Source organism: Collinsella sp. AM36-4AA (assembly GCF_003467795.1).
GTDB lineage: Bacteria > Actinomycetota > Coriobacteriia > Coriobacteriales > Coriobacteriaceae > Collinsella.
On the sequence record NZ_QSHS01000017.1, the window covers coordinates 1 to 52,880 of the forward strand.

The window sequence follows — 52,880 nt, forward strand, 5'->3', positions numbered from 1 at the left end:
AGCCATGCCGATATCGAGGACAAGTCCCAAACCGTCACCATCACGAAACCCGAAGTCGGTACCACCGCCAAGGATGGTTTCGACGGCAATCAGACCGTCGTTTCCGATACCGAGGTTTCAGTGGTCGATACCGTGAAGTACAAGAACGTGACCCCCGGCAAGACCTACAAGGTTTCCGGCACCCTCTACGAGAAGGTCACCGACAAGGACGGCAAGGTCGCGAAGAAGGAGCTCCTCGATGCCGACGGCAACCCCGTCACCGCTGAGACCGAGTTCGTTCCCGATGACACCTACGGCACCGTCGATGTGACCTTCACCTTCGATGGGTCGCTCCTGAAAGACAACACGCCGGTGGTCGCGTTCGAGTCCCTGTCCTACAAGGGCAAGGAGATTGCTTCCCATAGCGATATCGAGGATGAAGACCAGACAGTCACCATGCACACCTCCAAGATTGGTACCACGGCCATGGACAAGCTCGATGGTGACAAGACCGTCATCGCCGATGCCGAGTCCACCGTCACCGACGAGGTTTCCTACGACCATGTGCTTACCGGCAAGGCTTACACCATGGCCGGTATCCTGATGGATGCAAAGACCGGCCTTCCCGTGCTGACTGGCGAAGGCGCGAAGAAGTACACCGAGGATGACCTCACCAAGTTCACTTCCGGTCTGATGAACCTGCTCGGCTTCCAGTCGAACACCTACTCCATCAAGGTCAAGGGCAAGGACTGGGGCAACGGTGCCGCCACTGTGAAGAACGCAGAAGGTTCCTACACCTATGATGCTTCCGAGCGCACCGAGCAGGAGGACGGCACTTGGACTGTCAAGACCGACACCCAGACTCTCACCGAGCAGGAGGACGGCACTTGGAAGCTCACCGGTCAGGAGGGTAACGGCACAGGCTCCGTCCGTAATATCGAGGAGACCTACAAGGCCGATGAGGTCGAGGTCACCGATAACGGTATCGACTGGTCGAACGCAAAGAAGCTCCCGACCGCTTCCATTGACCTCGCCAAGGTGAAGGCGTATGCCGAGGAAAACAAAGACCTCCTCTCCTGCCTTGTCTACAAGACGGCGGAGTTCACCCCTGAGAAGGAGTCCGGTTCCATCGACATGGACTACACCTTCAACTCCAACGACGTTATCGACCGCCTGTCCGGCGAGACCAAGAACCTCGTGGTCTTCGAGGTCATGTTCAAGGGCAGTATCGAGAACGCTTCCGATGAGACTCCCGTTTCCATCGTCGCGAGCGAATGCAATAAGGACAACGAGGGACAGACGGTGAAGCTCGCCCCGAGCACCATCGGTACCACCGCGACCGACAAGTCCGACGGTGACCATGAGCTGATGGCTGGCAAGGATGCCGTCATCACCGACGAGGTGAAGTATGAGGGTCTTATCCCCGGCAAGGAGTACACGCTCCATGCCACGCTCATGGATAAGAAGACCGGCGAGCCTTTGAAGGTTGCCGACAAGGGAGTGACCGCCGAACTCAAGTTCACGCCGAACAGCGAGAGCGGCACGGTCTCCATCGACCTCGGCGAGTTCGATGCAACTTCCCTCGACGGTCATACACTGGTTGTCTTCGAGGAGCTGACCAAGCAGAGTGATATCGACGGCAAGGCCACGGACGTTACCGTAGCGGAGCACAAGGATATCAACGATGAGGGACAGTCCGTGACCGTCACCTCGACCCCGGCAGGCTCCACCTACGGAAAGACCGGCGTTGACATGACGAACATCGCCATCGCCATCGGCATCCTCCTGATTGCCGCAGGCTGCGCGACCGCTTACGGCATCAAGAGCCGCAAGACCGCCAAGGGCGATGCGGACGAGAGTGCAGAGGACAACACCGAAGCCTAGTGCCCGTAACGCCTGAAACCGGCAGGGTGCCAGCTCTCCGGCACCCTGCCTTCCTTTTAATTTGAAAGGGGGATACACCCATGAAGGACGATAAAGAGAACGATATCGAGATGAACGACGGAGATTCCGCCGAAGTGCCTACGGACGGGAACAACATGCAGGCAAACCCGGAAAGCGAGAAGAAGCCGCATAGCCGAAAAGTCATCGCCGTCATTTGCGGCCTTGCGCTCGTCGCACTCATCGGCGGCGGTGCCTACTACGGCATCAGCCATCAAACCGGTGCAGGCTCCAAGTCCGAATCCGTGCAGGTAGAAGATTCCAAGGAAAGCGGTTCCGATAGCAAGGAACAGTCCCACACCCATGACTGGTCTATCACCTACAAGACCGTCCACCATGACGCTGTGACACACACGGAGCACGTGGCACCCGTCTACCAGAACCTAACTACCTACCATACCGTTTGCAATGAGTGCAAGCAGGTCATCGACGGCAAGGCCGATGAGCACATCAAGCAGACCGGTCACTCCGGCTACTCCACCAACGTCCCCATCACCGATGAGGTCATGGTGAGCGAGGGCTATGACAAACAGGTCACCGACACCCCGGCTTACGATGAGACGGTCATCGACAAGCTGGTCTGCACCACCTGCGGAGCGACGAAGGATGCCCCGCAGGCCACATCGGATGCCGCCAAGTAATTCAGATGGCCAGATTGGGAAATCATAACCGGAAATCCCGTGCGGCCTTTGCGGCAGCGGCGGTCTTCCTGACCGTCGCTGCCATCCTTTTCGGCGTGCTGCTTCATTTCTATCAGGACGCAAGTCCATCACCGTCACCAAACGGCACGCCGCAGGAAACCGCCACGGAAAGCGCAGGGGGTCGGGAATCCGAGTTCCCTACTGTTGATTGGGATTACTGGAAGAGTGTGAACGGGGATGTTATCGGATGGATAACCGTGCCGGGGACGGATATCAACCATCCCATCCTGCAAGCCCACGCATCTGACCCGGATTACTACCTGCATCACGATATCTACCGGAACTACAACCCCTTGGGTGCGCTCTATCTCGACGCAGAATGCGAGAAGGAGGGCTTTCAAAGTCCGAATGCCGTCATCCTCGGACACAGCCTGCGTATCGGTGGTGCCATCACCTGTTTCGGAAACATCCAGAACTACAGCGATAAAACTTTCGCATCAGAGCACGCCAAGGTACTCATCCAGACACCGGAAAAGAAGATGCGCTACACCGTGCGCTTCGCGAACATCGTGAAGGGATGGGAACCGACCAAACGGACGGCGTTTGCCGGTGAATCGGATTTCCGAAGTTGGTATGATTCCTCGCGGGAATCTGCCGCCATGGTACTCGATACCGATTCCGATACCGATACCGATTCCGAACCGAATCAGGTCATCTCCCTCGTCTCCTGCTCCTATAACTTCTGGAAGCAGAACGAGCGGACGGTCGTGACCACCAGTATCGACCAAAAACAAGCGCAAACGGAAACTGTTTCGACCGAATCCCGTCAGACTGGCTCTGATGCCGAATAAGGGCAGGTTTCAATCCGTTCGCACCCACGCTACAAACGCACCGTCAAGACCCCGCAGATGCGATTCTGTGGGGTCGTTTTCTTAGAACATGTCGGAAAAGCGGCAGCTATCGTATAATTTCAATGAGCTTTCCCGGAAAGGAGACCATGATGAAATCTAAGCAGAAGCAGACTCCTACGGAGATTATTGAGAACCAGCGTCAAGCGGTCGTTGAGAAAATCATCGAGGACATGAAGCGCGACGGGCTTCGTTGGGCAGAACCGTACCTGCCCTCCCTAACACCGCACAACCCCGTCTCCGGCACCGTGTATCAGGGCGGAAACCGTGTGCATCTTGGCTTCATCGGATTCATGCGCGGCTACACAGACAACCGGTGGGCTACCTTCAACCAGATAAAGGATGCCGGTTGGCATGTGAAAAAAGGTGCCAAGTCCGCGCTCATCGAGAAATGGAAACAGTTCTCCTTCTACAAGGAAAACGAGGATACCGGTGAGAAGGAGCTTGCGGGACGCTATCCGAAGCTCGTCGGCTATTGGAACGTCTTCAATGCGGAAGATATCGAGGGCATCCCGCCTGAAAACTCCCCCGTCCACCAGAATGACCGGACAGCCATCATCGCCCAGAACCTTGAAGAATCTTCCAGATGCCCAGTCATCGAGAGCAGCAGCTACCTCGGAAGTGCCGCCTACTCTCCGGCCACAGACCGCATCGTCATCGCCCCGCGAGAGACCTTCCGCTCGGACGAAGCGTTCACCCGCGTCCTGCTGCATGAGATGACCCACTCCACTGGACACCCTTCCGCCCTCGCCCGTGAACTCGACACCCGCTTCGGAAGCCCTTCCTATGCTGAGGAAGAGCTGGTCGCGGAGCTTGGAAGCCTTTTCCTTTCCGCAGACCTCGGTATTCAGAGCACCGATTTGGAGGGCGAGTTCTACGAGAACCACGTCTCCTATCTGCAATCTTGGATGAATGCATTGGAAAACGACCCTTCTTATCTCTTCAAAGCCGCATCGAAAGCCGACCATGCGGACACCTTCATCATGGAGCGTTACGAGGAGGAACTGGGAAAGAACATTGAGATTGACGCACCGGAACTGGAAGAGGAGGTGTCGCTCGCCGGAGAGAGTCATGATATGGCAAGCGCATCCGAACACCAGCCGGAAAGCGAGATGCCGGAACCTGCCCTTGCTGCCGTCCTGTAGCCGTGTGCCCGCGCCGAAAGAGGAACATGCGTTCAATTAACGTATTGCCGTAATACTGGCATTATAGTATAATGGTAACATATGATAACAGCCATCTGGCAGAAAGGACGATAGGTATGGCAGAAATGGAAAAGAAACCTTGGCGCTTCACCATCGAGTTCGATGAGGAGAAGGCAAAAAGGAACGGCTACAACGTAGATGACCTCTACGACTGTGTGGGAAAATATGCGGAGCAAATGGGTAACGTCCGCATCGGACTTGGTACTTGGCAGGCAAAGAACCGCAAGGTGCAGTTCGGAGCGCAGTGTCCTGTTTGCGCCGCCCTTTCTAAACAGCCTTGGGTCATGCAGAACATTAAGTCTTGGCGTACCTATGAGGATATGAATGAACCGGAGGGCGAAGACTACCTACAGGTAATCCGGGATATCAGCCCGAAACGCATTTACGACTAGTCGCATTCGTACTTAGGATTCCAGATGGAACTTGATAGGAAAGCATTTCACTTCGACCTAGACAACGAGTCTGTTAAACGCTTCTATACCGGTAAAAGGAATGCATGGTCAGATATTCAGGACTTTCTGGAATCCCATAGCTTTGAGAAGCCGCAATATTCTGGATATGAATCGGCAGAAAATATCGTCATGTCCTATCAGCGTGCTTATGGCACCATAGATGAGATGATGTACAAGTTTCCTTGGTTCCAAAAATGCGTGAAAGCGGCCACCTTCACGGAAATCGGTGAAAGCTACGATGTGAAGGAGTTTCTTGAGAATGGGATGCAACTATCACTTCCCCTCCGCCCCGACACCCGCAAGGAGCTTCACTTCGACTTGGGAATGGCTGCGCTCAGTGAGAATTACGGCTCCATCAGGCCGAATGCTTGGCGCGGCGCTTGGACGCTTATCCGCATTTTCATGGAACGCAACGGATTCGTCCACACCCAGTTTTCCGGGTATGAGTCGAAAACGGTAATGGCGATTGACAGGGCAATGGCCGTCATGGAGGAATTGCAACAGAGATATCCTTGGTTCAAGGACTCCCTTCTCGCCGCATCGCTCACCGAGGTCGGCGAACGCCACGATGCCCTCTCCTATATCAAGGGTTCCAGTGGCATCATCGTTCCGGTTCCCACCCATTCGCTTGGGCTTGAAGAGCCGGATTTCTTCGGTTCCGAAATCGGTGATATGAAGAGTGCGACCGCAGAGCTATCGAAACGGAACGGGTCGGAACCACCGAAAGACCTGAACAAGGCGCATTAGAAAAAGCCCCGGCCATTTGGTCGGGGCTTTCCTTGCCTGAAATAGACGATTGCCTTGCTCTTTCTAGTTACTTCGTGGCACCGCAGGAAGAGCACTTGTACCCGGTGGTCACGGTCTCGTCCCATGCCTTGCTCACCAGCACTTGCTCGTCCCATGCTGCTTTGTCGGTCACAGTTTCATAATACCCTTGCTTTACAGTCACATAGGTAGAGTGATAGCTTCCGCAATTACCACCATTCATAAGAGAGTTGTTAATATGTCCCCATGGGTCTGACGTAATATCCGCACCGCACTGGTTGCAGATATAGTGTTCCTCCGTTACCGGGTCATGCCATACCTGATGCGTCACCGCGTCATGGTGGACGGTCTTGTACTGAGCGTCGTGATGGACGGTCTTTGTCTGGGCTACCCAGTTGTGCTGATGCGCCGGGGTGTCATCCTTTTTCGATGAGCTGCCTGAATTGGTGTTCGAGCCGGAGTTGCTGCTGTTGCCACCATTCGGCTTGCTATCGGATTTTCCCTCGTCTTTCTTGGAGGATGAATTGCTCTTGTTTCCAGAGTTATCGGAGCTGCCTGTGGCCTTCCCATCATCTTTCTTGCTATCGGAGGTCTCCGGTGTCTTCGCATCGGACTTGTCCTCCTTGGCGGTCTCCTCAGCCTTCTCGGTCTCCTTCTCGACGGCATCCGTATCGGCATTCGGGTTCTTCTTGATGTTGTCCTCGAACTTCTTCACGACCTCGGCACCCTTGTCTCCGGTCAGAGTAGAATCGCCCTTCTTCACGGCTGCTGCAACATCCTTGGCGATGGCGGTCAGGTCATCCTTCGTCACCTTATCCGCATCCACCTTGTTGAAAGTCACACCCGTGCTGGCCGTCTTCTTGTCGGCCTTCCCGGCGGTAACCTTCTTCGATGACACCTTATAGATGGAACCGTCGGCGTTCACCGGTGAAATGAATGTGACGGTATAGGTGCCGGACTTGCCAACCTTCACAGTCACCTGTTTATTCGCGTCGATAGCGGTGTAGAAGTCCACCTCGCCGTCCGCTCCCTCGATATGCGCGATGACGGGCGTGGATGTGTCCGCATCCCAGCCGTCAGCCTTTACCTCAAGGGTAAGTACCATGTCCTGCTTCTCATCGTCCTTTGACTGGGACACCGCAGGGGCATTGGAATCTCCCGTCCAACTGGCATGTGAGATGGCGTAAGCCCCGCCGCCGATGAGAAGCGCCGCACAGAGGATTCCCGCACCAGCCACGCAGACCTGCTTACGGGAGAACTCGCGCCCGAAGAGCACGAGCGGCTTCTTAGCATTCTCCTCCTCCGTCGAACCCACGACCTTCGGGATTTCGGCAGTCTTGTCCGCCGGGATACCCTCAGTCTCGATGCTGTTGTCGTTAAACATATTGCTGTCTTTCTTCATTTCTGTCAGTCCTTTCTGTCTCATAAGAAGTTTTCTTGCTCTCTATCTATCCATATTACCGGTAGGTCTCTACACCAACATACCCCATAGGACATGCACGAGGATGATGAGAACAAGGATAACCGCCATCCATTTGCTGTAGTAGAACAGTCTGTCTGGAAGCGTCACCATCGAAAGCCGCTCAATGCGTCTCTTGGATTCCTCTACCATCGAGTCGATGACCTTCCTGCTCCTTGCGGTCACCTCTTCGACGTTCTTTATGGTCATCTCTCCCGCCTTCTGCTGGGCGTTCGCAACTCCCATGAGTGCCATCTGATTCGCCTGATGCTGCGCGTCCGCCGCGCCGTTTCTCAGCTCCTCGACCTTTTCGAGCACATCCTTCATTTCCGAAACCATGCCGCGCATCTCCCTTGCGATGCGTTCGTTGCTCCGGCGCTGCTCGGCGATAAGGTCTTCCAGCTTCTTCACGGTTCCGATGAGGTCGGTCTCGTCGTTCTCATCCTCAAGCCTTCGTCCGGCGTTTCTGGCATCCCTCGCTTCCTCGGAGAGCTTAAGCTGCTGGCCGATACCGGCCATATGCCCGTCCGACTGCTCAAGTTCCCTCTTCACTTCGCTAAAATGCTTTGCCATGTAATCTTCGCTCCTTTCCATCCGTCAGTCCTCCAAACCCTTGCCCCTCTTCTCGCGCACGCGGATAGCGATGGGCGTGTCGAGCAGATAGGAGAGGTTGTGTACCGCATCCGCGACCGGCACGGCATCCGCCATGCTCCCACACATGTGTATCGCCTTCCAATCCTTCTCGCCCTTCACCGTCACCTCGACAAGAAAACGTTCCTTTTCCATCTCTCTCCTCGACCTTGCCGGTCTTTTCTATCGGATAAGGACAGCCTATCGCATCAGGTGTCCCTTTGTCTGGACACCTCTAGGGTTCACGCAGGTTCACCCCGCAGTTCGGGCAGAACTTCGGGACATATTCGGAAAACTCCTCGAACAGCGGCTCCTCGCTCTCCTCAGAATCCGTCATATCCTCCTCGACGCGCCCAGCCCATCCGCAGTCGGAACACCAGATGCCGTCCACGGGGTTTACATTTGCGGCTTTCGAGTGAGCGCTCCCAATGGTGATGAAAATCCTACTCATCGTTCTCAGCCCTCTCTCCATTGCTCTTCTCACGCACTTCGGCTTCCTTCCGCATCGCGGCAATTAGCTCCTCGGGCGTGATTCCGAGACCGTCCGCGATAGCGAAAAAGGACGCAAGACTCGGCAGACGCGTCGGCTTTCCCCCGCTTCCGGCCATTCCGGCAAACCAAGCGGATTTGCTGATTCCGCTTTTCTTGATGGCGTTGTCGAGCGTCATCCCCTTCTCGTACACGATGCGGCGCACCGCAACCGCGAAACACCCGAGTTCCGGGAAACGCTCAACGGCTTTCTCTGCCTGTGGCTTACCCGCCATGGTATCTCCTTTCTTACGGCTAGCTTGATTACTGGTAATATATCATACCACCAAACCAGATAAATCTTCAAGACGATACTCCATATATCCCGCACAAATAGGACAACAAACCAGCTTGAAAGCAACCCAGCAATATAGTAAGATAGACTCGTAAACCTATATCTGTTTACATGGAACGGTCGGTAATTCGTCCGTCATGCAAACTAACAGACTTATTAGAATTGACATTAGAAAGAAGGTCATAACATGCGAACTTACCAACACCCGATATACCAAGACAACACCATGGCAATTCGCGCCGAATATGATGAGGAAAAACGAGTCTTCGATTTGATGAAGAAGTTCCTCTATATCGTCGGGACGATAACGGCGATAGTTGTTTTCCTTTTGCTTCTCGTTAATTCCCCTGCCCTGATAACTCAGACAGGTGCAATTGGAATCATTGCACTCGTTCCCGTCCTGCTGGCTGCAACAGCCTTTACCGGGTTTTACGTCGGCACGGTACCGGCTGGCTACATCGCTGCATGGCGTGCAATCAAGCGCTCAAAGCTGTTCGTGTGGGGTAACGCTCTCGGACTGCTCCTCATAGCGACACTTCTTCTTTCCATCCCGGCTGCATTCGCGCCCATTGCCTTCCTTCTCCAGTGGTTGAAGGTGTCAAATCTCAAGCGTCAGCTTGACGCGAACGCATAGTGAGGTAAACTGAACGCGTTTTCTTCCTTCGTGGAGAAACTTTCTTGCTTTAGCCCGCTGCTCCCTGATGTGCGACATTAAGGGAACGGCGGGCGCTTTTATGCCGATTCTCACACACCCGTATAGCGGCGCAAGCGGAATATCCCGCCCGCGCCGCTTTTTAATTAACGCTCGCCGTTCTCCTTGTTCGGTTCCGGGCGTTCCTGCGTAGGTGCCTGTTGCGCCCGCTGGGAACCGCCGCTCCCGGCGTTTCCGCCGTTCTTCTTCCCTTTCGGCATGACCGTCGAGGATACTTCCGCCCTGAGTTCGTCGGCTCCGCGCCAACAGGCGAGAATCAGGCGCTTGACCTCCGAATCGTCCGCGATATCCGAATCGGGACGCGGGAGTTTCAGCTTGGGGATATCCACGATTTCCATGCCCTCCATGCCACGTATCTCCTTGCGGTACTTCTGGTAGACGCTTCGGATTTGTGCAAGGTACCTCTCCTTCGTTTCCGTTACCATCGCCTTTTGCTGCTCGATATTCCTCTTCTCCGCAACGGCTGCGCTTCCTTCCGCATGGATGGATTTCGCCACATTCGCCTTAAACGCAGCTTCCAACCCCTTCGTTCCGAGGTCTGCATCGAGCTTCGCCACGGAGAAGGCATAGCGGTTGTTGTCCGTGTCGGTAACGTACATGCGCCCCCTCTTGAACTCCGTGTCAACGCCCCATGATTCCAAAAGCTCGCGGTAATCATAGATGTTCTCCGCTTCCCCGGCGGCGATACGGCACAGCTCTCGCAAGTTCGTCTTATAGGAGTCGATGCCGCGTGCCGCAAGTTCCTTCTCGATACGGGACGGCTGCTTTTTGTGGACGGAGGAATTGCGCTCGCCCTCCACGACCTGTTTCAACCCCCACTCGCGGTCGAGGTCGCGGATGCGGCTGGCGCGTTTCACCTTGGCGCTTTTTCCCCGCCCCTCATCGAGCCGCTTGCCCGTAGAGAGGTCGGTACGGTTGATGACGATATGGACGGCATAGCGATGGGTCTTGTCCGCCTTACAGTATTCGTTGTGAAGCGCCAACACTATCTGCTGGTTCGGGTAATGCTTTCCCACGTACTCCTTGGCATACCTCATGCACTCTTCCGGTGAGAGCCGCCCACCGTTTAAATCACACTCGTCGGGATTGAACCCGAGAATCTGGTGAAACAGAATCGTGTTCTTCGCTTCCTTAAGCTCCCCAGTCTTCTTATCCCGGACTCTCCTTGCCGCTTTGTTGTGCCCGTAGGCTTCCCGCGTCATCCACATGTGGTGCGCCCAGCGCTTCGGGTTCGTACAGCCGTCCATGTTCAGACTGTCGCGTAGAATCACCTTTCGGTCATCGTTGATATAACCGCGCAGGTTCTTCATGTGACCGGAACTCTGCACACCGGTCTGCTTGATGATGGTCAATGCAATTCCTCCCCTCATTCCCTTTTGAAATGAAACCCGCGCACCGGATACTCAAGTGCCATACCGTTTCGGATATACCCGGACGTACATCGGTATGCCCGCGCCGCATCTTCGATATCCCAGTAGCACCCCCGGTCTCAACGCAGATAACAGGTCTTGTCATTGCGGTTTTTCCTCCATTGCTTTCACGCTATCCCAAAACGGCGATTCCATCCAGACGGATTTCAAGCGTTGCAGATACGTCTTTGCCCCATCTTGCGTGAACTCGGCATCGGCATCGTCCGAATGAAGATACCACCCGTTCGGAAACTCAACCCAAGATGCAACGGTCTCACCGAGTTCCATGCTCACGTATCTCGTGAGCGTTACGCTCCAACCGTCCTCCTCATAGTGAATCGTCTTCTCGCCTTCACAATCGGCCATTGCCATCGCTCCTCCTGCTTTCATGAATCTATTTTCACGGACACTGCACCCATGCCGGAAAGAATATCGCTTTCCGACAGTTTCCGATTCCCTGTGACCTTCGGCTCCGTCCCATGTTCGCGACGGTAACCGTTCGCGAAAAATCGGAATACCGCTTCCGTCGTTTTCACCGGAGCGTGCATGACAAACGGGTTGTATTCGTCATCGACGAAATAGAAGGTTCCATCCCTCTTCGCGATATGCGCCGGGCGCTTGCAAGCAGGGCACCGTGATTTCAGGTCACGGTAATGTAACCACTCCGAATCAGTCATCGGCATATTCCCAGTGGTAGCCACCGGCCATCCCGGATGCAGCTGAACCGATACCGTTCGGCGATATCTTTGTTCTCTCCGCCGCGTCCTTTATGCTTTCATAAACAACGCCGGTTTCCGTGCAACGAACCTTTCTTCTACGTTTAGGCTCGCTGATTCCGTCGATAGCATTCGCCAATTCTCGTTGCGTCATGTTCCGGCGCATCCGTATCTTTCGGATGCTCTTTCCCAAAAGCCGATTTTTACGATTGCATTCCGTCATTTTCGTACCCTCGCAAATCAGAGAATCAAAACCCGTTATCGCATTTCAAAGAGAATGAAAATGGCGTAACCGGATGTAGCGATTGCGACCAACGCAATGAGAGCTCGATAAAGGTAATCCCAGTTTCTTTCTCCAAACTTCCTTTTCCATTCTTTCGCTTCTGCTACGGATTTGCAGAATAGACTTACGCTAATAACAAGCGCTAATAATCCCGTCATGATGTTAAGCGAAAACATTGCGTGGTAAGTCATTCCCATATCTCCTGTCATTCGTTATCGAGGTTGTTAAAATCCTCGATTTGCAGATGGACATTGTTCCTGTCGGCTTCCCTTCGGAGCGCCGCGAGCGCTTCCATGATTTCAGAAAATGTCGAGACCTCTTTCTCCAAAACACGTTTCGCTTCATCCGGGTCGAACACTTTCACGCCGTAGGTGTTCAGGAACTTCATGAACTGGTTTAGGTTCGTTCCCTGCTTCGCGAGTTCGTGCGCTGCCTTTTTCAAAGGCTCGGTGTCGATGACCTTGATTGAAACATCGTCGGAAATCAAAACCGCTCGGGCATACTCGCCCATTTTCATTCCTGCTCTTTTCGCGTTTCTGCGAATGGACTCTCTCTCTTTCTCGGTTGCGTAAAACTTTATTTGAACCTCACGATTACGCATCTCGCAATTCTCTCCTTTCCATTATTCGTAAAACACTTAAGGCAAATTGCGCCGCCGCCATTTGTAAGTGACACGAAATCGGATAGTCGCTCTGCTGACTACAGAAAACCGGGAATCCTAAATTACCGGTTTTCTCAAGCGAAAGCGCTCTCCCGTCAAGGCTCCGAAAGCCGCTCGGGAGCAAGATGGAAGAGGGTTGAAAAGTCCATGTTAGTGGACTTTGAGTACCCACTTCCCAAATCTTGCAACTCGAAGAGCGGCCTTGGCCGGTGAGCACTGATATTCTATCAGTGCGAGAGCAGAAAAGGCATGGAAAAGGGGGTGCCGCCGCACCCTTTCCCATGCCTTTTCTGCGGGGTTTCCGGCTTGCCCGGAAACCAAGAACCCGAGGTGCCGCCACCTCGGGTTCCCATCGCCTGCGAAGACGAAATCAATTCCATTGAAAACCGATGGACGTAATCTCATTTTCCGAGCTTTACTGCATCCTCCATCAACTTGATTGCTTGCTGCCAACCGGCAAGCTCTAACTCGAACCAATCGGGGTTGTCCGCCCCTATACAAGTGCCCAGTGGCATCCTGCGCATGTTCCGCTTCTCTTTATGGCGGACGAAAGGGATGCTCTGCTTCTTTGAACATCATCGGCTGCGTCTTGGATGCTGCGGTATTCCTTCCCGGTTTCGATGCATCGCACGCGCTTGCTTGCCGCTTCTGCACCCCCAATCGTAGCCACCGGTTCGATTCCATGTTCCCTTGCGCAACGTGTCATCTCCTGAAACACATCGAAACTGATTTCAGCGAGACTGGAATGTTTGCCATGTTCGCGGTAATACTCTCGTATGTCGTAATCGTCATGAAGCCAGTAATATCTACCGGTCCTCATACTCGCACCGACATGCGATGGCTTTCCGCAAACGGGACAGGTTCCCTTTAAGTCGCGCCAGTGCTCCCAATTCGGATGCATCACGAATTGCGCTGTTCAAGTGAGCCGAGTTTCCAGCCGTTCTTTTCCAGAGCAATCAGCGCTTCACGTTGCCGGATGCCGAGTCCGCCGACACGCCTGCCTTTCGGTATCCGGTACAGTCGCATGATGACTACCGCCTTGCTCGCACCGATACCCGGAACACTTTGCAGAAGCGATGTGACCAAAATGCGTTTCGCATCCTCCTCGTCCATCGCATCCGTGAACGTAAGCTCGCCGGACTTCACGCGAGCCTTGAGTGCTGCATAGCGCCTGCGAGCCTGCATGGCAAGCTCTAGCGCATGGGCACGCTCCTCGCTGCTAAGGTTCGGCAGATGGTTCTCTTTCTCGGTCATCGTTACTTCCTACTTCAACTCGTTGTCCCAGATGTTATCGTCAGGCTGCGCCGCATGTTTCCAACGGTTCGCATCCGCCCGACCGTTCCAGTCGGCGATGAACTTCTCGATAGCAATGGCGCATCCGCTGTCAAGAGCTTCCGCCCACCTCTCGTTGTTCTCATCGCACCAATTCTGAAATACCGCAAACTCGGTGACATTGTTCTCGACGATGTGCCTTCGCATCCCCCGCATCTGCGCGATAAACCTCGCGGTGGCGGGAACCATGGTGATTAGGTTCATGTTCCAATCCCTTTTTCCGAAGTGAATCCATCTACCGGCTCCACTTCCTCTCTAATAAAAACGCCCGTCGATGTATTTCTCGATAACCGACGAAAGTCCGCTATCGAGTGCCTGAGACCAGCAGTCGTTGTTCTCATCGCACCAGTCCTGAAAATCGGTGAAGTCTGTGATGCCGTTCTCGCGTATGTGTTTCCGCATCGCACGCAGCATGTCGTGCTTCGATTTTTCCGATTCCGTTACCATCAAGCCCATCCCTTCATCACCATCCCCTTAACCAAGCTCCTCGGCAAGCAGTCGGACGATGAGCTTGGTCATGCTCTCCCCCGTCTCGACGCGGTGGAGTTGCGCTTCTTTGTGGAGCCAAGCCGGGATGAGGAGACTGATTTTCTTGAGTTCCACCTCGTCCGTCTCATGCTTGCCGGAACCTTCCTTCTGGATATCCGCCATCTCGCGCTTGGACTTCTGCGCGCTCGCCATGAACGCGTTCGCTGTGGTCTTGTTAGCCATTGTTCTTCTCCTCTTCGTTCAGAACCGAATCTGCAAGCAGCTCAATCGGGGCGACCACATGGCTCTTCGGGTCGTACTCCGCCACAGACACACCGGCTGCTGCGGCACGTGAGAGGGCAACGGCGCGGGGAATCTTCGCGATGATGGGAACCTCCTCGCCCTCAAGGTACTCCACGAGCTGACGGTCGAGTGTGCCGTAGGCATAGAAGTTGTTGACGATGACATACGCTTTTGCGCCAGTGCCGGACTCACGCACGATATCGAGCGTTCTCAGCGTCGGCTCCATGTCGCGCGTGCTCGGAAGCATGGGTACGAGGATGAGATTCGCCGCGCGGCACCAATCGTTCACACCGCCCACGAGCACGCCCGCCGTATCGACAACCTGAAAATCGCACTCCTCCGCGAAATCAGGGTCATCGCAGACCTCATGGACGGAACCGCCCTGCGGGTCGGTAGTGACGAACGCCACGGTCTTGCCGCGACGCTCAAGCGCAAAGGAAAGCTCGTCCGCGATGGTGGTCTTGCCGACTCCGCCCTTCTGGTTGAGCATCAGAATCGTGTACATGTTAGAAGTCCTTTCTGTCCTGTTTGAAAAACGCTACTCACGGGAATCGGATGCGCGCACAAGCCCGTAACAGACGGTGACGGAAAGTGCCGAGCACACGGCGAATACCGTAGCAGCCACGTTTCCGAAAACGACCGAAACCGTAAGTGTGAGAAACACCCACCATCCGACGGTCACCGCGAATAGCAGGCCGACGAAGAGCATAAAGGGGATTTCCCGCACTGAATCGCCACGAAGGTGCATTCCGTCCACCGAAACCTTCTTCCCCTTGGTGAGATAGGGAGCAAGTGCTTCGGCTCGCGCACCGAACAGGGCGCAATCGACAAACACCGGCGCATCGACATATTCGCCGGTCTCGCTGTCCTTCTTCTTCTCGTTGATGGCGAGTCCGAAGGTGAGGACACTCGTGGCATCCCCCTTTTTGCGAAGCTCCGCATCGCGCGTGAGGTTGCCCATGATGGTCACTCGGTTGATAGCCATTGTCTTTCCAATCTCTCGATGGTGTTTGCGGAGGATTCTGGAATCCTCCTGCCGGGAAAACTTTCGTCCCTTGCTGTCTATAAATATAGCAGACCAGAATACCAGCAACCCAGAGAGCAAGATAACCACATAGATTGCACACACTTGCGCTGCAAAGATAAGGGCGTGTGAAAAGCAATGCTTCACACGCCCTAAGCACGTATCTACTCTGCTACGAGCCATTGTTCGAGCCATCGCTGCACGGCAAGCGTCGCGAGCGCGTCGGCAAGCGAACCGTGTGCCCTGCCCGTCCACTCGTATCCGATGTGGTCGGCGGCATCCACCAACTTGTAACGCCTTCCCATGAACCACGTGAACAGGTTCATGGTGTCCGTGATGCGTGCGTCCTCCCTCGGGCGCACCCCGACGGCGGATAGGAACCCGAGGTCGAATCCGACGTTGTAGCCGATAACCTCGTCTGCCCCTGCAAAGATTTCCCTCAGTCGCGGTATGGCTGTCTCGATAGTCGGCAGGTCTGCCACGTCCTCTGGGTAGATGCCGTTGATGGCGCTCGCGTGCGGCCATTCGGTCTTCACGGTCGCAGGGAAGCCACCCCAACAACCACGTCCTCCACCGCACGCTCAACGACGGCTACCCAATAGGTGACAGAGCCGATGCCGTGCTTTTGGTCGTTGACGGCGTTTTTGTGCTCGCTGATGAAGTCGCGGGCGGCGGCTACTGCTTCCTCCTCGCTCTCGAAATCTTGAAGCTCGAAGTAATCGACCGACTTGCGCTCTTCCCTGTCCCCGCTCAGGTACAGAAGCATCTCGTACCCGTTCACGAAATAGCGGATTTCTTTATCCATGTCTGTAATCCCTTCTTGCCTAGCAGGCAGAAATCTCGACCCACTCGCAACTACCATCTGAAACTGCAAGCCCGTGGAGAGAGCACCAAAGCCCCTGCGCCGCACATTTCCTTGCGAACCTGTCCGCCGCGTACCCGCTTTTGTATTCGCGAGTCGGAACGAGCGTGTCGTAGAAGCAGACCTTGAATGCGAGGAACTTCTCACTTCGTCCGTAGGTCTTCTCGATGTAGCCCATGCCGGTGTCCTTTCCGTCAGCCCTTCTTGCTGCCTATAAATATAGCAGACCGGCATACCAGCAAGCCGGTGAACCGCACACTCCATATATCCTGCATATTCTGTCCAAAAAGAAAGGCACCCTCCCGGATGCCTTCATTCATTCGTCCAAATACTTCCAATGGTATCCAGCGCATGTTCTTCTGTCGCTTATGGCGTGGGATATCGAGGATGGATGTTTCCCAACTTGCATTCCAGCATCTCTGATGGTTTCATATACCGTTCCCGTTTCGACACAAACCACCTTCTTACCGTTTTTTCTTCCTCTGGCCTTGCGCATACAGCCCATGCACAGCGGCTCCTTTGCTCCCGGATAGCTCTTGTAGGACGCTCCGCAACTTCTGCAAAGAAACCAATAGGTTCCATTTGAATTAGCCGTAATATCCGATGGGGTCAGGTTGCCATTTTTCTCGTAGTCCCACGCCGCCGCTAGGTTGGGGTTTGTTTCCGCAAGTGCTCCTAACCTCTCAATTGCCATTTGTCGATAGCGAGGGATACTAGCCCGTCGTTGGCACTTTACGCAACCAGACGGCTTCGGTGCCCGCGTCCTGTTATAAACGTCGTTCTTCCATTCATGCCCGCAGACGTGACACTTCCAGATGACTTTCGTTCCATACTTTATAATCACCTCATCCGCAGGTATGCCGCCATTCAGCTCCGGCAGATAATCGAGTGCCACCTCCGGGTACTGGGATGCAAGGTCGTTTACCCCCTTTTTCAGTTTTCTCCCGGCGCAGTACGGGCAGCTTCCCTTCCCTATCTTTCGCTTGACTGGCGGAGCTTGCCATTCCCCACCGCATTTCTGGCATTTCCACCAGACGCGCTTCGCGCTACCTGACACGATATCCGATGGAGTCAGGTTGCCATTCCTCTCGTAATCCCATTCCTCAGCAATATCGGGATTGCATGTAGCCAAGTCCGTCCAACCGGGGATAACTACCTTTCCAAGACAAGCGGGACACCCCTTGCTGTCCCTTTCCTTGCCGAGCCTTCTAGTCCAGCGATACCCGCATACCGGGCATTTCCATGCGTATTCCTTATTTATTTGTAGCTCTAAGCTGTCAGGAGCGCCGTTTTGTTCCGAATCCCATATTTTTCATTTGCTCCGTCCTTTCTGCCTTGGGATGGTTCCGGTGCCGTCCCCCTTGCTGTTATCTGTAATTATAGCTATGCGGCATACCAGCACACTCCACAACGCGAGACTCCACGCCTTCTCCATGGAACTCGGGTCATTAGGGGCGAGCAGCCCCTAATCTGAGGGAGCGCAAGCGACCGCGACACGGAGAGACCCTGCGAAACCGTGGGGTGTCAAGAAAAGCCAACCTCCCGTCACGGAGCCACCGACCCTCCTTTCCCCGCCCTCTACCGAGCCGCTGCGGCGTGCCCCGCTTTGCCGCGCCTGCGGCCTATGGTTTCCCGAGAAGAAGGGGTTTTCAACATTCCGATGGGCGGAGGGTTCCTAGACTGACCCGGAGCCTGTCGGAATGTTGGAAACCCCGGCAGGTCTGTCCCCCGTTTCCGCCAAGTAGAAGGCTTTTCCGCGCTTTCAATGGCCGGAGGGTTCCTAGCCCGACCCGCAGGCTGTTGGAAGGGTGGGAAAGCCGCCCCCGAGTCCCCGTTCCCGCAACGACCCCGCGCCTTCACGCCGCCCGCAGGGCGGCTCCCAAAAAGCCAAAGAAAAAGGGCACCCTCCCGGATGCCCTAGCTCCTTTACCGACCGAACTCCTCCCGATAGCGGTTATGGTCTGCTAGTGCTTACCTCTTGTTACGGTAGCGGCGCTTTTCCATCTGGTAGTCGTACTCCATACCCGCAAGGTAGACGCACCACACGCCGACCACCATGAAGAGCGTACCCATAACAAACTCGATTGTCGCCCAGACCGGCGCATCCACGCTCGCAAGCATGAGCGTGTACGCCATAATCCCGCAGCCGATAAGGATTGCACCATAGGTCTCAAGCTCCCTGACGTTCTTCATCTTGAAGTCCCTTCTGCCATGGGGCGGCTCGGTTGCCGTCCCCCTTGCTGTCTATAAATATAGCAGACCGGCATACCAGCAAGCAGGTGAACCGTACACTCCATACATCCTGCATATCCTGCACGAAAAAAGGGCACCCTCCCGGATGCCCGTCCTTTCCCTATCCGAGGTCGATATACCTGCCGACCGCATCGGTATACCCTCCATGCGCAATCCTCCGCCCGCTCGGGTTCTTCCTGCCGAATCCCGCTTCCTTGCGGTCGAGATAATAGCGGTGGTTGCACACACGGCACCACCCAGCAAGCTCCCTTCCGCCGCGAACCAAGTTGAACGCTTCCGCTGGCAGCACACGCCCGCACCTAGGACAGCGCTTCTTTGTTGGCAGCATCCTTTTCCTAAACCTCCTTCCCGGCATCCGTCAGCTCATGGACAAGCCATTCCGCTCGAAGCGGTTTCTTCTCTTTTTTCCCGTCGTGCGCGACGTGCAGCCCGTACACGTCATACGACCACTCTCCGGCAATCCCGACAATCAACCAATCGCGTCCGTCCCCTCCGTAAAGGGTCTCACCGAACATGACCGGCTTGCCGTCTGCGCAAAGCATCTGCCCCTTCGCCATTCGCTTCTCTCGCCTGCATTTGCGCTTGTAGGCAGCATGAAGGCGTTTGAATGCCCCTCTCTTCGAGTTCTCCATGCTCCTCTGGTACTCCCCCTTGAGGTTCAGAAGCTCTTCCTCAAGATTTGCCGCTTCCGAAGCCGAATCGACCAAACGGTTCAACAGTGTCAATGCCCCGTCCCTCATCGCCCCGTCAAACGCCTGCTCGACGGCATACCTCAGAAGCCGCACGTCCTTCTCCTCGATTTTCTCCTTGCCCATATTCATCCCTTCTCTAGCGCCGTCCGAACGGCTTCCCCATGTCATACCAGCTTCGTCCCTCGTAGCCGCGTCCGCACCCGTAATGGCCGATGACCCTCCACCCGGAAAGGTCGAGGTCGTAGAGCCTTGTAAGCTCCTCTCCATAGGTTCGCTTTCCCTGCCGCACAAGCTCCTCGTCGCTTGCGTTTATGTACAGTTCCCCGTACCGCTCGAACACGTACTCGACCCGCTTGCCACTACCGATAACATCCCCTGCGCAGACCTGCCACGGGCGCAGGGGCTTACTCCCCGCGCCCATCCTCACGGCTCCAAGTAAATCTCGACCATGATGCAACGCTGCGTCTCGTCCTCGCAGGAAAGCCAAGACGGGTTCAGTGTGAAAGAACTCACGTTATCCTTTCCATGCTGCAAGACCAGCCCACGTTTGCCAAAGAAAGTCGCTCCCGTTATGAGTCCAAACTCCCATTCCTCTGGATAATGGACGCGAAAGCGGTAACAATCCCCTTTCAGGCTATCCATCAACTCCTTGACCTTCATTCCGCTCATCCCTCATCTTTCAGCTCGATACAGATGGTCGGTTCTACCTCCATGAGTGGGAAGATATAGCCGACTTCCCTTTCAAGGATTTGCGTGTGTTCGTCAGGGTAGAACTCCTCCGCATCACCTAGATAGTGCTCAATCGTAGTACCCGTCGAATCATAGCTTCGAATCGCAATTTCGCCCTGAATGTAAGTCTCCTCGAACAGCTCCCCGAGCGTCATACTTCCTCCTCTAGCCGATTCCGTGACCGAACAAGCGGGCATCCGTGCAGGCATCCTCAAAAAGACCGTAATCGCCGTCAAACCCGAACCTTTGACAATAGCGCTCGATGAGCCTTTCGTACCTATCGTAGTCCTCATCGGCATATGCCCGGTTCACTCGGTCGATTGCCCTGCGGCGCTCCTCCGTAACATCCAAAGTAGCCATCTTGAAGTCCCTTCTGCCATGGGTCAGCTCTGCTTACCGCCCCCCTTGCTGTCTACAAATATAGCAGACTGGCATACCAGCAAGCAGGTGAACCGTACACTCCATATATCCTGCATATACAAGCAAAGAAAAAGGGCACCCTCCCGGATGCCCCGTGCTGCCGCCGTCTCAATCCTCCACGTAATCAATCAAGTCTTCCACGCCATCAATAGCAGTGGGGTTTTCCAATGTGCCCATCGAATAATCGTAACCGTAGTAATCGGCAACATCTAGGCACGCCTTGAGGACGTGCTCGGCAAGATACAGCTCGTCGCTTTCAATCTTTTCGATGGCGAAACGCTTCAAGTCATCGTAGGACGTGATATCGGCACCATCATCCATGAGCACAGGAACGATATCCTCCAACGTCTCCCCGTTTGCAATCCGCCTGTCAAGCTCCGCACGCTTCATCCTAAAGTCCTTCCTGCCATGGGGCGGCTCCGCTGCCGTCCCCCTTGCCATCTATAAATATAGCAGACCGGCATACCACAAACACAGCAAGCCATAAAACCATCATAACAATGCAGAGAAAAAAAGGCACCCGCGCAGGATGCCCCTTCTCATCTCACACGAACGGATTGGCGCAGCTGGAAGAATGCCGGACGCTGATTGAGGAAGTCCTTCAATATCTTGCCACCTCTATCTGGCACCAAGGAGCGCGATGGAGCCTACGCAGCCAACAAGTGCGATAAGGGTGCCTAGAACGCAGGCCGTCGCAAATCCGAGTGCCGCCATCTTCGTTCCCTCCGGTCGGTACGGCGCGTTGATGTTCATCAGGGATGCGGCGAGAATCCCGACGATGCCGCCGAGGAAGCCGAGGAAGAAGAAGCCTGCCTTCTGCCCGCTTGTAAGCGCACGTTCCATCGTCATCAGCATCTGGTCTTTCCCTGTATCCTTGGAATACATCTGCCCAATTCCTTCCTTTTTCTTCGCAAAACCGGGGCACGGTGCCTTCGCCCCTGTTCCGGCACCGCGCCCTGCCGGAATCTTACCATCCTCCGCGCGTTATGGCACAATCTGGTCAGGGTTGCCGTCGAGTAGGAAGGAAGAACCATGGCTACCATTCAAGATTTCGAGGAGCGTATCGAGAAACAGAAGGCGGAACTCGCCAAACTCGAAGCGAAGAAAAAGGAACTTGAAAAGAAGATTCGCGAGCGGAACCGGAAGTGGCGCTCTCTGGTCACCCATTCCGCTGGTGAAAGTGTGCTCTCCGCCGTCGGTTGCGCTTGGCAGGAACTCGACCTCGACGCACTCGACCGATTCCTTGCGAGCCATGCAGACGAGGTGAGCGACATGCTCACCGCCCACGGAAGTACCCCGGAGGATGCCAAGGCGCGTCTCGATGCACGCAAAAAGAAAACGGTAAAAACGGAGCCTGTCGCTGATGGTGGGTTACAGGCAGCGGAACCGGATAGCGAAAACTCCGACTGGTAACAGAAAAGGGAGCCGTGTGACCGAAATCACAGGCTCCCTTTTCTCCTGCCCGCACTCCGAGATAAAAGCAACAGGCAGAAAGGACTTTCGCTACTGTAACACAGCGCACCGCCGCACGGGACGCGAATCTGGCAGAACCATCTCAAAACGCGTGTCTAATTGTGAAAGAAGCATGAAATCTGACTGGAAAAGTCCACAAAACAGGACAGATATAGTAAAACATAATCACAGATTGCAAGCAGAAAGGAGCACCATGGATTTCAGCAGCTACTACTACTACATCCCCTTGAACTTCTACGAGACACCTGAGATGACGCTCATCGACCATGAGCCGAATGGGGATTCCGCAACCGTACTCGTCCTCGCCCTGGCTAAAATCCACACGCGCACAGTCACGAAAAACGATGACGGCACGTTCACCATCGTGACCGATGACGGCACGTTCACGGATACCGAAGTCATGGATATGCTCTCCTCCTTCGGCTACCGGGCGAATCACGCCAAGTACACTCATGCCCTCGCGGTTGTCGCGAGGTTCCCGCCCTTCGACCACCTCGCCTACTCCGAAGCCGAACGCGATAAGAAGACCCCGGAGGTGTACCAATGAAGCTCCGAGGAGCGTGGCGCAGGGACTACAGTGAGTTCTTCGACACGCAGGAAGCCCTACTCATCGACGCGATGGACAATGCGGACTCCATCTACACCGTCTTCGCCCGTCTACAATCGCTTGCGGTGAAATGCGGCTGCGCCGGGAAGCTCCTTCTCCACGAAAGCGTTCCCTACACCGACGAGATGCTTGCTGCGGTCACTAAGAAGACCGTTCCCGCCTTTCGGCAATGCGTGCAGCCGCTCGTACAGCTCGGCCTTGTCATCTGCGAGGATGGCATCTACGCCATCGCGGACTGGGAGTTCAACCAGAACGTCCCGGCAATCGACGCAATGCGCGAGGGAAACCGCGTGCGCAAGGCTTCGGAGCGCGCCCGTAAGAACGGAAAGGGAACCCGTCAGGTGAAGAAGGATAAAGTGCTCGCATACCTTACCGAGCATCCGGAAGCCACGAATACAGAGGTTGCCGAGAAGACCGGAGTGAGCCGCCCCTCCGTTATCAAGTACCGCAAGGAATATGCGCCAGCACTTCCAGCCCCAAAAGGCGGAAAAATCGTAAAAGATGACGGCACGAAAGTTGACACTGTAAAAATTGACGGTGTAAAAGTTGACAGCTTTGACAGCAAAGTTGACGTCAATTTTGACGTAAAAGTTGACAGTGATTTTGACACCGGTTTTTACACTGACGCAGACGGTAAAAGCGCAGGTAGACAATCTGCACAGGGTGAAAATGAAGCTGTAAAAATTGCGTCACACCCTAAGAATATAGATGATAGATATAAGAATACATCTACATCTACAGCTGTGGCTGATGGGGAGGGAGCGACAGATTCTGGAATCCCGACAAGGGAGGAAGTCCGCTCTCACTTCGCAGAAATGGGATTCGCGGTTGACCCCGACCGCTTCTTCGACGTGAACGAGGGGCGCGGCTGGCGCACGAACTCCGGCAAGCCCGTCGATGACTGGAAGAAGCTCGCCGCAGTCTGGGACAGGAACGAACACCCGAAGGCCGCAACCCCTCCCGCACGCACGGAACCGAAGGCCAATGCGGTCGGGAAAATCCCCTCCGTCGAGGAGGTCATGGCGAAATGGGGCTGTGACCGGGAGACGGCTCAGGGATATATCGACGAGAACATGTACTAGAAATGCCCCTGAGAATACCTGAGAGCCTGCCTATGACACGTTAAATGTCATGTGGCAGTAACTGCCCGAACAAGACTACAAAGTCCCGTAGACAGGCTCTCAGACAGGGTAACGCAGAAAGGACGAGGTAGATGAACGAAAACGTAACGAAAACCAAGGAGCAGGACGGACAAAAGCCGGGCGAGGACTATCGCGACGCGGACGGCATCCTCGTCTGCGGGAAATGCGGAGAGCCACGCGAGCGGATGTTCCCGGCGGGCGGAATCTTCAAGGAGCCGCACCTTGTTCCGACCATGTGCCGTTGCCAGAGGGAGGAAGCGGATAGGCAGCGCGAAGAAACCGAGCGTGCGGAGAAAAGGCGTAGGACGGAACGGCTAAGGAAACAGTGCTTCCCCTCATCCGGCAGGTACGCCTTCTGCACCTTCGATGCCGATGACGGCAGGAACGCGGCTCAGAGCACCGTATGCAAGGCATTTGCCGCGACCTTCGACCCGAAAGACCCGGAGGGGCTTGTCCTGTACGGGAAGCGCGGCTCGGGCAAGAGCTTCCATGCGTCCTGCATCGCGAACGCCGTCATCGAGCGCGGGTTCTCCTGTCTCGTAACCGATATCAAGCAGGTCGTGAACCTGATGGAATCCTCCTTCGAGAAGCGTTCCGGGAACCTTGAGAGAATCCTCGCCCCAGACCTCCTCATCCTTGAAGACCTCGGTGCCCAGCGCTCCACCGAGTACGTCATGGAGCACGTCTACGACGTTATCGACGGACGCTACAAGGCGGGGAAACCGATGGTGATAACGACGAACTTCGACTTTCGCGAGAGAATCCTGAACGCCACGGCAGATGACCCGTGGGGACGTGTCTTCGACCGCATTGTTGAGGTCGGGTTCCCGGTGAAGTACGACGGCAATTCGCGCCGTCGGGAAATCGGAATGAAGAACCGCAAAGATTTCAAGCGGAAGTTGGGAATCGAGGGGATAGAATCGTAGCGGAGCGGTTTTTAAGCATCAGCCGCTTCTTCCTGATTCTGGTGCCGATTTCCTTCCCGGCACCGTCCCCGCGCCCCGTAGCGTATCGACGCTGCGGGGCTTTCTTTTTCCTCTTGGCAGGAAAGGGCACGGAAATCGTGCCTATACCGAAAGGAGGAAAAAAAGATGACGAAAGAGAAAACGAACCGTAACGAAGTGGTCGGCATGTTCCTGACCTATTGCCGGAAGACCCTCGTGAACGCGCGGACGGATGTTTTAAGGGAGCGCAAAAGGAGACGCAACCGCGAGGTGCTGTTCTGCGACCTCAGAAGGAGCGAACTCGAAAGCCTTGCGGACTGGCAGGACGTGCCGGAGCGGGAAACCGTATTCGATGCCGCCGGAAAACCTATCGGCGTGACGGATAAAGACCTCGCGGATGCGCTGGAAAAACTCTGCCCAGAGGAGCAGGCAATAATCCTGCTCTCCTATTTTGCCGGATGGTCGGATAGGCGTATCGGTGAGGACATGGGGTTCCCGCGCTCCACGGTACAGAACCGTCGCGCCCGTGCGCTCGCCCGTCTTGCGGACATTCTGACGGAAGGGGGTGACCCGCATGGCAAAGGGAAAGATTGACTACGATACCGTCGTTGCCGCAACAGGCGGAGATGCCCTTGCTGCCGGGGCGGTGCTCGATTACTTCAACGACTTCATGGACGGACTCTGCACCGGGTTCTACACCGACGCGGATGGCTTCTGGGATTACGGCATCGACCTCTCGATGAAATCGTTTATGCAGGCGAAGCTCTTGCGTGCGATGTTGAGGTTTCAGCCGTAAAAGACGCTACTTGTAACAAGCAAAACCAGAAATAGGGAAAACCAGCATACCAGAAAACTACTTGACCAGCCATGATATAATAAAAATGTCAAGCGGTTGTCTGGTGCCCTTTTCCCGGAAAGGAAAATTATGGCATCGGAACGCAATCGAACCGAAAAGAAGAAAACCTATACGGTAGGCGAAATCGCCGAAATGCTGGGCATCAGCGACAAGGTGGCCTATACACTCGTGAAGAGCGGGCAGTTCAAGTACGTCCGCGTCGGCAGAGCCATTCGGGTATCCAAAAGCTCCTTCGACAGTTGGTTGGAACCAAATTAACCGACAAGGAGAAGATTCGATATGGCAGCAATCAAGCAGAGAAAAACAAAATATTCCGTTATCTACTGGTATGTAAATGAACAGGGAGAGCGGAAACAAAAATGGGACACTGTGGATACAGTTAGCGAAGCAAAGAGCCGCAAGGTCTTTGTAGAGTTCTATCAGGAGAGATACGGGCAGGTCATCGTTCCTAACGAGGAGACGTATTTCCAAAGAGTAGCTGATGAAAAGGCAAAAACGGGGAAAGAAGACGGAATTGATGAGCACGACAGCGGCTCGGAGCCGATTCGCAGAAGACCACCGACCCCGAAAAGCGCGGTAACGCCGCAAAAGGACGATATCACTTTCAGCGAGTTCCTAAAGCACTATGTGAAAGTGTACGGAACGTCGAAATGGTCTATGAGCACATACAGCGGAAAAACCGGACTGATAAGGAACTACATTGACCCATATATCGGGGATAAGAAGCTGTCTGAAATCACCACGGAGTGCCTTTCAGAGTATTACAACGACCTGCTCTCCGTCGAGCGCGTTCCACCGGCCAATCGAAAGAAGACTGGCGAATGTGTCGCACCTTCCGGCGTGAAGAAGATTCATGACGTTATCCGCTCTGCGCTTAATCAGGCAATGAAGTGGAACTATCTCGACCCGATGATGCAGAATCCGGCAAAACTTGCCACCCTGCCGACGATGAAGAAAACGAAACGAAAGGTATGGAGTGTGAGCACGTTTCGCGAAGCGCTCCCAAGAGTCGAGGACGATATTCTGGCTCTCGCCATGAACCTCGCCTTTTCCTGCTCGCTCAGGGTGGGGGAGATAACCGGTCTCACGTGGGACTGCGTTTTCATAGACGAGGAATCTATTGAAAACGGCAACGCCCGCGTCATCATCAACAAGGAGGTTGCTCGTGTTTCCATCGAAGCCTTGCAGAAACTCAACGAGCGGGACGTGCTCGCCACGTTTCCCGCCCAGAAACCTCACTGCACCACTAGACTCGTACTCAAGACTCCGAAGACCGAAACCAGCACCCGTGTGGTATGGCTTCCGAAAACCGTGGCGCACATGCTCGTGGAGCATAGGAAAAATCAGGAGGAACTAAAGGAGTTCCTTGGAGCGGATTACCATGACTACAACCTTGTGGTTGCCCTTGAAAACGGCAACCCGGTGGAGAGCCGCATCATCCGACAGCGCCTGCAAGTCTTTTGTGACGCGACGGGATACGAACGGGTGGACTTCCATTCGCTCCGCCATCTCTCCACGAAGTACAAGCTCAAACTGACACAGGGCGATATTAAGTCCGTCCAAGGAGATACCGGCCATGCCGAAGCCCAGATGGTGACAGACGTTTACTCGGAAATTGAAGATGAGAACCGACGTGAGAACGCGGCTCGCATGGAAGCAGACTTCTATAGCCCTACCGCTAAAAACGGGAAATCATCAGCAACAGAGGGTGTAGGCGAAGCTCTGGCAGCTATCCTTAAGAACCTGTCACCTGAGCAACTTGCAGCGCTTGTCTCCGCTGCCCGTTAGCAGTGGTTGTTAGCAAGTTGTTAGCAAATCGTCCCAAATGTCGTGCCAGACGTACAGGTAGATATTTTTTGTTAGCAAACAATAGAAACGGAAAAACAGAAAAACGGCTATACCGAAAACTGGAATACCAGTCGAAAACGGTGCAGCCGTCTGAAAAGGAAAAATGCCGGAAACCCTTGAAAAATCAGGCTTCCGGCGATTTTTACCACACGTCCCAGACAGGAATCGAACCTGCGGCGTTTCGCTTAGGAGGCGAACCCTCTATCCTACTGAGGTACTGGGACATATCATATTCAGTTAGCAAAAGGTCTTCGTCCCAACAAGCGCTTAGGAGTTCTCCCTGCAATTCGGTAGCACTTGGTATCCTCTGATACCAGATGACCGCTTGACGCTGTAACTACGGGCATTCTATGAATTAAGCGAATGCTTCTTTCTGCCTTAGCCGGTGCTCCGTATCCACTTGTGGAATGGCATCAGTTAGCAGAATGTTAGCAGCTTAAAGTCAATAGAATTGTCTAACCGCCCCAACCTTCTCGTTGGAGAATTGGATACTCGAATGTGTCGGCATTAGCCAATAAGAAATCCATGTCCCGCAAATCTGTCGGACGTGGATTTCTACTTTTTGCAAATCATCCCTTAAGCAACAGGGCTGCGTTTCATATTTCTTTAGCAAAAGACCCTGCGAGCTAATAACCCGCAGAGCCATAAAACCGTAAAGCCGTCTAAGTGGTTATCTATCTTGCAGTAGAAACACTACCTGCAAGCCATCCCTTGACGGTTTCAATGTTGACCTTGATGATTTCCGCTATCTCCTCGGCACTCATCTTCCTGTCAGCGAGAGAATATGCTACCGCTTTTTTCTCTTCCATTCTTCCTTCCTCTACGCCTTCCAGACGCAGGGCTTCCATTTCCTTGCACATATGTTCCACCCCTTTCTCGGTCTCTTTCAGTTCGTGTACGCGGTCGGCCAAGGCTCCCGCCTGCATCTCCTTCACTTCCTTCACACGGAAGTCGTGCATCAGTCTTCCAAGCTCGCCGCCATCGTTCTTGCTGGAATCCACGTAGATGAAGTGTTCCTCGTCCCCGAACTCCTTGCCGTTCTCGCGGATTATCCGGTCGATATGGGCTATCGGGAGTCCGCATCCAAGCGCGTCCTTCAAGGTGACAAATATCACGTAGGTCTCCGGGAGCTTATCGAAGTTCTTTCCCGTATCCAGCACATTTGAGTCCATCATCCCAAGATGGTATCTGGCACGCTTCGGGTGCGCTCCCTCATCGTCCTGCTGTATCTCGACGTTGAAGACGCGTCCGCTTCCATCCCTTGCCACGCAATCCAACACGACACCCCTGCCGTGCATGTTTCTGAAATCCATCTGCGTCTCATTGTCGATGACGGTCAGCTCTTTGTCTTCCAGAATGATTCTAAGGACATACTCGCAGGCATTCTTATCTTTGAATACGTTCCGCGCGAGAATATCGCTCATCACGGTCAGGTTCTTAATCGTTTCCTTGTATCTTTCCTTATGCAAAAGCATCGTTTCTTCCTGATTCATCGGCATCCGTGCATTTGGCAGTTTCTACCTGCATGTTCGTGTATAGGGCAGAGGGATAGAAAAATAGCCTGCGTTATAATCTGTCCCCAAGGAGACGGCATTCTTGTCGCTTCAAAAGACAGGAAATCTGAAAAAGAAAGGATGATGCCACATGGCTCAGGATTTCGGCGATGACATGGGAAACGCCCTCCTAAACTTCGTAACAAGACAGGTGGAGAACTACCTGCGGTTCGGACGTGGCAGGGAACGTGCTTTCGACTGGTGGCAGCGCCATTATAAGAAAGAAGGGAACACTCCCGAGCAGGCAAAAGCAATGGCTGAAAAACAATCCTCTCGTGAGCAGGTGGTCGTGCCCTTTGGTACTTCCGAGGAAGCCGCCTACTATGCGCAGGTATGCCGCGAGAATGGTACCTATGCCGCCGTCTACACGGATAAACAGGGAAATGGTTTCCTTGCCTTCGCACGCGAAGATGCGGAAACCGTTGCAGGGTATGCCCCGCAATTTAAGGATGTAATGGCGCGTCTCGATGAACAGCGTATCACCGATGCACTGAATCACGCGGAACCCGTGGATAAGAAGACCATGGATTCCCTCACGGAGCTGACAAGCTATCCCGACCTCCCGGCAGAGGACGTAACGGTCATTCCGGTCACCATCCGTTACAAGGATGCGCCAGAAGAGACTTACGATGTGCTCTTTAGCGAGCAGGATACCGAAAACCTTAATATCGACGATTCGATTTTCTTCTCCGGTTACTCCCACAAAGAGCTTACCGAGATGGTTGGTCGTGAGACCCATGAGGATTTCGGTGTAATTTCCGTCGGTGCCCCCTACAAGGTTCATGCAACTCAGGTGAAAACGGATGCACCGGAAAAGACCTATGACGCGCCGGGAAAGGATGCACCTACCCGCAGCGATAAGGTTGCCGCACTTCGTGCCGAGGACACCGCCATCCATACCCTGAACATCCGAAACGCTGCCCAAAAGGCAAGGGAAGACTGCACGGACTTTTCCGACTTCGAGCGCAAGATGAACGCGCAGGGCTTCGGCGTGACCGAAACCAGCAAGGGCGAGGTCATGGCCTACGAGCCTGCAAGTCTGAATAAGGACGGTTCGGTACCGGCGTATGAGCGCGGTCGCGACTGGCCGGTCTCTGCGGAGACGTTAAAGAACCGGTACGACCTCGATGTAACCCACAACTGGTTCGAGCAGAATACCCCGAAGGAAGCTGGCACCCTCCCGGATGGAGACCTTGCCATGCAGAATGCGCGTCTGACGCAGGAGCAGACGCGTGACGAACAACAGATGCTAGAGCCGGTTGCATCCGACGGTTCCATGGATAACGACGGACGCACGCCCGACCCGAACTCCGGCATTGAGAGCCACGATGGTGCAGATACCGATTCCCGCACCGCCGTCATGGATGTAGAGCAGACCGGAAGCGAGATTCGTCCTTCCGACATTCGCGAGGAGCAGCGATATGATTCCGAGTCCTATTCCCTCACGGGGGAAGCACGCGATATGACCGCTGCCAAGAACCAGATGGATACGGAGACAAAGGCGCAGGAAACCACGCGGGAGCATGGTTCGAGCCTGCCCTTTATACCCATTAACGGCGAAGACGCATTGTAAGGAGATAGACCATGACTCTCAAAGACAAATTGCCGGACAGGCTGAAATGCTCCCCGCTTCTTACCATGGAGTCGGACAGCGATATCGAGACCATCGCAGAATCCATCGTGAACCTTTCCGATTCAGATGGGGACTTCTTTAAGAAGACGGAAAAACTTCTTCTGATGGCAGCCCTTGGATATTTAAGGGACTGGTGCGAGCCTTCCCAGCGTACCATCGGGAACCTCATCTCCCTTCTTGATGCCGCCCTGCCAAAGGACAACGAAACCCATACCACCCTCGACAACCTTTTCTATGAAATGAAGTCCGGGTGCAAGCGCGTGAAATCGGAAGATGGCATCACGACCCTCTGGGAGCCTTCCGCCCTTTCCCGGTGCGACGGTCTCACTCCGCGCGATTCCAACGGTATTGATGTGTCCGAGGACTTTTCGCTCACCTGCTATGAAGGATTCCGTCACGCGGCCACGCGGGAGACGCGCACGAGTATTGTGACCACGCTCCTGCTTGTGCTGGAAGAAGTGGAAAAGGAGGATGCATATGGCAAATAGCGCGAACCCGGAAATCAACAAAAAAATCGCCACCTCGGCACTCGGTACCCTCTTCATCGCCACGGTCTTCTTCTATCTCGGTGACCGCTATGCCGAAACCCTCGTCACCTATCCGGGGCAGATTTTCGACCATTTGAGCGATGCATTTCTTTCCATGTGGGAGACCATAGGGGATGCGCCCTTCACCCTCGATATGACCAGTAACTCCCTGCTGTTTGGCGGGGCTTGCTTTCTCATTATCTGGATGATTTGGCTTCGCTACGTGGCGTTCATTGGAAACTACCGTTCCGGTGAGGAGTCAGGAAGCGCAAGGTGGGGCACTTTGAAGGAAGGAAAGAAGTTCAAGGACTTGCAGACCGAAGACAACAATCTTCTCTTCACCAAGAACTTCGGCCTTGCCCTGCACCGTCCCAAGTTCGACCCGGAATATGACCGCAACCTAAACGTCCTCGTGGTCGGCGGCTCCGGTTCCGGTAAGACCTTTAACTACGTGACCCCGAACATCTGCCAGCTCAACACCAGCTACTTTGTCACCGACCCGAAGGGCACCCTTCTTAAGGATGCCGGATACCTGTTCACGGACAACGGCTATAAGCTCAAGAGCTTCAATACCATCAACCTTGATGAGTCCATGCACTACAACCCGTTAAAGTACGTGAAGACGGATACCGATATTCTCTCCTTCGTGAACTGCTTCATTATGAACACGAACCCCGAGGGGAAATCGAGCGGTGACCCGTTCTGGGAGAACGCGGAGAAGATGCTCTACACGGCGCTTATCGCCTTGCTGCGTGACTGGTTCCCGGCGAAGGACTACAACATGTCCTCGCTTCTCACGCTCCTCTCCCTTGCGGAAGCACGAGAGAACGATGAGAACTTCAAGTCCGCTCTTGACCTCATGTTCCTCCAAATCGAGGAGGGCAAGAAGTACAAGCAAAACGACGGCTCTTCTCCTGACGCTGCGGGAAATGCCGGTCTCTCAAGGAGCTTTGGCACCAAGCAGGCAGATAACGGCTGGTCTTGGGTGCCCAGTAAGTTCAAGCGCAACTCCGACGGTGTGAAGCCCGCCGACTGCGGGGGACTTTCCGCCGACGAGGACTTCGCCCTGATGAACTACAAAAACTTCAAGGTGGCCGCAGGAAAGACCTTAAAATCCATCCTCATTTCCTGCAACGTGCGCCTTGCGCCCATCGCGACGGACGGCGTGCGCGAGCTTTTGACCTATGACGAGATGGAGATTGACACCCTTGGTGACCCGGATGCGAAGGTGGCGATTTTCGGCATCCTCTCCGATACCGACAAGACCCTCAGCTTCCTGTTCGCCATCCTCATGTGGCAGACCATCGACCAGCTGTGCCGAAAAGCCCTTTCGGATTATGGCGGGAAACTCCCGACCCCGGTGCATTTCATCTTCGATGAGTTCGCCAACATCGGCACTATCCCGCAGATTGAGGAGACCATCGCGGTCACCCGTTCCCGTAACATCGGCATCACCATCATCCTGCAATCCATGAGCCAGCTGGAAAGCAAATACGATAAGAAGGCGCAGACCATCATCGACTGCTGCGACTCGACGCTCTTCCTCGGTGGCAAGTCCAACTCCACCAACAAGGAGATTGCGGAGATGATTGGCAAGCAGACCATCCATCAGATGACTTACAACGAGTCCACGGGGCAGTCCTCAAGCGCCAGTAAGAACTTGCAGATTCAGGGTCGTGACCTTATCGACGCAGCAGAAATCGGCAAGATGAGCCGCCTAAAGGCAATCCTGCTCATCGCCGGTACCAACCCGCTCATGGATGATAAGTATGACCCCCACGCCCATAAGCGATACCGCTATATCGTGGATAAGCGCAACTGGAAGCGTTTGCATAAGAACTCCTTCGATTTCGAGCGGTATCTGAAAAACGGCTGCGAGCCGTACACCCCCGATGAGGATATGGGTGCGGAGTTCACGGCATGGAAATGGGCGGCATGGAAAAAATCAAGGAAGGGGCTTCTGGGCATATTGCTGAACCGGTAGCCACTTATAATTAAGAGAAATGCCACGCGAAAAAGGCAGAAAGGGGACGAATGGAGGAAGGAACTTGGAAACACTCGTCAAACTCGCCGCCCCGGCGATAGGAACCGCTGCGGGCGCATTCACCGTCGTGGGAATCATCTATCTTGGGATGACCCTCGCGGGACTTCTTCGCGGCGGGGGCGGGGAGATACGGAAAGCCGTTGCAATCATCGTCGCGGGACTTACCTGTATCGCCTTTGCCCATCTGTACGGTTACTAGAAAACAAGTAAACAAGAAAGGAATCAACCATGCTGGAAAACGTGAAAAACCTTCTCTCTGATGGTGTGACCGCCCTCGGCGGCATCCTCATCGTCTTCGGCCTTGTGAACCTTGGTCTTACCATCAAGGACGGTATGCAGGGCGGCGGCGGTCAGCTCTCCGGTGCCCTCGCCATGATTATCGGCGGTGCCATCGTCGTGGGTGCTGCCGTGTACTTCAAGACCGGTATCAACTGGGGTTCCCTCGCGGGTTAGAAAGGAGCGATATCTAACATGCTCTCTGTAGCAGTACACAAGGATATCGCCGAGTATCAGCCCAAAATCGTAGGTAAGATGACCATGCGCACCCTGGTATCCATCACGGGTGCGCTTTCTGTCTCGGTACTTGCCGGGCTTTACATCTACTTCGTTTTGGGGCTGAACGTCAGCGATTGTACCTATTTTATCTATGCCGTCTCGTTGCCGTTTTGGTGCGTGGGCTTCGTGAAGCCCTGCGGGATGCCCTTCGAGCAGTTTGCGCCGCTTTGGCTTAAGGCAAACTTCACGAACGACCGCATCTTCTACAAGCCGTCCATGCGTCTTGCGGGACTTCTCTCTGAGTCGGAAAACAGCAAGCAGAAAGGAACTATCTATGGAAAACACTACCGAAAGCAGGGAAACCTTCGCGGCATCGAATCCTACTCCCCAAGGGCAGGACGGGTCATCTCTTAACGCCGCATTTGACGTGGACGCGTTCGTCCACGCATCCGGTGACGGGTTCGGGAACACCGCGCCCCTGCGCTCCGATACCGGCGCTATCGACATGGATGCCATCTCTCAGGTCACGCACGTCACGCAGGGTGCCGGAAAGCTGACCCGAAAGGAGAAGAAGCATGCCAAGCGCGAGATGAAGCGCAGGAAAAAGGAAGCGAAAAAGGCCGAGAAGGAAGCGAAAAAGACCTACAGCTCCATCAAGTCCCAGTTAAAGGACAGGGACAAGGAGCTGTCCGATAAGATGGCCGATGCCAGAAAGAAGCGCGACTCCGCGAAAGACGTGGTGAACTACATCGGCTACAACAAGATGTATCAGGACGGCATCTGTGAGGTGGAGGAGGGGATGTTTTCCTCTTCCATCGCCTTCGATGACACCAGTTACCACTCGGTGCGCGATGAGCAGCAGAAAGCCATGTTCTCCGCCATCACCCGCCTTTACGACCAGTTCGGTGCGGATACGCTCGTGCAGATGAGCGTCATCAACACGCCGCTCCTCAAGGAAGAGGTCGGCCACCGCAAGTTCTTCGACCCGGAGCGTCAGGCAAACGATGCTGCAAGGAACGACGCGCAGGTGTTCAACAACATCCTGAACGATAAGGTGAAGGAGGGGGTCAGCAACATCCGCAGGAACCGCTACCTCACCTATTCCGTGACGGCAGACACCGCAGAAGATGCAGCGCGTCAGCTCTCCCGTATCGAGGTCGAATCCTCCCGCATCCTAAACTCCATCGGCAGCAAGGCACACCTTATGAACGGCACCCAGCGCCTTTCTGTCATCCATTCACTCTTAAACCCCTATAAGCCGTTCCTGTTCGATTACCAGCGCGATATTTCCGCCAAGCGCTTACAGACTACAAAGGACTGCATCGCACCGACGCAGATTGATTTCCGCCCGGACGGCCACTATAACGACTGCGTAAAACTCGATAACGGGGTCTACGCACAGGTACTCGTGATGAAGAAGTTCGGCTCGGAACTTTCCGACCGCGCACTTGCCGACATGGCAGACCTTCCTATCCCCATGGCTATCACGTGGTACGTGCAGCCCATGGATAAATCCAAGGCTATCAATTACGTGCGCACCCGTTCCGCATGGATTGACAAGGAAATCATCGAGGAACAGCGCTCGGCAGTGAACAAAGGCTATGACTTCTCCATCCTCCCGCAGGAGCTGAAATACTCCAAGGAGGAGACGGAGGACGTGCTCGACCACTTGCAGAACAAGAACCAGCGTCTCTATGTCTTCACGGGGCTTGTCTACACTTACGCGGAGAGCAAGGAAGCGCTGGATACGCAGGTACTTCGCATCATCTCCACGGCACGTCAGAACTCCATCGAGCTTGACACCTATGACTATCGCCAGCGTCAGGGACTTAATTCCATCCTCCCGCTCGGCCATAACCACGTGGAAATCTCCCGCATGTTCACCACGGCGCAGATTTCCATCCTCGTTCCGTTTGCCACGCAGGAGCTTGACGATGCGGGCGGCAACTTCTACGGCCAGAACAAGCACAGCCGCAACCTCGTGGTCTGCAACCGCAAGAAGCTCACCTCGCCGATGGGCTTCGTCTGCGGCAAGACCGGCTCCGGTAAGGGTATGTTTACCAAGACCGAGATGACGGGCACCATCTTCTCCAATCCGACGGACGAGATTTACGTCATCGACCGTGCAGGCGAGTACACCGCTATCGCCGAACGCTACGGCGGTAGCACCTACCACTTCGGCGTGGGTACCGGAACCCATCTGAACCCCTTCGATACGGTATCCGTGGAACACATGACGAGAAACGAGCAGATTGCGTTCAAGGTGGACGCGATGTTAGCTCAGGCGGGCGCTTCCGCTGCCGAAGCCGGGTCGAACTTCTCTGAGGTTGACCAGTCGCTCGTTCAGCGCTGCACCGAGCTTGCCTTCCAGAAGGCCGCAGAGCGCGGAGACAATCTTCCGCCGACCTTACAGGACTTCTACGATGCCGCGAACGAGCAGCCGGAGGAGCAGGCACAGGTCATCGCACTCCGTTACGAGCGATTCGTGAAGGGTTCCATGAACTTCTTCAACCATCAGAGCAACGTCGATTTCAACACCCGCATCGTGGACTTCAACCTGAAAGACCTGCCGGATTCCATGCTGGTCTTCGCCCTCATCAATGTCTGCGAAGCCGTCCGCAACCGCATGTACTTCAATGCAAAGCGAAACGTCCGCACATGGCTCTACGTCGAGGAGATGCAGAGTATGTTCGCGTACCCGACGGTACTTAACTACTTCTCCCGCTTCTCGAATGAGGGTCGAAAATTCGGACTTTTGCTGACGGGTATCAGTCAGAACGCCACGGCGATGCTCGCCAACGAAGCGGCGCGAAATATCGTCCTCAACGCGGACTTCCTCATGCTTCTCAAGCAGTCCCCGCTTGACCGTATGAAGTGGGCGGAACTTCTGAACCTGTCCGAGCAGGAGGAGGAATGCATCGACGAGTCCGCAGAGCCGGGTGACGGCCTGCTCATCGCAGGTAACGCCCGCGTGCCGATTCGCGGCAAGTTCCCGTCCGGCAACGTTCTCTATGACCTGTTCTCCACGAACCCCAATGAGACGAAGAAGACGGGGCTTGGGGACAAGAAAGATGCAAAACCCGTTATCTAGCAACCCAGTAAGAAGACCCCGGAAAGGACGGTGAACGTCAGATGAAGGCTTCGGATTTCACGACCGGCGGAAACGACCGTGAGAAAGCCATGAGTAATCTCCTCAAGACCGAAAAGACGGATGCCGTCAATACCGGTCTGGTGGAAAAGGCAGATAAGAGCGCCAAAGCCTTAAAGGGTGACCTCTATTCCGTCGGCAAGAAGGGCACGCACGGCGCGGGAAGTACCGCCCTCGATGCCATCGCAAGGAAACGTAAGAAGACTTCCGCCGCCGATGCCCTTGACGGAAAATCCCGTAGCCAGCTAACCGGAAAAAATGCCCTCACGAAAAAGGTGCAGTCTCGCCACAATCTGAATAAGAGCCTGAAACGTGGTGCAAAGGGTGTAGCCGCAAAAGCTGCCCACAACGCTCTCAAAGACTCCGAGCTGGAAGGCACGGACGATTTGGTCGCAACCACGCACACCGGCGCGAAACTTGCCGGAAAGGCGAGAAAGCACCTTCGTTCCGGTAAGGATGCACTTGAAAAGAAAGACTCTCTCGGTGCCCTCTCGGAAAAGAAATACCGCACCGAGAAACTGGATAAAAAAGCTGCCCAGAAGCGAATGCAGTTCTCCAAATACTTCCATAGGAACGTCTACGAGAATGCTGCGGCGCAAGCGGGAAAGAAAAAGGCGCTCACGGTTCTTTCCGGTGGCATCAAGGGAATGCTTTCATCACTTGCCGGTGCCATCCCCCAATTCTTTCCACTCATCATTGCCTTCATCTTGGCCTTCGGCCTGATTTCCGTTGTCGGTGGAGGTGCCGCCGATGAGGAGCAAAAGAGCGCATCCCTTGACGGGATGCCTGCATGGGTCACCTACGACCTCGTGCTCGCGTGCCTGAACGCCCACGAGCAGTACGGATATCCCGCTTCGGCACTCCTCGGCCAGATGATGATTGAGAACGGCACCTCGGACTCCGGTTCCGACCTCGGGCGGCTGTACCACAACTACGGCGGCGTGAAATATGCCGGTTATGACTACGGCGGACTCATCACGGGTTCCGTTAAAATGCTCACCACCGAACACAGTGCTTCCGGCTCTGCCTACAAGACCTACGCGGATTTCGCCGTCTTCAAAGACGATGATTCGTACATGAAATACCGGTGCGAGCATCTGTATAAACAATCCAACTACACCCGTGTCCCTAACTACCAGAAGGCCATCGACACCAACAACTCCGAACTCTTTTTGCGTGCCCTCGGCGAGGGTGGGTACTACACCGCGTCGCAGGACAGCTATATCGCCCAGTACCGTTCCATCTGCCAAGCCTATCCGCTCGTTGCGCAGCTCGACTCCATGACCGCAGAGGAGTTCAAGAACCAATACTCCGGCACCACCCTCATTCCCGGTGGCGGGCAGGACTACCAGAGCGCCGACCAGTGGCAGAAGGATATCGTGAACGCCTGCTCGCAGACTCCGTGGCCGGGAGCCGACCTTTGCGCCACATGGACAACAAGGGTCTATGCAAGAGCCGGTCATCCCGTCGGCGGCAACGGCAATACGCAGCTCGGCAATCAGGGATACGGTGCCAATTACAGCCAGAAACGCGCCACCACCGACCTCTCCCAGATAAAGGTAGGAATGCTCATCTCCGCCCAATACGGCTCCAATACCGCCGCCGGTAACGCTTACGGGCACGTCGGCATCTATATCGGTGACGGCAAGGTCATGGATAGCATTTACTCCGGTCTGCGCACCATCTCCCTGTCCGATTGGGTTTCCCAAAACGGAAGAGGATGGGTTGTCTGCGGCTATCCATGGGACTGGCGCTAGGAAACCAGAAAGGATACCTGCTATGAAGAAACTGAAAGCATGGATGGCGGAACACAAGAAGTTTTCCGTCATCGCCCTGTGCCTGCTCCTGATGTTCACCTGCGGCTCTGCCATGAGCGCCATCAACGTGTCGCATCACCGCGCGGAAACCGCAAAGGAGCAGAACGCAGAAAATAACACGGACACTACCACAGCCGCTGAGAAGAAGACGAAGGAGGAAACCGGGAAGGTGGAGCTTACCGATGCCCAGAAGGAAATCATCAAGGGATACGATACCGATACCAAGGAACTCATCGACACCCTCTCCTCTTCCGTCTGGTCGGTAAGCGAGGGGCGCTATACCCTCAAGTTTGCCGATGACTCCTACGTGGAAACGGTGAACGGAACTCCGACCGTCCATAGTTACGCCATCTCCCGCGTGGAAAAGACCTCCGATGGGTACGGCGGCTATCTCTATACCATCGTCTTCGAGACCGATACCGGCACCCATATCGTGACCTACACGGATGGCAGTGGTGCTGCGGTGAACTCCGATTCCAAGACCCCCGGTGAGAACACCATCTCCACCCTTACAAGCTCTACGATGTTCGCTCAGAAAAACACCGCATACGAGCGTGCCGAAGCGGTCGCAAACATTACCGTGAAGGGCATGAACAGCGAGGTCACGAAACTCTTCGGCGGGGATGAGAAGGTCGTCACCACCGCCCTCTCCAAGTGGTGCGCCGTCCATTACCCTTCTGTCACCGAAGCTACATGGCAAAAGGTCGTGAACCTCGATTATGAGAACGGGGTCATCACCACGGACTTCAAGCTCAACGACACAAACTCTGTTTCCGTCACCTGCGTTTACGAGCAGTCCACGGGCGAGTTCTCCTTCGAGGGCTAGGGCAGCATCGCCATGCAGGCAGAAAGGAATCTCTATGAATGAACAACTGACTTTACAAGCCACACAGCGGGAGGAGACGATGACGGTTCCCCTGCGCAGGAGAAAGGTTTGTCTTATGGGCACGTTCGCGCTCTTCGCCGCCTGCGCACTCGTGCTCCTCATTCCCCATCCGGCCTACGCGGGTGTCATCGGGGACTTCCTTGATATCCCCAACATGATTAAAACGTGGCTTCTCCAAATCGCTGCCACGCTCTTCAACACCTATTTCGGTGTCATCAACCAGACGCTTGATGCGAGGTTCATTTCCGGGCCGTTCAACGAGCTTTTCGGAACAACCGAGCCGTATGGCGTGATAAAGGACTTTTATCAGGCCGGGGTCATCCCCGTTGCCCATGCCATCCTGGGTCTCTTCATGCTGATGCAGCTCATCAAGATTAGCCAGCGCATCGACGCGACGAGCACCCTTCCTGCCGTGAAGGATATCGTGTTCCTCGTGGTGACCTACTGCATCCTCAGCTACTTCATCGACAACGCCCTCGACCTTGTTTCTGCCATCTACGGCATCTTCAACGACCTCGTTGGTAACGTGTCGGACAAGCTGCAATCGAAAAACTGGTATGAACCCGGAATCGAGATGACCAAGGATGATGCAGCCGACGCTACGTTCGGCGGATGCTTCCTCCTTTTGATTTTCGGACTCATTTCATGGGTGGTCGGACTCGTTTTCTATGCGGTCTCGATGGTCGTTGCCCTCGGGCGTTCCGTTCAGCTCTATGTCTATGCCGCCTTCTCTCCGATTCCCATTTCCCTTCTCGGCTTCGAGGAGACGAAGCAAATCGGAATCGGTTACCTCAAGAACTTTGCGGCAGCAGCCCTCGCTGGCGTGGTCATGGTTCTCATCCTCTACCTCTACCCGCATCTTGTGACCGCCCTCGCGGTTTCCGGCGGACTTGGAAAGGCTGAGATGCTTGGTCTCGCACAGGGCGTAGAAACATTCGACTCGTTCGGTGTCATCATCAAGACTATCGCCGTTCTCATCACGACCATGATGGGGCTTGTAAAGTCCGGCTCTTGGGCAAAGGAAATCCTCGGCGCATAGACGCTTACCGAAAACCCGCTACCGCTCACCGAAGGGGCGTGCCGAAACCGGTGCGCCCCTTCCCCTTAATAAATTATTATTGGGAGCCAAGCATCGGCATCCTGCCCGGTGCGGACGATGGCGGCTATTCCCTTTCGGGGGAAGCGAAAGAAGCCGCCCTCTCGCGCTTCGCTCTCCCGGAGAACAGGAAAGCCGCCCTCGATATGATTCGGAAACTGAATGAGTCGAGAGACAGCAACGAAAACGACCTTTTTTAGGCGTTTTGGCAAGAAAGGAGAAATGAACATGGCAGAAGATTTCGGTGACAGCACGGGAAGCGGCCTTGTGAATACCGCCAAGCAGGCCGCAAAAGAGGTCGTTCAGGCCGTCGTGACAAAGGGTGCGGGCATCGGAGGAAAGGGCGGTGGCGGTATCTCCCTCTCCGGGGAAGCCAAGGACATGATGGCCGCTTCCAAACAGCTTGCAGGCGCATCTGCCGCACCTTCCCGCGAGCATCTGGTCGCAAAGCCCGACCTCTCCCGTTAGATAGAACCACAGAAAACCAGTAAACCGCACAACTAGAAACACAGAAAGGATGATTGCCATGCCAGATAACGACTTCTGGATTGGGCGAGAGCAGATTCCCGTTGACCTCTCCCTCCTGCTCACCTACTCCAACGATGAGGACTACTGGTACGCTCCGGGGGAGTATGCACTCAGGGTCTATACCGTCGATACCCTGAACACCAACTTCGCCCGTCCCTGCTTCGCGTTCGGTGAGCGCACGTCCGACCCGGAGATGGAGGATGTGTCCGGTGCTATCGAGAACACCCTTCACGAACTTCTCGATTCCGGTGCGACCCCCGAGGACGTGTACCGCATCATGGGACTCGTTAAGGAGAGCGAGCTTTCCCCAGAGACCAAGGAAGCTGACAGCTATCTTTCCATCGACCTCGGCTATTGCATCGACGGAAATATCGTCTCCTATGAAGCGGTGCCGGAGGGCGTTGCGACGGTGCCTGAAAACGTAGACTACCCCCGTTACGCGGAAGCGATGGAGAGCCATGTGCCGCTTCCCATCGCTACGCAGATTGCTAAACATGATTTCTCTCACAGGCAGGCGGATATCCTCATGGAAGCCGCCCGTAACCCGCACGTCTCGTCAGAGACGCTTGAGACGATAGCCGACAAGACTCTTTCGTCCGGTAAGATGCGCGGTCTTCTGGATATCGCTTCTGTCGGCAAGAACCCCCTCGATTTTCGCAATATGGACGAGCAGACACTTAAGGCGGCTGTTTCCGTGCTGTTCCACGGCGGCAAAGACCTCCCCGTGACGGAGCTTGACCTTGCGCAGCTGCGTTCGGTAGACCTCGCGCTGATGGATGGCGCTTCCCCTGCCGAAGCCATGCGTGCAGCCGAGAAGCCTGTATCTGCCGAGCAGGAAGAACCTGACGCATCTCTCGCATCCGAAGCCCACGATGCGAAGGCCGCATCCACCGCGCTCGATGACCAATCGGGGACGAAGGATGCCCCGACGCGCTCGGAACAGGCGGATACGTCCCTGTAGCGGAACTGCTTCCTGAGAAAGGAGGAATGCCTATGGCACCGGTTGGAAAAACATTCGACCCGGAAGCCGTTACCGACAAGCAGCTCGTTCAGTACGAACAGGCCATCGACCGTGGCTTAACCGAAGCCGATGCGATGCGCCTGACCGAGCACGAATATAATGGCTTTCAGGCCAATGCCATCATCGCCGCCGCGCTGAACCCGGCGGTGGGAGAAGACGTGCTGGATGCACTCGCGACCCCCAAGTACACCGCAGCCCAGATGACGGCCATCGCGAAAATCGCCATCAGGGGCGGAGACTTCACACGCTTCCTAGACCCGCAGATGGACGCACGGCGCATGGAAGCCGCCTATCTGGTCGTGGCACACGGCGGGAGCGACTTGCCTGTGGAATGTCTCTCCCGCTCCCAGTTGCTTACCATCAACAACATCCTTCTGCAAGGCCATATCCCCTATGAGACCGTCCGCGCCATCGCGAAGCCCGCGTTTACCCCTGAGAGCATGGAGGTCATCGCCGCCGCCATGGAAAACGCATGTTATGACCCCTATACCGGTGAGCAATCGCTGACCGAAGCGCAGGTGGCGCGTATCATGAACCCGGACTACAGACCGGAGCAGCAAATCGCGCTTCTTGCCGCCATGCGCGGGCAGACCCCGGTTGCAGACCTGAGCGATGCGGACTTTGCAGGGCTGTTCCCGGCTTCCCTCTCCGTAGAGCAGATGAGCGCCTGTGCCTATGCCGTGAACCGGTGCGGATATAACGCGCCGCTTCTCATGATGACCATGCAGGCGTGCGCAGGGATGAACGCGCAACAGCTCATGGCCGTCTTCGATGCAACGGCGGCAGAGTTTTCCGATGCCACTATGGCAAAGGTCTCCACAATCCTTATGCACACCCCAGCCCTTACCTCCCAGCAGATGCGCTATCTGCTCGCGGAAGCTAAGGACGGCACCCCGTTTCCGGCTCTGGAATCCATGAAGGAGCATCTGCTGGCACATGCAGAACCCGAGAAGACACAAGTTACCGAAACCGGTGTCAAGTCCGAATCCCGTGACATGGCATCCGGCAAGGAAGCGCTTGCGGAGCGGGCGGGACTTGATGGCACCCCGAAAATCAATCAGAACAAGGAGATGGAATAGATGTTTAACAACATATCGAATCCCAAATGGTTCGGCGATTGGAGCCGTTTGGAAGATGAATATCTCGACAACAACTTTACGGAGATTCAAGACAACTTCGCTTTCTCAAAGAGGAAAAAACCAACGGACTTTTTGGTGCCATCGTCAGTCTGGCTACCGCATTTCCAGTCCGCGACCCGGAGACCGGACATGCCACCGGCGCTTGGAAGGTGGCCTGCGAGTCCATCGACCTTGACGAGGTGCCGCTTTCCGATATCGCGGACATGATTTCCTGCTTTGGCAGCAAGACCATAACCGATTTCCGGCTGTACAACAGGGGAGTCGATATCACCCCATGGCAGCAAGCCCTCGGCGAGCTTTTACTGCGCGGGCGCGTACAGAAGGACGATTACCCATGGATACAGTGCCCCAACTCCGACTCCGCCTTGAACATGATGAACATGGTCATGGGTGCGAACTTGCCAAAGGACTTCTTCGATGATTGCACCCTTGGCGATGAGGAATATGGATGCGGCGAGGAAGCACATGAAATGGCTTCTGCACGGAAGGAAATCGACACCCAGACGGAGACCAAGGATGAACCGGAAGTTGACCCGGACAAGGAGGTGAAATAGATGACTGATAATTTCAAGGAGATAGGTTCCCTGTTCGGCAGGAACGCGCTCGCGGCGGATGCGCCTGCAAGGGATGCGCCCGGAAAGGATAACCAGAACATCGGATAGAACACGAAGTGACAAAAAACAGAAAGACATGATGCCGCATCCCGTATGGGAGCGGCATCTCCATAAACGCGAGAAAGAACGGGAGGTGCGAATGACGAAAGGAGAAAAAGACTTCGAGATTATCGCTACCATCTGCGAATATGAGAACTCCGTGGCAATGCCAGATGATGAACGCCTGACTTATCTTGACACGTGCGGCATCGCCCGCCTTAAGGATGGGAACGGAAGCGCAAGCGCACAAGAAGCCCATGCGAATAGATGCAGCGAGTACCTGCGGTTCGGGCACGAAGTTGACCTTGCCGCCTGCGGCGCATACAACCCCTACGATGCCCTGAAAGTCTGCGACACGCCGGAGATATTCTTGAAGACCGGGTTCGAGCAACGCCCCATGCTCTACACGCAGAAGCATCTCTTTCAGGCTCTCACGCCGAAATCCGATTACAACCCCCACCGGCACGGCTTCTCCATCGCACAGGTAAAGCGCTTTCCCGAGCTTCTTGCTTCCCCGGTGGTTCTCGCCAACAGCCCGAACAGGGACGATGTTTTGCTTGCCATTCTTCTCGCGACCGATGCCTACGACACTCCACTCATCGCGGGCATCAAGCCGGACGGCACGGGAAACTACGGAGGGCGCGAAGTGGAGACGAATATGGTCTTAAGCGTCTACAGCAGGCAAAACTTCATCCGTTACTTCGCCCTGTTACGGGATATGGATGCCTTCGTGTTCGTAAGCGGAAAGAAAATCGAAGCGCTCGAAGACCTATCCGGTCTTCCGCTTGCGGGAAACTGCTCCGGTCTCGATATTGACAGGATTCTGCAACGCCCGAAGTGCCTTGGATAGATACGCAGGCCGTTAACGATTACCGGCTGGATAGGGAATATTAACCTTCGCCCCTTGAATGAAGCAGAAAGGAGAAAGCCATATGAGCAAATTAGTCATCGCGGAGAAGCCGATGCTCGCCCGCGATATCGCCCGCGCCATCACGGGAAAAGAGGTGTCCGAAAGTGCCCGCCTTCCCATCTCGGGAAACGGCTACACGGTCTGTGCCTGCGCCGGGCACCTTTTGGAACTGGTGGAACCGGATACCATCGACCCAAAATGGGGAATGCCTTGGAGCCTTGATGTACTTCCTATCGAGGTTCACGACTGGCCGAAGGAACCGGCGGTCGATAAGAAGACCGGAGAGAGCAAGAAGCCCCTCATAGACCAGATTGCGGGACTCCTCGAAACTTGCGATTCCGTCATCGCCGCCGGTGACCCGGACGATGAGGGGCAGCTTATCGTGGACGAGCTTTTGGATTACCTCGGCTATACCGGTAAGGTCGAGCGCGTCTACGTGAACGACAACATCGAGAAGAACATCGTGAAGGCATTCGACAAGCTCGTGCCCAACGATTCCTGCCGGGGTGCCGGGAACGCCGCCTATGCCCGACAGATGGCGGATATGTGCTTCGGCGTGAACGAGACGAGACTCGCCACCAAGCGTCTCGACGGCCTGTTCACCGTCGGACGCGTGCAGACCCCGACGCTGGGGCTTGTGGTGAAACGCGACGAAGCCATCGCCCACCACGTCACCCGAAAGTTCTACGAGCTGTTTGCAAGCGGTGATTCGGATGCCGGTAAACTCACCTTCAAGTATCTGCCGGGAAAGGAGCTGCTTGCCGGTGAGAAGCATCTGTTCGAGCGGCATACGCTGGAAGCCCTTAAGGAAAAGCTCGACGGACGCGACCTGCACTTTGAAACGACCGTATCGAAAAAGCAGGAGAACCCGCCGCTTCCCTACAATTTGACCGTGCTGCTTTCCGACATGAGCGAGCGCTTCGGCTTCACTGCCGCCGAGACTCAGCAAATCACGCAGGATTTGCGTGATAAGTACAAAGCCATCACCTACAACCGCTCCGATTCCCAATACCTCAAGGAAGAGCACCGAGAGCAGGCACCGGCAGTCCTTGCGCAGGCGATGAAGAACCTCGGCGTGCGCTGGTCTTTGGATTACCGGCTCCACTCCAAGGCGTTCAACGATGGGAACGTGACCGCCCACCACGGCATCATCCCGCAGGAAGCGGATGCGCCCGTGTCCGCGATGGAACCGGACGAAGCCAAGGTCTACACCGCCATCTGTGAGCGCTATGCGGTGCAATTTCTTCCTCCCGCCGTGTACGACGTGAGCGAGAGCACGGTAAGCGTGGACGGCGGAACGCTTAAGCTCACAGCGAAGCGCCTTTCGGACGCGGGGTTCACGGCTGTCTTCCCGAACGTCTCGAACAGCCGTGTCAGAGAGGATTCCGATACGGGGAACCCATGGGTTCCCGCAGGAAGCCACACCCTTGCCGGTATCTCCTGCTCAATCACGGAAGGGGAGACCACCCCGCCCGCACCCTATACGGAGGGCACCCTCATCACAGACATGGCATCCATCGCGAAGTACGTCAAAGACCCGGAAATCCGGGAAATCCTTAAGCGTAAGGATGACGGCAAGAAGGGCGAACACGGCGGTATCGGAACGACGGCCACCCGCTCCTCCATCATCGAGGGTCTGAAAACCCGTGGCTACCTTGAGGAACGAAAGGGAAAGGTTCGAGCAACCGATAAGGCCAAGGCGTTCTACGCACTCCTCCCGCCGGAGATTCGCGGTGCAGACGTGACCGCAAGATGGTGGCTCATCCAACAGGATATCGCAGACGGTAAGGCGGACGTGAACGCCCTGCAAGATTCCGTCATCGAGGTCTTCAATCACCACCGCGAGACCGCCTACGTGGGCGCATCCATCGCAGGTGCCGGAAAGACCGTAGTGGGCAAGTGTCCGAGGTGCGGCAAGGACGTTGTAAAGACCGGCTCCATCTACGCCTGCTCCTCCATCAAGAACGAGAAGCAGGAGGACGGCACTTGGAAGGAGGTCGCGGGCTGCGGGTTCAAGCTGTTCGGCTTCTGCACCAAGAAGTTCACCGAGAAGCAGGCCGCATCCCTTCTTGACGGGAAGGCGGTCTCGCTAAGGGGCTGCAAGTCCAAGGCCGGGAAGACCTTTGACTGCAAAGTCGTTCTTCAAAAGGACGGGTCGGTAGAACCCATTTTCACACCGAGAAAACCCACGAAGAAAGGCCGCAGGTAGCGGCAGAAAGGAAGGAATGACATGGCAACACTCCTATCACCGGATATGCTTCCCGAGGATATTCGGAACATGGATTTCGGGCAGGCTTCCATGCCCCACGCGCCAGAAGCCCAGACCCCGGAAGCGCCCTACGATACGACCACATCCGCACCAGACCGCCCTGCCATACCGCTCTCCCCGGACATGCTTTCTGGGAACCTGCGAGGAAACGACAGTGAGAAATCGGGCATCGAGTTCTCCTTCGATGCTTTCGGATAAACCCAGCAGGTCGAGCTTGTACAGGAGTCCTATGCGGACGGAAACCTTGCAGTGACCGCCTATCTCTCCGACCCAACCGACGAATCGTTCGGACAGCCTTGGAGCAGCGTCACCGTGAACTTCGGTTCCCCGCTGCAACAGGACGCGACCGTTTTCCTCGACACCAATAACATGGGAGAAGCGATGCTCTCGAAAATCTCCCAGCTCGGAGCCTTCACCGGCCAGTTCATGCGTTCGGGATTCTGCTCCTACCCGGCCTTCACCTTCGATACCGAAGTCATGGGCAATATGCGTGACTTAAACGAGTTCGCATCGGCAGACCATATGAGCCTTGCCAAAATGCAGGATGCGTGCCACGCGGCACTCGAAAACGTATACGGTAGCGAGTTTACGGATGCCTTGGAAAGCGGTTACGACCTGAACGCCGAATCCCATGACTGCGCTTCCGGAAGCGCCGTGCTCGAAACCTGCGATACGACCCGCGCGGAACAACCCGCGAACCATGTGAAGGGGGTGCGATAGGCATGAGCCGCTTTCACTCGAACCGGACTTGCATCCGTTCGCCGACAGCTATCCCAAGCAGCCAAAACACACCATTGTGCTAAAATCGGGTACCGTATACACACCGCGCGGGACTACCAGTTCCGCACAGACAGAAAGGATGAAAAAACATGCCCAAGAAGACACCGGAGCCAGAGCAGGCTCCCAAGGCAGACAACTACGCCAAAATCAACATGCCCGCCGCCTTCCTCACGCCCCACGACATTCAGACAAGCGACGGGCGCACCTTCGAGAAGTGCTTCGTTTCCTTCCCCAAGGGGACGAAGGTGAACGGCATCGACGTGAGCGGCTTCTCAACCGATGTGTTCCTCTCCGACTACATGAAGAAGGACAGGCTTGAGAAGGGACGCGCCACGGTCTCGTTCAAGAAGGACGAGCCGGTGCCCATCTGGACGGGGAAGAAGGACGATGCCGAGCACCCGTATCAGCGCTACGAGGTGAAGGCCACCGACCTCACCCACGCACTCAAGGTGGCGCAGGATGCCTATAAGGCCGGAAAAGCCGCAGAGCGTGCCGCCGCCAAGGACGGCGTGAGCCTTGCGGGGGAAGCACGCGACATGGAGACCGGGAAGGACGCGCTCGCAGGCGATGACCCCGCCAAGTCCACCAAGTCGCGAACCGGGCAGGATATCGCCCAGTAGTACAGAGGAAAGAGGTGACAGTTCATGGTAATCGAGGTGCTCTACAAGTCCTTCCGCTACGAGAAGTTCGACTCATCCGCCCAGACGAACTCCGAGCCGTTCCGCGCGAAGGGAACGAACATCCTTACCGACTGGAACCTCTACCTCGGTGCCCTTGAGGAAAACGGCATCATCCTCGCAGAGCACTGGTATGACGGAAATCCGCAGCATGCAGGCGGACAGGTGACCCTTGAGGGCACCAAGGTTCCCGCCGCCACCCGTCAGGTCGGGAGCGCCATGCTCCTCGTCTCGCCAGATGAGCTGGACGATGTAGTCTGGCTCAAGAAGGACGGCGAAAAGCTCCTGTGGCGGGAGGGCGATGAGCTGATAAACGGTGAGCGGTTCTTCGCCATGGAGCAGCTGTGTTACTCCGATGCCACGGTGCAATCCATCAACCGTCGCGCCATCGCCGTGTTCGACTACTTGAAACACGCGCACCCGACGTGCTCGGATGATGAGATTGCCCGCATCATGGGCTACACCGAATCCGCCATCGAGCGCATCCGCGATGCAGAAATCTCTCAGGACGAGGGCTTCGCAGACGATGACGGGGAAGGGCAAAACGAGGAAAACAATACCGGGGCTATCGGCAGATATGACTTCGGTTAGAGATAGAACGCAACGAGAAACGCAGTTCAAACGAACCACCAACGAAGCTACAAAAAACCACGCAAACAAGGAAGGAGAAAAGAACACATGAAGATTCTCGGACGAATCAAGAAATCTAAGGTGCTCACTGCGGTCATGACCGCAGTGCTCATCTTCCAATCGGCCTGCCCCACCGGGCTTGCCTATGCCGCGCAGAAATCGGGTGTTAGCGCCTATTCTGCCGGTCAGACCATCGACCAAGCACTCGGTGCCACCAAGACGGTCGAGTCCGTGCTCTCCCAGCACGAGAACGACGAGTATTACCTCACCACGCCATACGGCAACAAAGGGCCTCATGGCGAGGGCGGCGCAATCGACACTTGGGACTGCTGGAAACCGAAGGGCGAGTACGGTAGCGGTGCCTATATGAACTGCGCCGGTTTTGTGGTTGCCGTCCTCCGTGCCTGTGGAGCGGATACATCCATCATCGGAAACTATACCGCCAAGGACGGCTACAACAGGGGTAACGAGACGAACGCATCTAAATGGGATGAGTATTGTCGCGACAACAATGCCGTCAGCTACACATTCAGCTCCAAAGAGCAGATGCTCGCGTCCGGTATCCTTGAGAAGGGCGATATCATCTACATGGAGCCGGCGGACTGGAATCATAGCAATTCAGACTGCCATATCGGCTTCTTCTGGGGCAGCAACAGCTCGGAAGACCTTTTCTGGCACTCTTCCAGCCACGCAGACGGAATTGTAAAGGGCTATTTCCCGAACTCCGCAGGCGGCAACGTGATTTCCAAAATCACGCCCAAGTATCCCGTTCGCTACTACCGTGTCATCAAGACGTTGCACAAGGGATATCTGACACTGCATAAGGACTCCTCAAATAAGACCCTTACCGATGCCAATGACTGCTATTCCCTCGCAGGTGCCGAATATGGGGTCTACACTGACTCCAACTGCTCGAACAAGGTAGCGACCCTTACGACGAACGCAAGCGGGAACGCGAACACCGTCTCGCTCAATCCCGGACGCTACTATGTGAAGGAAACCAAGGCTCCCAAGGGATATTTCACCGATTCGCAGGTTTACACCGCAGATGTTTCCGGAGCGAATCGGGAGTCTTCGCCTGTGAAGCTCTCGGTCAGCGACAATCCTGCAAATGACCCTATGGCTATGCTCCTTGGTAAATACGACGGCCAGAAGACCTATAACGGCGCGGGCAACCTCCCGCAGGGTTCCGCCACCCTTGCAGGTGCCGAGTTCACCGTCGATTACTATGCCACCCTTGACTACAAGAGCTACGATGACCTTAAGAACGCCGACGTGAAGCCGACGCGTTCTTGGACGTTCAAGACGAACGAAAACGGAATCGCCAACTTCAAGGCCGACGATTTTGTTTCCGGCGATACCTTCTACTACAACTCTAATAACGACCCGTGCATCCCGCGCGGCACTGTCGTCATTCGTGAGACCAAGGCACCCGCAGGCTATGTGAAGTCCGACGATGTGTCTTTCCAGAAGATTCAGGAGAATCCGACCACAGGTGCCGTTCGTACTTACAACGTCCCGAAGGTTGCCGAGCAGGTCTACCGCTCCGATATCGAGTTCACGAAAAAGGCCGATAACGGTTCCGCGCACCTCGCCGGTGTGCCCTTCAAGGTGACCTCCCTCACCACCGGTGAGTCCCATATCGCCGTGACCGACGAGAACGGCTATTTCAGCTCCGCGTCCTCTTGGAACGCGCATGACTCGAACACCAACGCAAACGATTGGGCGCTGACCGCAAGCGGCACCATCGACAGCACGAAGCTCGATGCTAACGCCGGTTTCTGGTTCGGCAACAACAGCGTACTCGATGGGAACGGCACTACTGCCACCTCCGATGCCGTCAAGGCGGACAACAAGCTCGGTGCCCTGCCCTTTGACACCTATTCCGTCGAAGAGCTTCGCTGCTCCGCTAATGAGGGCTATGCTCTCATCAACACGACTGTTACCGTGACCCGTGATGCCAAGACCATCGACCTCGGCACCTTCGATGACCCTGAGCCTGAAATCCATACCACTGCATACGACGCTTCTGATAGCGACCATTACGTCGGAGTCGGCACCGTCAAGATTTCCGACAAGGTGGAATACAGCCATCTCGTCGCGGGTAAGACCTACACCGTCATCGGTGAGCTGCATGATGCCGCTACCGGCGATGCCGTCACGGTAAACGGTCAGGCTATCACTGCCGAGAAGACCTTCACGGCTGAGGACTCCGCAGGTTCCGTCACCCTTGACTACACTTTCGATTCCTATGACCTCAAGGGGAAGACCCTCGTAGTCTATGAGACGCTTACCGATGCAAATGGTGCGAAGCTCGCCGAGCATAGGGACAAATCCGACGTTTCCCAGCAGGTGACCGTGCTTACGCCGAAGCTCTCGACAAGCGCTGTGGACGATGCGGACAATGACAAGTCCGTCACCGCTGAGGGCGATGTTACTGTTACCGATTATGTCCGTTACACCGGGCTTACCGCCGGGCAGACCTACACGCTCTCGGGAACCCTCATGGACAAATCCACCAAGAAGGCTTTCGTGGATGCCGACGGCAATCCCGTCACAGCGACTGCGGGATTCACGGCAGATGCCGAAAGCGGTATCGCGACTGCGACCTTCACCTTCGATGCCAGCGGCATCAAGACCGGAACCAAACTGGTCGCCTTCGAGACTATTTCCACGAACGGCATCGAGATTGCCGTCCACAAGGATATCAACGACATTGACCAGACCGTTACCGTAAAAGCTCCCGTTATCGGCACCACCGCCGTCGATGCTGCCGACGGTGACAAGACGGTCACGGGTGAGGAAAATGTCGCTGTCCGCGATACCGTCCATTACAACAACGTGACACCCGGCAAGACCTACAAGGTCATCGGTACTCTCTACGAGAAGGTTCTTGACAAGAACGGAAAGGTCACGAAGAAGGTATTCAAAGACAAGAACGGTACCCCCATCACTGCGGAAGCAAACTTTACCGCAGAGGACTCCTACGGAAACGTCGATGTGACCTTCTACTTCGATGGCAGTTCGCTCAAGGAAGGTACCTCTCTCGTTGCCTTCGAGTCCCTGTCCTACAACGACAAGGAGATTGTTTCCCATGCCGACGTGAATGATTCCGGCCAGACTGTTATCATCACGAAGCCCAAGCTCTCCACTACCGCAACGGATGCCCTTGATGGTGATAAGAACCTTATCGGCGAGGATAATGCCACCATCGCCGATACCGTCCATTACATGAACGTGACACCCGGCAAGACCTACAAGGTTTCCGGCACCCTCTACGAGAAGGGCACCGACAAGGACGGAAAGGTCGCGAAGAAGCAACTCCTCGATGCCGACGGCAACCCCGTCACCGCCGAGACCGAGTTCGTTCCCGAAACCTCTTTCGGTGATGTGGACGTTACCTTCACCTTCGATGCGTCCGACCTCAAGGCCAAGGACAAGGTGGTCGCTTTCGAGTCCCTGTCCCTGAACGGCAAGGAACTTGCGAGCCATGCCGATATCGAGGACAAGTCCCAGACCGTCACCATCACGAAGCCT

At 55.3% G+C, this 52,880-nt stretch carries 63 protein-coding genes, 1 tRNA gene and 2 pseudogenes; 36 read left to right on the plus strand and 30 right to left on the minus strand.

Annotation, left to right across the window (positions count from 1 at the left end):
- The 6 genes from DW850_RS10180 to DW850_RS06310 form a co-directional block, all read left to right on the plus strand.
- A partial coding sequence (locus DW850_RS10180; protein ID WP_158565234.1) for a VaFE repeat-containing surface-anchored protein occupies window positions 1-1,863 on the plus strand: 1,863 nt, incomplete at its 5' end.
- A gap of 80 nt (window positions 1,864-1,943) precedes the next feature.
- On the plus strand, window positions 1,944-2,561 hold the full coding sequence (locus tag DW850_RS06290) for a hypothetical protein (RefSeq protein WP_117786566.1): 618 nt from the start codon (window positions 1,944-1,946) through the stop codon (window positions 2,559-2,561).
- Window positions 2,562-2,566: 5 nt separating this feature from the next.
- A complete protein-coding gene (locus DW850_RS06295; RefSeq protein ID WP_117786567.1) occupies window positions 2,567-3,412 on the plus strand; it encodes a class B sortase in 846 nt (281 codons plus the stop codon).
- Between the two features lie 149 nt (window positions 3,413-3,561).
- Entirely contained in the window at window positions 3,562-4,614 is a 1,053-nt protein-coding gene (locus tag DW850_RS06300; protein ID WP_158565235.1) for an ArdC family protein, read from the plus strand.
- A gap of 116 nt (window positions 4,615-4,730) precedes the next feature.
- Complete coding sequence (locus tag DW850_RS06305; RefSeq protein WP_117786569.1) at window positions 4,731-5,066, plus strand: hypothetical protein; 336 nt, start codon at window positions 4,731-4,733, stop codon at window positions 5,064-5,066.
- A 24-nt stretch (window positions 5,067-5,090) separates the two neighbouring features.
- Window positions 5,091-5,873 carry a hypothetical protein gene (locus DW850_RS06310; RefSeq protein ID WP_117786570.1) on the plus strand — a complete coding sequence of 261 codons (783 nt, stop codon included), beginning with the start codon at window positions 5,091-5,093 and terminating at the stop codon, window positions 5,871-5,873.
- 67 nt (window positions 5,874-5,940) lie between these two features.
- On the opposite strand, the gene DW850_RS06315 is transcribed toward DW850_RS06310, so the two are convergent.
- From DW850_RS06315 to DW850_RS06335, 4 genes are all read right to left on the minus strand, one after another.
- Entirely contained in the window at window positions 5,941-7,293 is a 1,353-nt protein-coding gene (locus DW850_RS06315) for a hypothetical protein (RefSeq protein WP_117786571.1), read from the minus strand.
- 69 nt (window positions 7,294-7,362) lie between these two features.
- The gene (locus DW850_RS06320; RefSeq protein ID WP_117786572.1) at window positions 7,363-7,923 is read right to left on the minus strand and encodes a hypothetical protein; all 561 of its coding nucleotides are present in this window, start codon (window positions 7,921-7,923) and stop codon (window positions 7,363-7,365) included.
- A gap of 24 nt (window positions 7,924-7,947) precedes the next feature.
- Complete coding sequence (locus DW850_RS06325; protein WP_117786573.1) at window positions 7,948-8,136, minus strand: hypothetical protein; 189 nt, start codon at window positions 8,134-8,136, stop codon at window positions 7,948-7,950.
- A 287-nt stretch (window positions 8,137-8,423) separates the two neighbouring features.
- A complete protein-coding gene (locus DW850_RS06335) occupies window positions 8,424-8,744 on the minus strand; it encodes a helix-turn-helix transcriptional regulator (protein ID WP_055168065.1) in 321 nt (106 codons plus the stop codon).
- Window positions 8,745-9,029: 285 nt separating this feature from the next.
- Between DW850_RS06335 and DW850_RS06340 the strand changes: the two genes are divergently transcribed.
- Window positions 9,030-9,437, plus strand: a complete 408-nt coding sequence (locus DW850_RS06340) for a hypothetical protein (protein WP_147349599.1) — start codon at window positions 9,030-9,032, stop codon at window positions 9,435-9,437.
- A gap of 164 nt (window positions 9,438-9,601) precedes the next feature.
- Here the strand turns inward: DW850_RS06340 and DW850_RS06345 are convergent, their stop codons facing one another.
- The 24 genes and pseudogenes from DW850_RS06345 to DW850_RS06465 form a co-directional block, all read right to left on the minus strand.
- Window positions 9,602-10,867, minus strand: coding sequence for a relaxase/mobilization nuclease domain-containing protein (locus DW850_RS06345; RefSeq protein ID WP_158565236.1), 1,266 nt, complete (start codon window positions 10,865-10,867; stop codon window positions 9,602-9,604).
- Between the two features lie 159 nt (window positions 10,868-11,026).
- Window positions 11,027-11,296: a hypothetical protein gene (locus tag DW850_RS06350; RefSeq protein WP_117786575.1), complete on the minus strand. Its 270-nt coding sequence runs from the start codon at window positions 11,294-11,296 to the stop codon at window positions 11,027-11,029.
- A 14-nt stretch (window positions 11,297-11,310) separates the two neighbouring features.
- Window positions 11,311-11,601 (minus strand): hypothetical protein, encoded by a 291-nt coding sequence (locus tag DW850_RS10415; RefSeq protein WP_117786576.1) that lies wholly within the window; start codon window positions 11,599-11,601, stop codon window positions 11,311-11,313.
- Window positions 11,594-11,863: a hypothetical protein gene (locus DW850_RS10290; RefSeq protein ID WP_118383018.1), complete on the minus strand. Its 270-nt coding sequence runs from the start codon at window positions 11,861-11,863 to the stop codon at window positions 11,594-11,596. The genes DW850_RS10415 and DW850_RS10290 overlap by 8 nt, the downstream gene beginning before the upstream one ends.
- A gap of 265 nt (window positions 11,864-12,128) precedes the next feature.
- Window positions 12,129-12,524, minus strand: a complete 396-nt coding sequence (locus DW850_RS06370) for a hypothetical protein (RefSeq protein ID WP_117786578.1) — start codon at window positions 12,522-12,524, stop codon at window positions 12,129-12,131.
- A gap of 960 nt (window positions 12,525-13,484) precedes the next feature.
- A complete protein-coding gene (gene mihF / locus DW850_RS06375; RefSeq protein ID WP_117786579.1) occupies window positions 13,485-13,838 on the minus strand; it encodes an integration host factor, actinobacterial type in 354 nt (117 codons plus the stop codon).
- A gap of 9 nt (window positions 13,839-13,847) precedes the next feature.
- Window positions 13,848-14,120 carry a hypothetical protein gene (locus tag DW850_RS06380; protein WP_117527833.1) on the minus strand — a complete coding sequence of 91 codons (273 nt, stop codon included), beginning with the start codon at window positions 14,118-14,120 and terminating at the stop codon, window positions 13,848-13,850.
- A gap of 51 nt (window positions 14,121-14,171) precedes the next feature.
- Entirely contained in the window at window positions 14,172-14,363 is a 192-nt protein-coding gene (locus DW850_RS06385) for a hypothetical protein (RefSeq protein ID WP_147344049.1), read from the minus strand.
- 27 nt (window positions 14,364-14,390) lie between these two features.
- Window positions 14,391-14,627 carry a hypothetical protein gene (locus DW850_RS06390; protein ID WP_055158124.1) on the minus strand — a complete coding sequence of 79 codons (237 nt, stop codon included), beginning with the start codon at window positions 14,625-14,627 and terminating at the stop codon, window positions 14,391-14,393.
- Window positions 14,620-15,192 (minus strand): ParA family protein, encoded by a 573-nt coding sequence (locus tag DW850_RS06395; protein ID WP_117527829.1) that lies wholly within the window; start codon window positions 15,190-15,192, stop codon window positions 14,620-14,622. Before DW850_RS06395 ends, DW850_RS06390 begins: the two co-directional genes overlap by 8 nt.
- Before the next feature lie 33 nt (window positions 15,193-15,225).
- The gene (locus DW850_RS06400) at window positions 15,226-15,672 is read right to left on the minus strand and encodes a single-stranded DNA-binding protein (RefSeq protein ID WP_158565237.1); all 447 of its coding nucleotides are present in this window, start codon (window positions 15,670-15,672) and stop codon (window positions 15,226-15,228) included.
- A gap of 203 nt (window positions 15,673-15,875) precedes the next feature.
- On the minus strand, window positions 15,876-16,247 hold the full coding sequence (locus tag DW850_RS06405; protein WP_117786581.1) for a 3'-5' exonuclease: 372 nt from the start codon (window positions 16,245-16,247) through the stop codon (window positions 15,876-15,878).
- On the minus strand, window positions 16,244-16,516 hold the full coding sequence (locus DW850_RS06410; protein WP_117786582.1) for a hypothetical protein: 273 nt from the start codon (window positions 16,514-16,516) through the stop codon (window positions 16,244-16,246). The genes DW850_RS06405 and DW850_RS06410 overlap by 4 nt, the downstream gene beginning before the upstream one ends.
- A 19-nt stretch (window positions 16,517-16,535) precedes the next feature.
- Window positions 16,536-16,751, minus strand: coding sequence for a hypothetical protein (locus tag DW850_RS06415; RefSeq protein ID WP_117786583.1), 216 nt, complete (start codon window positions 16,749-16,751; stop codon window positions 16,536-16,538).
- A 138-nt stretch (window positions 16,752-16,889) separates the two neighbouring features.
- The gene (locus DW850_RS06420) at window positions 16,890-17,705 is read right to left on the minus strand and encodes a zinc-ribbon domain-containing protein (RefSeq protein ID WP_117786584.1); all 816 of its coding nucleotides are present in this window, start codon (window positions 17,703-17,705) and stop codon (window positions 16,890-16,892) included.
- A gap of 45 nt (window positions 17,706-17,750) precedes the next feature.
- Window positions 17,751-17,882 (minus strand): annotated as a pseudogene (locus DW850_RS10510) (zinc-ribbon domain-containing protein); the annotation flags it as partial.
- 662 nt (window positions 17,883-18,544) lie between these two features.
- Window positions 18,545-18,766: a hypothetical protein gene (locus DW850_RS06430; protein ID WP_055168026.1), complete on the minus strand. Its 222-nt coding sequence runs from the start codon at window positions 18,764-18,766 to the stop codon at window positions 18,545-18,547.
- A gap of 395 nt (window positions 18,767-19,161) precedes the next feature.
- Window positions 19,162-19,641, minus strand: coding sequence for a hypothetical protein (locus DW850_RS06435; protein ID WP_117786585.1), 480 nt, complete (start codon window positions 19,639-19,641; stop codon window positions 19,162-19,164).
- Between the two features lie 13 nt (window positions 19,642-19,654).
- Complete coding sequence (locus DW850_RS06440; protein ID WP_055262384.1) at window positions 19,655-19,939, minus strand: hypothetical protein; 285 nt, start codon at window positions 19,937-19,939, stop codon at window positions 19,655-19,657.
- Window positions 19,940-19,941: 2 nt separating this feature from the next.
- Window positions 19,942-20,178, minus strand: a complete 237-nt coding sequence (locus tag DW850_RS10420; RefSeq protein ID WP_147349600.1) for a hypothetical protein — start codon at window positions 20,176-20,178, stop codon at window positions 19,942-19,944.
- A 5-nt stretch (window positions 20,179-20,183) separates the two neighbouring features.
- Window positions 20,184-20,402 carry a hypothetical protein gene (locus DW850_RS06450; RefSeq protein WP_117786587.1) on the minus strand — a complete coding sequence of 73 codons (219 nt, stop codon included), beginning with the start codon at window positions 20,400-20,402 and terminating at the stop codon, window positions 20,184-20,186.
- 10 nt (window positions 20,403-20,412) lie between these two features.
- Complete coding sequence (locus DW850_RS06455; RefSeq protein ID WP_117786588.1) at window positions 20,413-20,607, minus strand: hypothetical protein; 195 nt, start codon at window positions 20,605-20,607, stop codon at window positions 20,413-20,415.
- A gap of 168 nt (window positions 20,608-20,775) precedes the next feature.
- Window positions 20,776-21,057 (minus strand): hypothetical protein, encoded by a 282-nt coding sequence (locus tag DW850_RS06460; RefSeq protein ID WP_117786589.1) that lies wholly within the window; start codon window positions 21,055-21,057, stop codon window positions 20,776-20,778.
- A 228-nt stretch (window positions 21,058-21,285) separates the two neighbouring features.
- Window positions 21,286-21,552: a hypothetical protein gene (locus tag DW850_RS06465; protein WP_117774017.1), complete on the minus strand. Its 267-nt coding sequence runs from the start codon at window positions 21,550-21,552 to the stop codon at window positions 21,286-21,288.
- Between the two features lie 147 nt (window positions 21,553-21,699).
- Between DW850_RS06465 and DW850_RS06470 the strand changes: the two genes are divergently transcribed.
- The 8 genes from DW850_RS06470 to xerC all read left to right on the plus strand — a co-directional run bounded on the left by DW850_RS06470 (window position 21,700) and on the right by xerC (window position 27,477).
- Window positions 21,700-22,080: a hypothetical protein gene (locus tag DW850_RS06470; RefSeq protein ID WP_055261531.1), complete on the plus strand. Its 381-nt coding sequence runs from the start codon at window positions 21,700-21,702 to the stop codon at window positions 22,078-22,080.
- A gap of 253 nt (window positions 22,081-22,333) precedes the next feature.
- The gene (locus tag DW850_RS06475; protein WP_117786590.1) at window positions 22,334-22,687 is read left to right on the plus strand and encodes a hypothetical protein; all 354 of its coding nucleotides are present in this window, start codon (window positions 22,334-22,336) and stop codon (window positions 22,685-22,687) included.
- The gene (locus DW850_RS06480) at window positions 22,684-23,829 is read left to right on the plus strand and encodes a phage replisome organizer N-terminal domain-containing protein (RefSeq protein WP_117786591.1); all 1,146 of its coding nucleotides are present in this window, start codon (window positions 22,684-22,686) and stop codon (window positions 23,827-23,829) included. The genes DW850_RS06475 and DW850_RS06480 overlap by 4 nt, the downstream gene beginning before the upstream one ends.
- Before the next feature lie 131 nt (window positions 23,830-23,960).
- On the plus strand, window positions 23,961-24,815 hold the full coding sequence (locus DW850_RS06485; RefSeq protein WP_117786592.1) for an ATP-binding protein: 855 nt from the start codon (window positions 23,961-23,963) through the stop codon (window positions 24,813-24,815).
- A 165-nt stretch (window positions 24,816-24,980) separates the two neighbouring features.
- Window positions 24,981-25,427 carry a sigma-70 family RNA polymerase sigma factor gene (locus DW850_RS06490; protein ID WP_117527800.1) on the plus strand — a complete coding sequence of 149 codons (447 nt, stop codon included), beginning with the start codon at window positions 24,981-24,983 and terminating at the stop codon, window positions 25,425-25,427.
- Window positions 25,408-25,629, plus strand: coding sequence for a helix-turn-helix domain-containing protein (locus DW850_RS06495; protein ID WP_055158116.1), 222 nt, complete (start codon window positions 25,408-25,410; stop codon window positions 25,627-25,629). The genes DW850_RS06490 and DW850_RS06495 overlap by 20 nt, the downstream gene beginning before the upstream one ends.
- A 129-nt stretch (window positions 25,630-25,758) precedes the next feature.
- Window positions 25,759-25,947, plus strand: coding sequence for a helix-turn-helix domain-containing protein (locus DW850_RS06500; protein WP_117786593.1), 189 nt, complete (start codon window positions 25,759-25,761; stop codon window positions 25,945-25,947).
- Window positions 25,948-25,968: 21 nt separating this feature from the next.
- Window positions 25,969-27,477, plus strand: coding sequence for a tyrosine recombinase XerC (gene xerC / locus DW850_RS06505; protein WP_117786594.1), 1,509 nt, complete (start codon window positions 25,969-25,971; stop codon window positions 27,475-27,477).
- A 210-nt stretch (window positions 27,478-27,687) separates the two neighbouring features.
- On the opposite strand, the gene DW850_RS06510 is transcribed toward xerC, so the two are convergent.
- Window positions 27,688-27,761, minus strand: a tRNA-Arg gene (locus DW850_RS06510).
- Window positions 27,762-28,211: 450 nt separating this feature from the next.
- Window positions 28,212-29,030, minus strand: coding sequence for a PD-(D/E)XK nuclease family transposase (locus DW850_RS06515; protein ID WP_199575610.1), 819 nt, complete (start codon window positions 29,028-29,030; stop codon window positions 28,212-28,214).
- Window positions 29,031-29,181: 151 nt separating this feature from the next.
- Between DW850_RS06515 and DW850_RS06520 the strand changes: the two genes are divergently transcribed.
- The 21 genes and pseudogenes from DW850_RS06520 to DW850_RS06625 all read left to right on the plus strand — a co-directional run.
- Window positions 29,182-30,663: a hypothetical protein gene (locus tag DW850_RS06520; RefSeq protein WP_147349601.1), complete on the plus strand. Its 1,482-nt coding sequence runs from the start codon at window positions 29,182-29,184 to the stop codon at window positions 30,661-30,663.
- Between the two features lie 11 nt (window positions 30,664-30,674).
- Window positions 30,675-31,211, plus strand: a complete 537-nt coding sequence (locus DW850_RS06525) for a hypothetical protein (RefSeq protein WP_117527912.1) — start codon at window positions 30,675-30,677, stop codon at window positions 31,209-31,211.
- Entirely contained in the window at window positions 31,201-33,234 is a 2,034-nt protein-coding gene (locus DW850_RS06530; RefSeq protein ID WP_158565238.1) for a VirD4-like conjugal transfer protein, CD1115 family, read from the plus strand. The genes DW850_RS06525 and DW850_RS06530 overlap by 11 nt, the downstream gene beginning before the upstream one ends.
- 64 nt (window positions 33,235-33,298) lie before the next feature.
- Complete coding sequence (locus tag DW850_RS06535) at window positions 33,299-33,493, plus strand: hypothetical protein (protein ID WP_117527907.1); 195 nt, start codon at window positions 33,299-33,301, stop codon at window positions 33,491-33,493.
- Between the two features lie 29 nt (window positions 33,494-33,522).
- Window positions 33,523-33,747, plus strand: a complete 225-nt coding sequence (locus DW850_RS06540; RefSeq protein ID WP_082421059.1) for a hypothetical protein — start codon at window positions 33,523-33,525, stop codon at window positions 33,745-33,747.
- Between the two features lie 18 nt (window positions 33,748-33,765).
- A complete protein-coding gene (locus tag DW850_RS06545; RefSeq protein WP_082430262.1) occupies window positions 33,766-34,203 on the plus strand; it encodes a PrgI family protein in 438 nt (145 codons plus the stop codon).
- On the plus strand, window positions 34,124-36,880 hold the full coding sequence (locus tag DW850_RS06550) for a VirB4-like conjugal transfer ATPase, CD1110 family (RefSeq protein ID WP_147349602.1): 2,757 nt from the start codon (window positions 34,124-34,126) through the stop codon (window positions 36,878-36,880). The genes DW850_RS06545 and DW850_RS06550 overlap by 80 nt, the downstream gene beginning before the upstream one ends.
- A 41-nt stretch (window positions 36,881-36,921) precedes the next feature.
- Window positions 36,922-38,694, plus strand: coding sequence for a glucosaminidase domain-containing protein (locus DW850_RS06555; protein ID WP_117786598.1), 1,773 nt, complete (start codon window positions 36,922-36,924; stop codon window positions 38,692-38,694).
- A gap of 22 nt (window positions 38,695-38,716) precedes the next feature.
- A complete protein-coding gene (locus DW850_RS06560) occupies window positions 38,717-39,580 on the plus strand; it encodes a hypothetical protein (RefSeq protein WP_117786599.1) in 864 nt (287 codons plus the stop codon).
- A 34-nt stretch (window positions 39,581-39,614) separates the two neighbouring features.
- Window positions 39,615-40,679: a type IV secretion system protein gene (locus DW850_RS06565; RefSeq protein WP_158565239.1), complete on the plus strand. Its 1,065-nt coding sequence runs from the start codon at window positions 39,615-39,617 to the stop codon at window positions 40,677-40,679.
- Window positions 40,680-40,964: 285 nt separating this feature from the next.
- Window positions 40,965-41,204 (plus strand): hypothetical protein, encoded by a 240-nt coding sequence (locus DW850_RS06575; RefSeq protein ID WP_117527892.1) that lies wholly within the window; start codon window positions 40,965-40,967, stop codon window positions 41,202-41,204.
- 58 nt (window positions 41,205-41,262) lie between these two features.
- A complete protein-coding gene (locus DW850_RS06580; protein ID WP_117786603.1) occupies window positions 41,263-42,225 on the plus strand; it encodes a hypothetical protein in 963 nt (320 codons plus the stop codon).
- A gap of 32 nt (window positions 42,226-42,257) precedes the next feature.
- Entirely contained in the window at window positions 42,258-43,364 is a 1,107-nt protein-coding gene (locus DW850_RS06585; protein WP_117786604.1) for a hypothetical protein, read from the plus strand.
- 209 nt (window positions 43,365-43,573) lie between these two features.
- A complete protein-coding gene (locus tag DW850_RS06590) occupies window positions 43,574-43,978 on the plus strand; it encodes a hypothetical protein (RefSeq protein WP_117786605.1) in 405 nt (134 codons plus the stop codon).
- Between the two features lie 199 nt (window positions 43,979-44,177).
- Window positions 44,178-44,927, plus strand: a complete 750-nt coding sequence (locus DW850_RS06595; protein ID WP_117786606.1) for a hypothetical protein — start codon at window positions 44,178-44,180, stop codon at window positions 44,925-44,927.
- An 82-nt stretch (window positions 44,928-45,009) separates the two neighbouring features.
- The gene (locus DW850_RS06600) at window positions 45,010-47,196 is read left to right on the plus strand and encodes a type IA DNA topoisomerase (protein ID WP_158565240.1); all 2,187 of its coding nucleotides are present in this window, start codon (window positions 45,010-45,012) and stop codon (window positions 47,194-47,196) included.
- A gap of 21 nt (window positions 47,197-47,217) precedes the next feature.
- Window positions 47,218-47,454: a hypothetical protein gene (locus DW850_RS06605; protein WP_117786608.1), complete on the plus strand. Its 237-nt coding sequence runs from the start codon at window positions 47,218-47,220 to the stop codon at window positions 47,452-47,454.
- Window positions 47,455-47,493: 39 nt separating this feature from the next.
- A pseudogene (locus DW850_RS06610) lies at window positions 47,494-47,976 on the plus strand (DUF4313 domain-containing protein); the annotation flags it as partial.
- Window positions 47,977-48,125: 149 nt separating this feature from the next.
- Complete coding sequence (locus DW850_RS06615) at window positions 48,126-48,656, plus strand: hypothetical protein (RefSeq protein WP_117786610.1); 531 nt, start codon at window positions 48,126-48,128, stop codon at window positions 48,654-48,656.
- 24 nt (window positions 48,657-48,680) lie between these two features.
- Window positions 48,681-49,304, plus strand: a complete 624-nt coding sequence (locus tag DW850_RS06620; protein WP_117786611.1) for a hypothetical protein — start codon at window positions 48,681-48,683, stop codon at window positions 49,302-49,304.
- Window positions 49,305-49,391: 87 nt separating this feature from the next.
- A partial coding sequence (locus DW850_RS06625; protein WP_158565241.1) for a VaFE repeat-containing surface-anchored protein occupies window positions 49,392-52,880 on the plus strand: 3,489 nt, incomplete at its 3' end.

Bases quoted from the DNA above. Each gene is read 5' to 3' on its own strand.
- DW850_RS06565 (WP_158565239.1), top strand. From the start codon at position 39,615: ATGAATGAACAACTGACTTTACAAGCCACACAGCGGGAGGAGACGATG.
- DW850_RS06335 (WP_055168065.1), bottom strand. From the start codon at position 8,744: ATGGCGGGTAAGCCACAGGCAGAGAAAGCCGTTGAGCGTTTCCCGGAA.
- DW850_RS06555 (WP_117786598.1), top strand. From the start codon at position 36,922: ATGAAGGCTTCGGATTTCACGACCGGCGGAAACGACCGTGAGAAAGCC.
- DW850_RS06305 (WP_117786569.1), top strand. From the start codon at position 4,731: ATGGCAGAAATGGAAAAGAAACCTTGGCGCTTCACCATCGAGTTCGAT.
- DW850_RS06560 (WP_117786599.1), top strand. From the start codon at position 38,717: ATGAAGAAACTGAAAGCATGGATGGCGGAACACAAGAAGTTTTCCGTC.
- xerC (WP_117786594.1), top strand. From the start codon at position 25,969: ATGGCAGCAATCAAGCAGAGAAAAACAAAATATTCCGTTATCTACTGG.
- DW850_RS06430 (WP_055168026.1), bottom strand. From the start codon at position 18,766: ATGAAGAACGTCAGGGAGCTTGAGACCTATGGTGCAATCCTTATCGGC.
- DW850_RS06500 (WP_117786593.1), top strand. From the start codon at position 25,759: ATGGCATCGGAACGCAATCGAACCGAAAAGAAGAAAACCTATACGGTA.
- DW850_RS06395 (WP_117527829.1), bottom strand. From the start codon at position 15,192: ATGTACACGATTCTGATGCTCAACCAGAAGGGCGGAGTCGGCAAGACC.
- DW850_RS06370 (WP_117786578.1), bottom strand. From the start codon at position 12,524: ATGCGTAATCGTGAGGTTCAAATAAAGTTTTACGCAACCGAGAAAGAG.
- DW850_RS06545 (WP_082430262.1), top strand. From the start codon at position 33,766: ATGCTCTCTGTAGCAGTACACAAGGATATCGCCGAGTATCAGCCCAAA.
- DW850_RS06620 (WP_117786611.1), top strand. From the start codon at position 48,681: ATGGTAATCGAGGTGCTCTACAAGTCCTTCCGCTACGAGAAGTTCGAC.
- mihF (WP_117786579.1), bottom strand. From the start codon at position 13,838: ATGACCGAGAAAGAGAACCATCTGCCGAACCTTAGCAGCGAGGAGCGT.
- DW850_RS06470 (WP_055261531.1), top strand. From the start codon at position 21,700: ATGGCTACCATTCAAGATTTCGAGGAGCGTATCGAGAAACAGAAGGCG.
- DW850_RS06350 (WP_117786575.1), bottom strand. From the start codon at position 11,296: ATGGCAATGGCCGATTGTGAAGGCGAGAAGACGATTCACTATGAGGAG.
- DW850_RS06595 (WP_117786606.1), top strand. From the start codon at position 44,178: ATGACGAAAGGAGAAAAAGACTTCGAGATTATCGCTACCATCTGCGAA.
- DW850_RS06600 (WP_158565240.1), top strand. From the start codon at position 45,010: ATGAGCAAATTAGTCATCGCGGAGAAGCCGATGCTCGCCCGCGATATC.
- DW850_RS06585 (WP_117786604.1), top strand. From the start codon at position 42,258: ATGGCACCGGTTGGAAAAACATTCGACCCGGAAGCCGTTACCGACAAG.
- DW850_RS06290 (WP_117786566.1), top strand. From the start codon at position 1,944: ATGAAGGACGATAAAGAGAACGATATCGAGATGAACGACGGAGATTCC.
- DW850_RS06295 (WP_117786567.1), top strand. From the start codon at position 2,567: ATGGCCAGATTGGGAAATCATAACCGGAAATCCCGTGCGGCCTTTGCG.
- DW850_RS10290 (WP_118383018.1), bottom strand. From the start codon at position 11,863: ATGACGGAATGCAATCGTAAAAATCGGCTTTTGGGAAAGAGCATCCGA.
- DW850_RS06495 (WP_055158116.1), top strand. From the start codon at position 25,408: ATGGCAAAGGGAAAGATTGACTACGATACCGTCGTTGCCGCAACAGGC.
- DW850_RS06460 (WP_117786589.1), bottom strand. From the start codon at position 21,057: ATGAAGCGTGCGGAGCTTGACAGGCGGATTGCAAACGGGGAGACGTTG.
- DW850_RS06475 (WP_117786590.1), top strand. From the start codon at position 22,334: ATGGATTTCAGCAGCTACTACTACTACATCCCCTTGAACTTCTACGAG.
- DW850_RS06320 (WP_117786572.1), bottom strand. From the start codon at position 7,923: ATGGCAAAGCATTTTAGCGAAGTGAAGAGGGAACTTGAGCAGTCGGAC.
- DW850_RS06485 (WP_117786592.1), top strand. From the start codon at position 23,961: ATGAACGAAAACGTAACGAAAACCAAGGAGCAGGACGGACAAAAGCCG.
- DW850_RS06325 (WP_117786573.1), bottom strand. From the start codon at position 8,136: ATGGAAAAGGAACGTTTTCTTGTCGAGGTGACGGTGAAGGGCGAGAAG.
- DW850_RS06310 (WP_117786570.1), top strand. From the start codon at position 5,091: ATGGAACTTGATAGGAAAGCATTTCACTTCGACCTAGACAACGAGTCT.
- DW850_RS06530 (WP_158565238.1), top strand. From the start codon at position 31,201: ATGGCAAATAGCGCGAACCCGGAAATCAACAAAAAAATCGCCACCTCG.
- DW850_RS06435 (WP_117786585.1), bottom strand. From the start codon at position 19,641: ATGGGCAAGGAGAAAATCGAGGAGAAGGACGTGCGGCTTCTGAGGTAT.
- DW850_RS06410 (WP_117786582.1), bottom strand. From the start codon at position 16,516: ATGGATAAAGAAATCCGCTATTTCGTGAACGGGTACGAGATGCTTCTG.
- DW850_RS06385 (WP_147344049.1), bottom strand. From the start codon at position 14,363: ATGGTAACGGAATCGGAAAAATCGAAGCACGACATGCTGCGTGCGATG.
- DW850_RS06465 (WP_117774017.1), bottom strand. From the start codon at position 21,552: ATGTATTCCAAGGATACAGGGAAAGACCAGATGCTGATGACGATGGAA.
- DW850_RS10420 (WP_147349600.1), bottom strand. From the start codon at position 20,178: ATGAAGGTCAAGGAGTTGATGGATAGCCTGAAAGGGGATTGTTACCGC.
- DW850_RS06400 (WP_158565237.1), bottom strand. From the start codon at position 15,672: ATGGCTATCAACCGAGTGACCATCATGGGCAACCTCACGCGCGATGCG.
- DW850_RS06515 (WP_199575610.1), bottom strand. From the start codon at position 29,030: ATGAATCAGGAAGAAACGATGCTTTTGCATAAGGAAAGATACAAGGAA.
- DW850_RS06580 (WP_117786603.1), top strand. From the start codon at position 41,263: ATGCCAGATAACGACTTCTGGATTGGGCGAGAGCAGATTCCCGTTGAC.
- DW850_RS10415 (WP_117786576.1), bottom strand. From the start codon at position 11,601: ATGACTGATTCGGAGTGGTTACATTACCGTGACCTGAAATCACGGTGC.
- DW850_RS06480 (WP_117786591.1), top strand. From the start codon at position 22,684: ATGAAGCTCCGAGGAGCGTGGCGCAGGGACTACAGTGAGTTCTTCGAC.
- DW850_RS06540 (WP_082421059.1), top strand. From the start codon at position 33,523: ATGCTGGAAAACGTGAAAAACCTTCTCTCTGATGGTGTGACCGCCCTC.
- DW850_RS06520 (WP_147349601.1), top strand. From the start codon at position 29,182: ATGGCTCAGGATTTCGGCGATGACATGGGAAACGCCCTCCTAAACTTC.
- DW850_RS06615 (WP_117786610.1), top strand. From the start codon at position 48,126: ATGCCCAAGAAGACACCGGAGCCAGAGCAGGCTCCCAAGGCAGACAAC.
- DW850_RS06455 (WP_117786588.1), bottom strand. From the start codon at position 20,607: ATGGCTACTTTGGATGTTACGGAGGAGCGCCGCAGGGCAATCGACCGA.
- DW850_RS06450 (WP_117786587.1), bottom strand. From the start codon at position 20,402: ATGACGCTCGGGGAGCTGTTCGAGGAGACTTACATTCAGGGCGAAATT.
- DW850_RS06415 (WP_117786583.1), bottom strand. From the start codon at position 16,751: ATGGGCTACATCGAGAAGACCTACGGACGAAGTGAGAAGTTCCTCGCA.
- DW850_RS06380 (WP_117527833.1), bottom strand. From the start codon at position 14,120: ATGAACCTAATCACCATGGTTCCCGCCACCGCGAGGTTTATCGCGCAG.
- DW850_RS06550 (WP_147349602.1), top strand. From the start codon at position 34,124: ATGGAAAACACTACCGAAAGCAGGGAAACCTTCGCGGCATCGAATCCT.
- DW850_RS06440 (WP_055262384.1), bottom strand. From the start codon at position 19,939: ATGGGCGCGGGGAGTAAGCCCCTGCGCCCGTGGCAGGTCTGCGCAGGG.
- DW850_RS06340 (WP_147349599.1), top strand. From the start codon at position 9,030: ATGGCAATTCGCGCCGAATATGATGAGGAAAAACGAGTCTTCGATTTG.
- DW850_RS06300 (WP_158565235.1), top strand. From the start codon at position 3,562: ATGAAATCTAAGCAGAAGCAGACTCCTACGGAGATTATTGAGAACCAG.
- DW850_RS06490 (WP_117527800.1), top strand. From the start codon at position 24,981: ATGACGAAAGAGAAAACGAACCGTAACGAAGTGGTCGGCATGTTCCTG.
- DW850_RS06605 (WP_117786608.1), top strand. From the start codon at position 47,218: ATGGCAACACTCCTATCACCGGATATGCTTCCCGAGGATATTCGGAAC.
- DW850_RS06390 (WP_055158124.1), bottom strand. From the start codon at position 14,627: ATGGCTAACAAGACCACAGCGAACGCGTTCATGGCGAGCGCGCAGAAG.
- DW850_RS06525 (WP_117527912.1), top strand. From the start codon at position 30,675: ATGACTCTCAAAGACAAATTGCCGGACAGGCTGAAATGCTCCCCGCTT.
- DW850_RS06575 (WP_117527892.1), top strand. From the start codon at position 40,965: ATGGCAGAAGATTTCGGTGACAGCACGGGAAGCGGCCTTGTGAATACC.
- DW850_RS06315 (WP_117786571.1), bottom strand. From the start codon at position 7,293: ATGAAGAAAGACAGCAATATGTTTAACGACAACAGCATCGAGACTGAG.